General features: G+C 64.0%; 53 protein-coding genes. 22 read left to right on the top strand and 31 right to left on the bottom strand.

Going from position 1 to position 57204, the window contains the following annotated elements:
* Positions 1-148: 148 nt before the first annotated feature.
* From C493_RS00295 to C493_RS00235, 14 genes are all read right to left on the bottom strand, one after another.
* Positions 149-1189 carry a sulfite exporter TauE/SafE family protein gene (locus C493_RS00295; protein ID WP_007257377.1) on the bottom strand — a complete coding sequence of 347 codons (1041 nt, stop codon included), beginning with the start codon at positions 1187-1189 and terminating at the stop codon, positions 149-151.
* A gap of 3 nt (positions 1190-1192) precedes the next feature.
* Positions 1193-1330, bottom strand: coding sequence for a DUF7512 family protein (locus tag C493_RS23300; protein WP_007257376.1), 138 nt, complete (start codon positions 1328-1330; stop codon positions 1193-1195).
* Positions 1331-1357: 27 nt separating this feature from the next.
* Positions 1358-2533: an MBL fold metallo-hydrolase gene (locus C493_RS00290; protein WP_049889045.1), complete on the bottom strand. Its 1176-nt coding sequence runs from the start codon at positions 2531-2533 to the stop codon at positions 1358-1360.
* Between the two features lie 120 nt (positions 2534-2653).
* Positions 2654-3700: an NAD(P)/FAD-dependent oxidoreductase gene (locus tag C493_RS00285; RefSeq protein ID WP_049889044.1), complete on the bottom strand. Its 1047-nt coding sequence runs from the start codon at positions 3698-3700 to the stop codon at positions 2654-2656.
* 214 nt (positions 3701-3914) lie between these two features.
* Positions 3915-4217 (bottom strand): hypothetical protein, encoded by a 303-nt coding sequence (locus tag C493_RS00280; protein WP_007257373.1) that lies wholly within the window; start codon positions 4215-4217, stop codon positions 3915-3917.
* 159 nt (positions 4218-4376) lie between these two features.
* Complete coding sequence (locus C493_RS00275; RefSeq protein WP_007257372.1) at positions 4377-5054, bottom strand: peroxiredoxin; 678 nt, start codon at positions 5052-5054, stop codon at positions 4377-4379.
* A 179-nt stretch (positions 5055-5233) separates the two neighbouring features.
* The gene (locus C493_RS00270; RefSeq protein ID WP_007257371.1) at positions 5234-6079 is read right to left on the bottom strand and encodes a DUF1641 domain-containing protein; all 846 of its coding nucleotides are present in this window, start codon (positions 6077-6079) and stop codon (positions 5234-5236) included.
* A gap of 1 nt (position 6080) precedes the next feature.
* On the bottom strand, positions 6081-7253 hold the full coding sequence (locus tag C493_RS00265) for an NAD(P)/FAD-dependent oxidoreductase (RefSeq protein WP_083912349.1): 1173 nt from the start codon (positions 7251-7253) through the stop codon (positions 6081-6083).
* A 224-nt stretch (positions 7254-7477) separates the two neighbouring features.
* Positions 7478-8572, bottom strand: a complete 1095-nt coding sequence (locus tag C493_RS00260; RefSeq protein ID WP_007257369.1) for a rhodanese-like domain-containing protein — start codon at positions 8570-8572, stop codon at positions 7478-7480.
* A gap of 1045 nt (positions 8573-9617) precedes the next feature.
* Positions 9618-9851, bottom strand: a complete 234-nt coding sequence (locus tag C493_RS00255; RefSeq protein WP_007257368.1) for an HVO_2901 family zinc finger protein — start codon at positions 9849-9851, stop codon at positions 9618-9620.
* Positions 9852-10205: 354 nt separating this feature from the next.
* A complete protein-coding gene (locus C493_RS00250) occupies positions 10206-11621 on the bottom strand; it encodes a class II fumarate hydratase (RefSeq protein WP_007257367.1) in 1416 nt (471 codons plus the stop codon).
* Positions 11622-11669: 48 nt separating this feature from the next.
* On the bottom strand, positions 11670-13484 hold the full coding sequence (locus C493_RS00245) for a PH domain-containing protein (protein ID WP_007257366.1): 1815 nt from the start codon (positions 13482-13484) through the stop codon (positions 11670-11672).
* Between the two features lie 16 nt (positions 13485-13500).
* Positions 13501-13962, bottom strand: a complete 462-nt coding sequence (locus C493_RS00240; protein WP_007257365.1) for a PH domain-containing protein — start codon at positions 13960-13962, stop codon at positions 13501-13503.
* A 77-nt stretch (positions 13963-14039) separates the two neighbouring features.
* Positions 14040-14294 (bottom strand): BolA family protein, encoded by a 255-nt coding sequence (locus tag C493_RS00235; RefSeq protein ID WP_007257364.1) that lies wholly within the window; start codon positions 14292-14294, stop codon positions 14040-14042.
* 139 nt (positions 14295-14433) lie between these two features.
* On the opposite strand from C493_RS00235, the gene C493_RS00230 reads away from it, so the two are divergent.
* From C493_RS00230 to C493_RS00215, 4 genes are all read left to right on the top strand, one after another.
* Positions 14434-14937 carry a DUF7523 family protein gene (locus tag C493_RS00230; protein WP_086009946.1) on the top strand — a complete coding sequence of 168 codons (504 nt, stop codon included), beginning with the start codon at positions 14434-14436 and terminating at the stop codon, positions 14935-14937.
* 122 nt (positions 14938-15059) lie between these two features.
* Complete coding sequence (locus tag C493_RS00225) at positions 15060-16253, top strand: MFS transporter (RefSeq protein WP_007257362.1); 1194 nt, start codon at positions 15060-15062, stop codon at positions 16251-16253.
* Between the two features lie 36 nt (positions 16254-16289).
* Positions 16290-17786: a cysteine--tRNA ligase gene (gene cysS, locus C493_RS00220; protein ID WP_007257361.1), complete on the top strand. Its 1497-nt coding sequence runs from the start codon at positions 16290-16292 to the stop codon at positions 17784-17786.
* Between the two features lie 175 nt (positions 17787-17961).
* Positions 17962-18693 carry a DUF6517 family protein gene (locus C493_RS00215; RefSeq protein ID WP_049889052.1) on the top strand — a complete coding sequence of 244 codons (732 nt, stop codon included), beginning with the start codon at positions 17962-17964 and terminating at the stop codon, positions 18691-18693.
* 134 nt (positions 18694-18827) lie between these two features.
* Here the strand turns inward: C493_RS00215 and C493_RS00210 are convergent, their stop codons facing one another.
* The 4 genes from C493_RS00210 to C493_RS00195 all read right to left on the bottom strand — a co-directional run bounded on the left by C493_RS00210 (position 18828) and on the right by C493_RS00195 (position 21842).
* The gene (locus tag C493_RS00210) at positions 18828-20003 is read right to left on the bottom strand and encodes a presenilin family intramembrane aspartyl protease PSH (protein WP_007257359.1); all 1176 of its coding nucleotides are present in this window, start codon (positions 20001-20003) and stop codon (positions 18828-18830) included.
* A 122-nt stretch (positions 20004-20125) separates the two neighbouring features.
* A complete protein-coding gene (locus tag C493_RS00205) occupies positions 20126-20386 on the bottom strand; it encodes an H/ACA ribonucleoprotein complex subunit GAR1 (RefSeq protein WP_007257358.1) in 261 nt (86 codons plus the stop codon).
* Between the two features lies 1 nt (position 20387).
* Positions 20388-20666, bottom strand: coding sequence for a signal recognition particle subunit SRP19 (gene srp19 / locus C493_RS00200; RefSeq protein ID WP_007257357.1), 279 nt, complete (start codon positions 20664-20666; stop codon positions 20388-20390).
* Between the two features lie 60 nt (positions 20667-20726).
* On the bottom strand, positions 20727-21842 hold the full coding sequence (locus C493_RS00195; protein ID WP_007257356.1) for a PGF-CTERM-anchored ABC transporter substrate-binding protein: 1116 nt from the start codon (positions 21840-21842) through the stop codon (positions 20727-20729).
* Between the two features lie 61 nt (positions 21843-21903).
* On the opposite strand from C493_RS00195, the gene btuC reads away from it, so the two are divergent.
* Together btuC and C493_RS00185 are read left to right on the top strand one after the other, a co-directional pair.
* Positions 21904-23034 (top strand): vitamin B12 ABC transporter permease BtuC, encoded by a 1131-nt coding sequence (btuC, locus tag C493_RS00190; RefSeq protein WP_007257355.1) that lies wholly within the window; start codon positions 21904-21906, stop codon positions 23032-23034.
* On the top strand, positions 23031-24674 hold the full coding sequence (locus C493_RS00185) for a heme ABC transporter ATP-binding protein (protein WP_007257354.1): 1644 nt from the start codon (positions 23031-23033) through the stop codon (positions 24672-24674). Before btuC ends, C493_RS00185 begins: the two co-directional genes overlap by 4 nt.
* A gap of 67 nt (positions 24675-24741) precedes the next feature.
* On the opposite strand, the gene C493_RS23295 is transcribed toward C493_RS00185, so the two are convergent.
* The gene (locus tag C493_RS23295; RefSeq protein ID WP_162832284.1) at positions 24742-24888 is read right to left on the bottom strand and encodes a hypothetical protein; all 147 of its coding nucleotides are present in this window, start codon (positions 24886-24888) and stop codon (positions 24742-24744) included.
* Between the two features lie 162 nt (positions 24889-25050).
* Here C493_RS23295 and gatE point away from each other — a divergent pair, with 162 nt between their 5' ends.
* Positions 25051-26919 carry a Glu-tRNA(Gln) amidotransferase subunit GatE gene (gene gatE, locus C493_RS00180; RefSeq protein WP_007257353.1) on the top strand — a complete coding sequence of 623 codons (1869 nt, stop codon included), beginning with the start codon at positions 25051-25053 and terminating at the stop codon, positions 26917-26919.
* Positions 26920-26973: 54 nt separating this feature from the next.
* Here the strand turns inward: gatE and C493_RS00175 are convergent, their stop codons facing one another.
* On the bottom strand, positions 26974-27741 hold the full coding sequence (locus C493_RS00175) for an IclR family transcriptional regulator (protein WP_007257352.1): 768 nt from the start codon (positions 27739-27741) through the stop codon (positions 26974-26976).
* A 311-nt stretch (positions 27742-28052) separates the two neighbouring features.
* On the opposite strand from C493_RS00175, the gene C493_RS00170 reads away from it, so the two are divergent.
* The 4 genes from C493_RS00170 to C493_RS00155 are packed head-to-tail and all read left to right on the top strand — an operon-like array spanning position 28053 to position 31570.
* Complete coding sequence (locus C493_RS00170; protein WP_152421065.1) at positions 28053-29066, top strand: ABC transporter substrate-binding protein; 1014 nt, start codon at positions 28053-28055, stop codon at positions 29064-29066.
* Entirely contained in the window at positions 29059-29883 is an 825-nt protein-coding gene (locus C493_RS00165) for an ABC transporter permease (protein ID WP_083912348.1), read from the top strand. The genes C493_RS00170 and C493_RS00165 overlap by 8 nt, the downstream gene beginning before the upstream one ends.
* A 5-nt stretch (positions 29884-29888) precedes the next feature.
* On the top strand, positions 29889-30677 hold the full coding sequence (locus C493_RS00160; protein ID WP_007257349.1) for an ABC transporter ATP-binding protein: 789 nt from the start codon (positions 29889-29891) through the stop codon (positions 30675-30677).
* Positions 30674-31570, top strand: a complete 897-nt coding sequence (locus tag C493_RS00155; protein WP_007257348.1) for an MBL fold metallo-hydrolase — start codon at positions 30674-30676, stop codon at positions 31568-31570. Before C493_RS00160 ends, C493_RS00155 begins: the two co-directional genes overlap by 4 nt.
* 54 nt (positions 31571-31624) lie before the next feature.
* Here C493_RS00155 and C493_RS00150 read toward each other — a convergent pair whose 3' ends face one another.
* Positions 31625-32107 (bottom strand): Lrp/AsnC family transcriptional regulator, encoded by a 483-nt coding sequence (locus tag C493_RS00150; protein WP_007257347.1) that lies wholly within the window; start codon positions 32105-32107, stop codon positions 31625-31627.
* A gap of 179 nt (positions 32108-32286) precedes the next feature.
* Between C493_RS00150 and C493_RS00145 the strand changes: the two genes are divergently transcribed.
* Positions 32287-33234 carry a DMT family transporter gene (locus C493_RS00145; protein ID WP_007257346.1) on the top strand — a complete coding sequence of 316 codons (948 nt, stop codon included), beginning with the start codon at positions 32287-32289 and terminating at the stop codon, positions 33232-33234.
* Between the two features lie 163 nt (positions 33235-33397).
* Complete coding sequence (locus C493_RS00140; RefSeq protein WP_007257345.1) at positions 33398-34108, top strand: HTH domain-containing protein; 711 nt, start codon at positions 33398-33400, stop codon at positions 34106-34108.
* Positions 34109-34165: 57 nt separating this feature from the next.
* On the opposite strand, the gene C493_RS00135 is transcribed toward C493_RS00140, so the two are convergent.
* Positions 34166-34930 (bottom strand): RNA methyltransferase, encoded by a 765-nt coding sequence (locus C493_RS00135; protein ID WP_007257344.1) that lies wholly within the window; start codon positions 34928-34930, stop codon positions 34166-34168.
* Between the two features lie 1217 nt (positions 34931-36147).
* On the opposite strand from C493_RS00135, the gene C493_RS00130 reads away from it, so the two are divergent.
* The 4 genes from C493_RS00130 to C493_RS00115 all read left to right on the top strand — a co-directional run bounded on the left by C493_RS00130 (position 36148) and on the right by C493_RS00115 (position 41178).
* Complete coding sequence (locus C493_RS00130; protein ID WP_007257343.1) at positions 36148-37383, top strand: Cdc6/Cdc18 family protein; 1236 nt, start codon at positions 36148-36150, stop codon at positions 37381-37383.
* Between the two features lie 194 nt (positions 37384-37577).
* On the top strand, positions 37578-38921 hold the full coding sequence (locus C493_RS00125; RefSeq protein WP_049889042.1) for an AMP-binding protein: 1344 nt from the start codon (positions 37578-37580) through the stop codon (positions 38919-38921).
* 110 nt (positions 38922-39031) lie between these two features.
* Positions 39032-40225, top strand: a complete 1194-nt coding sequence (folP, locus tag C493_RS00120; RefSeq protein WP_049889051.1) for a dihydropteroate synthase — start codon at positions 39032-39034, stop codon at positions 40223-40225.
* A 248-nt stretch (positions 40226-40473) separates the two neighbouring features.
* On the top strand, positions 40474-41178 hold the full coding sequence (locus tag C493_RS00115) for a 6-hydroxymethylpterin diphosphokinase MptE-like protein (protein ID WP_007257340.1): 705 nt from the start codon (positions 40474-40476) through the stop codon (positions 41176-41178).
* 483 nt (positions 41179-41661) lie between these two features.
* On the opposite strand, the gene C493_RS00105 is transcribed toward C493_RS00115, so the two are convergent.
* Positions 41662-42696, bottom strand: coding sequence for an MBL fold metallo-hydrolase (locus C493_RS00105; protein ID WP_007257338.1), 1035 nt, complete (start codon positions 42694-42696; stop codon positions 41662-41664).
* A gap of 135 nt (positions 42697-42831) precedes the next feature.
* On the opposite strand from C493_RS00105, the gene C493_RS00100 reads away from it, so the two are divergent.
* Positions 42832-43272: a hypothetical protein gene (locus C493_RS00100; RefSeq protein ID WP_007257337.1), complete on the top strand. Its 441-nt coding sequence runs from the start codon at positions 42832-42834 to the stop codon at positions 43270-43272.
* A 19-nt stretch (positions 43273-43291) separates the two neighbouring features.
* Here C493_RS00100 and C493_RS00095 read toward each other — a convergent pair whose 3' ends face one another.
* Entirely contained in the window at positions 43292-44476 is a 1185-nt protein-coding gene (locus C493_RS00095) for a tubulin/FtsZ family protein (protein ID WP_007257336.1), read from the bottom strand.
* 271 nt (positions 44477-44747) lie between these two features.
* Between C493_RS00095 and C493_RS00090 the strand changes: the two genes are divergently transcribed.
* From C493_RS00090 to C493_RS00075, 4 genes are all read left to right on the top strand, one after another.
* Positions 44748-46508, top strand: a complete 1761-nt coding sequence (locus tag C493_RS00090) for an ABC transporter substrate-binding protein (protein WP_007257335.1) — start codon at positions 44748-44750, stop codon at positions 46506-46508.
* 89 nt (positions 46509-46597) lie between these two features.
* Positions 46598-47464: a phosphatase PAP2 family protein gene (locus tag C493_RS00085; RefSeq protein WP_007257334.1), complete on the top strand. Its 867-nt coding sequence runs from the start codon at positions 46598-46600 to the stop codon at positions 47462-47464.
* Positions 47465-47541: 77 nt separating this feature from the next.
* Positions 47542-48948: a cryptochrome/photolyase family protein gene (locus tag C493_RS00080; protein WP_007257333.1), complete on the top strand. Its 1407-nt coding sequence runs from the start codon at positions 47542-47544 to the stop codon at positions 48946-48948.
* Positions 48949-49065: 117 nt separating this feature from the next.
* A complete protein-coding gene (locus C493_RS00075) occupies positions 49066-49377 on the top strand; it encodes a HalOD1 output domain-containing protein (RefSeq protein ID WP_007257332.1) in 312 nt (103 codons plus the stop codon).
* Positions 49378-49411: 34 nt separating this feature from the next.
* Here C493_RS00075 and C493_RS00070 read toward each other — a convergent pair whose 3' ends face one another.
* The 7 genes from C493_RS00070 to C493_RS00040 all read right to left on the bottom strand — a co-directional run bounded on the left by C493_RS00070 (position 49412) and on the right by C493_RS00040 (position 56950).
* Complete coding sequence (locus tag C493_RS00070) at positions 49412-50380, bottom strand: sugar phosphate isomerase/epimerase family protein (RefSeq protein WP_007257331.1); 969 nt, start codon at positions 50378-50380, stop codon at positions 49412-49414.
* A 120-nt stretch (positions 50381-50500) separates the two neighbouring features.
* Positions 50501-50824 carry a hypothetical protein gene (locus tag C493_RS00065; protein ID WP_007257330.1) on the bottom strand — a complete coding sequence of 108 codons (324 nt, stop codon included), beginning with the start codon at positions 50822-50824 and terminating at the stop codon, positions 50501-50503.
* A 55-nt stretch (positions 50825-50879) separates the two neighbouring features.
* Positions 50880-51992: a Gfo/Idh/MocA family protein gene (locus C493_RS00060; RefSeq protein ID WP_275039825.1), complete on the bottom strand. Its 1113-nt coding sequence runs from the start codon at positions 51990-51992 to the stop codon at positions 50880-50882.
* A gap of 98 nt (positions 51993-52090) precedes the next feature.
* Entirely contained in the window at positions 52091-53284 is a 1194-nt protein-coding gene (locus tag C493_RS00055; protein ID WP_007257328.1) for an ABC transporter ATP-binding protein, read from the bottom strand.
* A 6-nt stretch (positions 53285-53290) separates the two neighbouring features.
* Complete coding sequence (locus tag C493_RS00050) at positions 53291-54439, bottom strand: ABC transporter permease subunit (protein WP_083912347.1); 1149 nt, start codon at positions 54437-54439, stop codon at positions 53291-53293.
* On the bottom strand, positions 54439-55488 hold the full coding sequence (locus C493_RS00045; RefSeq protein ID WP_007257326.1) for a carbohydrate ABC transporter permease: 1050 nt from the start codon (positions 55486-55488) through the stop codon (positions 54439-54441). The genes C493_RS00050 and C493_RS00045 overlap by 1 nt, the downstream gene beginning before the upstream one ends.
* A complete protein-coding gene (locus tag C493_RS00040; protein ID WP_007257325.1) occupies positions 55478-56950 on the bottom strand; it encodes an extracellular solute-binding protein in 1473 nt (490 codons plus the stop codon). The genes C493_RS00045 and C493_RS00040 overlap by 11 nt, the downstream gene beginning before the upstream one ends.
* Positions 56951-57204: the final 254 nt, after the last annotated feature.

Genomic DNA, 57204 nt, shown 5'->3' with positions numbered 1-57204 from the left:
AGTAGTTCATACTGCCGGACAACACGATGCATACGCCGATCGCACTCGAGACGCCGTCGCGAGACGCGACAGATGCCGAGACGCGATCGGGTGTATGCTGGCTGTTGTCCGGTAGTAGCAACCCTGTGCTGTCGTCCCCGCGGAGACATCAGTCGCCTCCGTCAAGAGTCGTTTGCGCGTGTGATTCGTCCGATCCGGTTTGCTGAACGACCTGGTAGAGGATCATCGCGGCGACGAAAAACGACGATCCGACCAACAGGAAGACGCTCACGACCTCGAGCGAACCGGTGCCGAGCCAGTCGGAGAGTTCGGAAAGCGCGATACCGATACTGGCAAACACCATCATGAGCCCGAAGTAGACGATCACGTCGTTCTCCTCGACGATCGTCGTCGCCGCGGAACCGATCTTGGCGCCGAGGGCGCTGCCGACCAGCAACAGCGAGACGACCGTCAGGTCGACGCTGCCGGACATGCCGTAGGTGAAGGTCCCGAACGCACCCGAGAACAGCCCGGCGAACAGGCTCGTCCCAACCGCGGCCGTCAGGGGTGTGCCGATCAGGTAGTGGATGGCGGGCATGCGGATGAAGCCGCCACCGACGCCGATCAGCCCCGAGACGAGACCGACGCCGCCGCCTGCGCCGGAGATCGTCCACACCGAGGCTCGACCGCCGGAGGTCAACGAGATCATTGGTGGCACGTTGTACGACTGGATCTTCTGTCCGATCGCTGGGTTCTCGTCGTCCGAATCGTCTGCATCGTCTGCATCGTCTGCGTCGTTCCCGTCGTCCTCGAGGTTGTAGGCGCGTCGCAGGAACAGCGCACCGATCCCAGCGAGCAGGACGATGTATGCGATGCCCGTGACGAGTTCGGCGATACCCAGCGCCTCGAGGGCGAAGACGAGCCGACTGCCGAGTTCGATCCCGACCGAAAGGACGACGAAGAGGATCGCACCCAGCTTGTAGTCGACCTGGCCGATGTCGTAGTGTTTCAACACGGCGATGACGGAGGTGCCGAAGTAAAACGCCAGCCCGCTGCCGATCGCGACCGAGGCGGGGTAGTCGAGGATCAACAGGGTCGGCGTGATCAGGAACGACCCGCCCATCCCGAAGAAGCCGAACAGCACCCCGACCATGAAGCCGAAGCTCACGAACAACGCGAGCAGCGGCAGGCTGAGTCCGAGTATCTCCATCGATTAGTTCACCTTGTCGGAGCGGATCGTCTCGACGATCGACTCGAGCCAGCCGTAGGCGACGTAGAGGGCGATCGCCTGTACGAGGATGAAACCGACGACAGCGAACGCGCCGGTAACTCCCCCTTCGATTCCGATCATAGTCGTGTAGATAGGCGTGTCCTCGAATTAATCGTCAGCGACGGCGCTGTCTTCGGTCGCGGCACAGCGGTTGGGACCGAGCTCGAGTTCGTTGCGCTCGTCTTCGCTGTTGGGTTCGTAGACGCCGAGGTTCGTCTCGATGACCTTCTCGTAGTTCGGGGGCTTGGACGGGAGGTTATCGAACATGTGTTCGACGAACGCGTCTTCCTCGAGCTGGATGATCTCGTTTTTCGCCCAGATCTCGCCGACGGTCGAGAACATGGGCATGCCGGGTTCGACGTCGATGTACTCGCCGCAGTTGGTCAGCGAGAAGTGTCCGGGCAGGATCTTGACGTGGTCGGGCAGCGTCCCGATCTTGTGGTGGAGCGTCTCGTACTGGACGCGGGCGCCGGATTTGGCGTCCTCGCCGGCGAACTGGAGTTCGGTGCGACCGATCGATTCGACGAACAGGGTGTCGCCGGTCAGCAGTGCCTCGTCCTCGACGAGATAGGCGGTCATACCGGTCGTGTGACCCGGCGTATGGACCGCCTTGATCGACACGTCGCCGACCGAGACGGTCTCGTTGGGCTCGAGGCCGTCGAACTCGAACTGTGGGTCACGCGTGTTGGCGGGCTCGCCGAGATGGTACGGAACGCCGTACTTCTCGGCTACGATTCGGCCCGCGGAGATGTGATCGGCGTGGATGTGGGTGTCGAATACCCGCTCGATCTCGTAGCCGCGTTCGGCGGCAGCGTCCTCGAAGGCGTCGGTCGCGCGGGTGACGTCGACGAGGGCGGCCTTACCGGTGCGCTTCGAACCGATCAGGTAGCCCAGACACCCTTTCGCACGACGCTGCAACTGGAGGAGTTCGAGGTCATCCCGCGTGGTTGCGATTGGGACAACATCGTAGACCAGGCTCCAGTCTTCCATCCCACCCTCGACGTGGGCGACGTTCTCGAATCCCTCGACTTCATCGAGGTACGCGGCGAACTTGCCAGCCGAGCGCCCCGTTGCACACGTGACGACGATCTCGTCGTTCGTGTCGTACGCTTCGGGGTCGAAGTCACCAACGAGTTCGTCGTCACTACCGGAGTACTCGACGTTTTCAGCCTCGGCGATGCGCCAATCCTCGTAGTCTTCCGGTGCTCGCGTGTCGAAGAGCACGTCAAGATTGTCAGCTTCGATTCGGTCTCGTAGCTCTGCTGCCGAAATGGCCTCTGGCATACAGTACAAACCTCGAACTGCCCAATATTAAGACTTCGAGCAGCCAGAATAATTGGTCCTTTCGGGCAGTCTGTGGCGAACTCGGGGCAAGAAGGGACAGAAGTTGCCGACACTAGAATGTTACTTGGTATCAGGGTCGTCCGGAGAGTGTGCGTGACCGTCGTGTTCGACTGCCGTTGTGGCGAGTTCAGCGGAGAGTGCCGGCACGTCCGCATCAGTAACCGAACCCTCCGTCTCGAACTCCTCGAGTGAACGCGGAAATGCTCGTAGTTCTTTGTGGATGGTAATGCCGGCGATTGCGCCTTCGCCCATCGCAACCGGGATCTGGCTGTATCCCGGCGTGAGGTCACCGACCGCGTAGACGCCGTCGACCGACGTTTGGCCGTGGTCGTCGACGGCGACGGAACCGTCCTCGGTGCGCTCTATGTCGAGTCCTTCGACGACCTCGTCGTGGTAGTCTGAACCATACATTGGGAAGCCGCCGCTGTAGGCACGAACCTGCCCGTCTTCGAACTCGAAGGATTCGAGCCAGCCGTCGTCGCTCTTGTTCATCCCTGTAATTTCTGCAGTGACGACATCGACAGGGTGGTACTCGAGCATCGTCGCCGTCTCGTCGCTCCAGGACGGGTCCTCGCCCCGGGTGAGCAGGTCGACGTCGTCGGTGAAGTTCAACAGGATCATCGCGACGTGTGCACCAGCCTCGCCCGCCCCCATCACGTAGACCGGTTCGTCGACGAACATGAAGGCATCACAGAGGAGGCAGTAGTGCAGTCCCCGACCGGTCGGCGGGAGCGGTGGATCGGGCCGTTTGTCGGCAAAGCCCGTTGCGAGAACGACCCGAGAGACCCGATAGGATTCAGCATCCGTCTCGACGCGGAAGCCGTCATCGGCCCCCTCGCCGAGTGGCGTCACCGACTCGACGAACCCCCGTTCGACGTCGGCACCATATCCCTGTACCTGTTCGCGGGCGGTCTGTAGCAGTTCGTTGCCCGATGTCTCTTCCGTGATACCGATCACGTTGTGCGTCTCTTGCATCATTGCGGCACGTCCACCGCCACGGTCGATGACCACTGTATCGAGTCCCAGCCGTGTCGTGTACAGCGCACTCGTCAACCCAGCGGGTCCGCCACCGACGACTGCAACGTCGTAATCGAATCCCGTATGCATGTGTTCAAGAGATGCCGTCGGGCAGGTAAAAATGTATCCTAGGGGGAATCTATCGTAACGACTGAAACGGGTTACACGCTGCTCGCACAGCGCACGGGTCGTCCCTCCCCGGGCCGCGCGTCCGTCGTGCGATCAGGTGTGCCGTGACGGTCAGTGGTTATAGTACCACCTCACGCGCGCTGCAACACCAGATCAGCCATCCACAGACGCCGTGCTACTCGAGACACGCAGTTATCATCCGTTCGGAAACGTCTGGCCGGCCCGTCGCGTTCATGGCCAGAACGATGCCGGCTGTCGAGAGGCCAGCTTCGTCGAGCGTGCGGGCCTCTGCTTCGGCGTCCGAGCGGCCACGTTCGTAGTAGTGTTCGTTGATCCGGTCGTGGTACTGCTGGACGAGCTCGAGTGCGAACCGTTTGACCGACGACTGTTGGCCGTCAGTCGACGGGCCGCCGGTTGCAAGCTCGTTGATCCGTTCGACCAGCTCATCAGGGTCACTGCTCACGGTAGCTTCACCCATACGTCTCTCTCGGTAGTGAAGCTACTTATACGCTTTCGACAGACCGGCGGATCGGACTCGTGTTGTCGTCGACAAAAATGAAACTGGCAGGAAGCGAGCCCGGTCTATCGTGGAATAGACTCAGCCGGGCACACTCACCGTCTCGTCACAGCGATTCGCTTACGACTCGAGTTCTTTCAGCGTGAACCACCAATCGTAGGACTCGTAGCCCTCCTCGTCGGCCTCGGCAGTTCGTGCTTCAGCCTCGTCGACGGTTCCTGGCGGTGAGAGCAGGACCTTATCGCCGAAGTTCTCGTTCTCGGGCCAGTTGGCCGGCAGTGCGACACCTTCGTGGTCGGACGTCTGGAGTGCTTCGAGCGAGCGCAGCACCTCGTCGACGTTGCGGCCGATCTCCTTGGGGTAGTAGAGAACCTGTCGCGTGATCCCCTCTGGGTCGACGATGAAGACCGCACGGACAGTCGATGACCCCTGGCCGGGATGGACCATCCCGAGCGCGTCGGCGACATCGCCGCTTTCGTCGGCAATAATCGGGAAGTCGATCTTCTCGTCGATCTCCTCGTCGATCCACTCAGTCCACTTGATGTGTGAGTGAACGCGGTCGATCGAGAGGCCGATCAATTCGGTGTTCAGTTCTTCGAACGCCTCGCGGCGCTGTTCGAAGCCGACGAACTCCGTCGTACAGACCGGCGTGAAGTCACCGGGGTGGCTGAAGAGGATGAACCACTTACCCTCGTAGTCGTCCGGAATCGACTTTGGACCGTGGGTCGTCGCTACCTCGAGTTCGGGGAACTGGTCGCCGATGAGTGGGAATCCACTCTCGTCGCTTTCGTCAGTCATTGCATTTTGGCTTACGGACCCGCCAACTATAACTCCTATTCAAAAAGAAATCTTTTCGCATTCCTCATTCGGTATCGGTGATGCGGGTAACTTTTTCGCAATCCAAGAACGGTACCATGGATACCAGTAGCAGACGCCGAAGGAGAACAGTACCGAAAACAAAACGATCTGGATCGAACCTAGTCCGACCGTGCCGAACCCATCCGCCGAAGGAACTCGACGAGAACGCCGAGCCCCTGCCGGACGTCGTCGTCGCGAAGCGCACCGAGCATCCCCAGCAGGCCGATCTTTTTCGGTGGTTCCTCCTCGGTGAACGCACCGAGACCCGACTCGACGGAGTTGATGAGTTCCTCATCACCGAGCTGATACCCTAACACGAGCATGTTCCCGAGGTTCTGTCCGAGCTGATAGGGCTCGAGGTCTGCGTCGGTGTAGGCGTGGCTGAACCCAGCGACCATCATCCGAAGCTCCGTGATCGGCTGGCGGTTCTCCTGGACGACCGCCACAGCCTCGGGCACCAGGTCCTCCGCGAGTTCGTAGGTTACGTCGAGCAACTCGAGTAGTTCGATCAACGTCTCCTCGTTCTCACCGAGTCGTTCGAGCAGCGTGAGCGTCTCCTCACGTTCCAGCGCGACCCGGATCCGCGCGATCGTCTCGCGGTTCTCGCGAACGATCGTCTTGAGTTCCGGAACCAGATCGCCCACGAGTTCGTCGACAACCTCGAGCAGTTCGAGCAGTTCGACGAGGGTATCGGCGTTCTCGCCGACCCGCTGGACGAGCACGAGCGTTTCCTCTTGCTCTAGGGCCGTTCGTAACTCGGCGATAGGCTCGCGGGAGTCGTGGGCTGCCTCGCGGAGTTCGGGCGCGAGATCAGCCGACAGCTCCTGGACGACGACGAGCGTCTCGAGAAGTTCGGCGAGTTCCTCGTCGTTTTCCTCGAGCGTCTCAGCGAGTTCGTTTACTTCGGCGGCCTCGAAGGGCGTATCGTCGAAGTCACCGTCTACCGATTGGTCTTTCTGAGCCATGTTACGGAAGTGGATCGTAGCCTTTCATCCAGGCGTCCCAGTAGACCGACGGGAGGACGTTGACGTCCATGATCCAGTTCATCTTGCTCTCGACGGGCGCGGAGATTGGCCCCTCGTAATCGAACTCGGCGATCAACGCCTTCCCCTTCTTGGTGAGCAACGGACAGGCGGCGTAGCCGTCGTACTCCGCGAGCATCGGCTGATCGTTTAGCAGCGACGTCAGATTCTTCGAGACGACGTGTGCCTGTTTGCGTGCGGCCGCGGCCGTCTTCGAGTGAGGGGCGTTCTCACAGTCTCCCAACGCGAAGACGTTGTCGTAGTCGTCGTGCTGGCAGGTGTGTTGGTCGATGGTGATGTACTCGCCGGACTCGGAGCCGTCCGCAAGCGGCGATTCCTCGGTAATCGCTTTCTGGCCGAACTGTGGAGTGACCGGCGCGTAGAGGTCGTATTCGATCTCTTCACCGTCAGCACCGTAGACGACGCCCGCGTCGGGGTCGACCCGGTCGACGGAGAAGTTCTCGACGAACTCGATATCACGGTCGTTCCAGATCTCGTACAGTTTGTCGCGGTAGGGCTGGACGCCGAAGTGGTGTTCGGCGTTTCGGGTCATGATGACCTCGACGTCGTCGCGGATACCCTGTCGACGGAAGTAGTCCTCCGCGAGCATCGTTAGCTTCAGCGGCGCACCCGGACACTTGATCGGCGTATCGGGCTGGGTGACGAGGAACGTCCCACCGTCGAAACTCTCGAGGGCCTCGCGCATCTCGAGGGCGGCCTCGTAGTGGTAGAACGGGTAGACGTCGTCGTGTTCTTCCCAGGCTTCGACCAGTCCCGGCATCGCGCTCGGATCGAGTCGATGCCCGGTCGCGACGACGAGGTAATCGTACTCGAGGTCGTCCCCGTCCGCGAGTGAGACGGTTTCCTCGTCGGGGTCGATACTGGTGACAGCATCGTGGACGAACTCGACGCCCGGCTTGAGGAGTTCGTCGACATCCCTCGACTGATCGGGGTCGAGGTATCCGAACGGCACGAGGTAGAACGAGGGTTGGTAGTAGTGATCGGTGCTCTTGTCGACGACCGTGATGTCGATCGCGTTGGCGTCGAGTTTGCGACGGAGGATGTTCGCCGTCATCGCTCCACCGGACCCGGACCCAACTACAACTATACGAACCATACACCGCCAAATACGGGGTCGATCCTATCTAAACGTATGTTTGTGGATAATAATCTCGGTCGGTGACGAGTCGCCGACCGGAGGGCGCAAATACTGCGGGTATCGTCGAGCGACGCGACGGGGCTTGCGATCTTGCCGTTGTACACCACGGTCCCGGACTGTAGACAGTCAGTGCCGAGCGGGCTGGGTATCAGAGCCGAAGCGGTTCCGTCGTCGTCCCGACTTTACTCCTCGCCGGTCTCGACCGGGGCGTCGACGAGGTTGCCCCACTCGATCCAGGAACCGTCGTAGTTCGAGACGGCATCGTACTCGAGGAGTTCCGAGAGGACGAACCAGACGATCGATGACCGTTCGCCGACGTGACAGTAGACGATCGTCTCCGTGTCGGGATGAATCGCTCGGTCGCGAAAGAGGTGAGCGAGTGCCGCCTCGTCTTTGAACTGGCCGCGTTCGTCGATGACTTCTGACCAGGTGATGTGGGCAGTCCCCGGAATGTGGCCCGCCGTCCGCGCTTTGGGGAGATCCTTGTCCGGCGGCTGAGTCTGTTCGCCGCGAAACTCGGCCGGCGAGCGGACGTCGACGATCGTGACGTCGCGCGCGAGCGCGGACTTGATGTCACTTCGGTAGGCGCGGATCCGCTCGTCCGCGGAGTGGGCGGTGTACTCCTGGGTAGTGACCGTCGGACGGGCAGTCGTCGTCGGCCCACCGACCGCCTTCCACCGTCGTTTGCCCCCATCGAGCAATCGCACGTCCGTATGATGGTAGTACTTAAACAACCAGTAGAGATACGCCGCGTACTGATTTCGGTTGGTGCTGTAGATTACGACCGTGCTCTCCTCGGTAATGCCGCGTTCGCCAACGTACTTTTCAAAGCAGTGCTTGTCCGCGACCCCGCAGCCGTCGACGTCGACGAGGTCGGCGAGCACGTCGATCTGAACCGCTCCAGGAATGTGGCCCTCGTCGTACTCGGCATCCGCTTCGACGAGTCGGAGCTCGGAGTCGTCTCGCTCGAACGCCGAGAGCCGCTCTTCGACCCACTCCGGTGACACCAGAACCGACGACTCGGTGTCCCCTTTACCGCACGATTCGCCGGCGAGTCGGTAACACGTCTGACGACCATCGTGCAGGGCCGGCGAGGAGTCGATGAGCTTGGCCTCGGAGAGTTGGTCCAACCCGTATCGAACGGTCCGCGACGAGAGCAGTGTTTCCTCGGTCAACGCCTTGAGCGTCATCGGGCCCTCGTCTGTGAGGGTTTTGTAAATGAACTTCGAACTCGGCGGTAAGTCCTCGAGTGCAGTGTCGGTCTGGTTTTCCGCCATAGTTGGTCTATGTACGAGTAGGGTGGTCGACTATACAGTTCTTTCGCCACTGGCCGTCGATCAGTTCGACGCGTCGTGGCCTCACCGCAGTTCGACGACAAGCCGAAAATATTGCGGCCGGAATTACATATGTATGGATGTAATGTAGTGAAAGAACCCACAATCGTTTCGCCTTTCCACGCACCGATCGCATAGGCATCGTTCGAGGCCGAAACGGTCACGTTACGGGCAGCGTCAAGTGGGACTCGAGACTCGTTCAGAACCGTGACCGGATGTATCGCTGGTCGACGAATGCTTGCCCCGGAATCGAACGTGATAGCGAGACGAACCAGTTCGGTAAGCGCCGGACCGGCCGTCGTCGGCGAGTAAAAGGCTGTCGCCGGTTCTTCCTTTCGAAGGACGAACTACGGGATATACGTATCGGACGGACCAAGGTTTCGTTGCCGTTCGAATGGTCACCTCGTGAGAACGGTACCGAATACCGCTTAGGGCCTTCGGCCCATTTCCTCGTTCTGTGCTGCAAGCAGCTACTACAAACTCAAATAATGTTTAAAATACAGGTGATGCGTTCCCCGTTCGTAGCCTCCGCCCGAAAAACGCGCACATCGAACTGCCGACCGGAAGTGGACACCCTCTCGAGTAATTGGTAGTGGTGACCCTTGCTGACAGTCGGGGTAGGAATGGCAGGCCTATTTTAATAAATAGAATGTAGTTTATCATGCTACGGTCCGCTACCAACACAATCAGACAAATGATGGTACAGAGCCTAATGGAATGTTTTAGTAGGAGATAAGGGCAGAAATAATAAACGCTTTTTCGTTGTAATTGTCTGGGGTGCGGAGAGATAATGTGACAGTAAGTTCAGTGGAAGCTCATAACTCCCATATCCATATTTGCCGTCTGTACTCGAGTTGAGTTCGGCAGCCACTAACTGTTCTTCAGTTACACGATAGGGAATGGTAAACTTCTATCGGGTTTAACTCCTTTCGGAAGAACTCGAGAACTCGTCGGCGCGGGAACGCGTAAAGAGAAACCGACGGCGGGATCAGTGTGTCGTCGTACGGACGTCGTCGACACGATACAGGTCTTCCTGTAGTCCGTCTCCATCACAGTCGTCGCTCGGACACTCGTAATGCCAGCCGTCCTGTGTGGCGTCGGCCTCCTGGAACCGATCACCACATACCTGACAGAAGAGCTGTCCTTGCTGACACGTATCCCGGTGGAGTTCGAGGGCGAGCTCGGTCTGGAAGGACTGGTTGCAGTTGCGACAGGTGTGCATATTACGTCAGACGAGAGCCTCCGCCAAAACTGCTTGGGTTTCTTTATTACGTCTGAAACGCCGATGATACGGCTCCACTGTGTCGATTTCGTTGTGACGGTCTAGAAAGAAAGAACGATCGATTCATTGATTTACTCGAGTTCGTATTCACTGTTTCCCGTCACGTTCGCGCGAGAGAATGCCACGTTAACGTTGAACTCAAAACAGTGTTCCGAATCTGGTAGGTATGCGGTACAGGGATGCAAAACGGCCCGGTCAGGTGACCGGACAGCGATCCAGACGAATCGGAGAGCGTGTGACCGGGGATCGTTCCAACGGGCAGCGATCACCGGCAACGAACTCCAGCGGATCGTCTCAGTCGTCCTGGCCCAGGATGCCCCGTTCGGTCATTTTCCGAGGATCGAGAACCTCGTCGGCTTCGTCCTCGTCGAGGTATCCTTTTTCGAGGACGACCTCCCGAACAGTTTTGTCCTCTTTGACCGCGGTCTTGGCGACCTCGCTGGCCTTGTCGTAGCCGATGTGGACGTTGAGCGAGGTGGCCATCGCCATCGACTCCTCGACGCGGTCCGCACAGTACTCCTCGTTCGCCTCGAGCGGGTCGACGAAGCGGTCGGCGAAGATCTGGCTCGCGTTCGAGATCAGTTCGGCGGACTCGAGGAAGTTGTGCGCGAGGACGGGCTTGTAGAGGTTGAGGTCGATCTGGCCCTCGGCGGCGCCGGCGGAAACGGCGGCGTCGTTGCCGACGACCTGCTTGTGAACCTGGTTGACCGCCTCGGCGACCACGGGGTTGATCTTGCCGGGCATGATCGAGGAGCCGGGCTGATTCTCGGGCTGTTCGATCTCGCCGAGGCCGTTTCGCGGACCCGACGCGAGCAGGCGCAGGTCGTTGGCGATCTTGTTCAGCGAGCCGGCGACGACGCGCAGGGCGCCGTGAGCTTCGGACATGGCGTCGTGGGCGGCCTGGGCCTCGAAGTGGTTGTCGGCCTCGCGGAACTGGACGCCGGTCTCTTTCGTGATGTACTCGGCGGCGCGGCCGGGGAACTCCTCGTGAGTGTTGAGCCCCGTTCCGGTCGCCGTCCCGCCCAGCGCGAGTTCGGCGAGGTGCTCGCGAACCTTGTCGACGCGGGAAAGACCCTTCTCGACCTGCGTTCGGTAGCCGCTGAACTCCTGGCCGAGCGTGACGGGCGTCGCGTCCTGGAGGTGAGTGCGACCGGTCTTGACGACGTCGTCGAACTCCTCCTCTTTGCGCTCTAAGGCTTCGCGGAGTTGATCGAGGGCGGGGATGACGTCTTTTTCCACCGCTTCGAGGGAGGCGACGTGCATCGCGGTCGGGATGACGTCGTTGGAAGACTGGCCATAGTTGACGTGGTCGTTGGGGTGGACGACCCGGTCGCCGATCTCGGCGCCCATAATCTCGGCGGCGCGGTTGGCGATGACCTCGTTGACGTTCATATTCGAGGACGTGCCGGAGCCGGTCTGGAAGACGTCGACCGGGAACTGGTCGTCGTGTTCGCCGGCGATGACCTCGTCTGCGGCCGCGATGATCGCTTCGGCGACGTCGTCGTCGATCAGATCGAGATCGCGGTTGGCCTGTGCGGCGGCCTTCTTGACGACGCCGAGGCCGCGAATGAAGCGGCGACTGAACGAAATGCCCGAGATGGGGAAGTTCTGGATCGCCCGCTGGGTCTGGGCGCCCCAGTAGGCGTCTTTGGGCACCTGCATCTCGCCGAGACTGTCCTCCTCGATGCGGAACTCGTCATCGTCTGCCATAGGCGATCCGTCGCCCGGCATCAGGTAAAAGGCACCGAAACGCGACCGCTACTGGGGCGCGGGGCCGCCACTCGAGTTCGGGTCGGTGAAGTCGACCTCGATTCCGAGGTCGTCATCGCGGGCGCGTTCGCGAAGGGCCGACTGGAGACGCTTTCGGCCGGTCGTGTGGACGTCGCGGGCGTCCTCGAGGTCGACGTCGTAGATCGTCGGCGTCGTCCAGACCATCGTCTGTGAACTTGCGGTGTCGACGACGAGCGACGCCAGCCCGAGGCGACGCTGGAAAATCGAGCGGCGAGTGTTGACCGTCTGGATGCGGTAATAGGGGATCACGGTCGTCCGCCGGGTCCAGAAGCCGCGTCGGATGACGAGGTGATCCTCGCCGACGTAGTAGCCGAGGTTGACGTACTTCAGGTGGGCGGCCGGCGGAACCGCGGCGAAGACGACGATCGAGAGATACCAGGACTCGAAGGCGGTGAGCTGTGCCAGACCGAAGAAGATGGCGACGACGACGGTGGCGATGATCGAGTAGCGAGCGAGGTAGCGCCGTCGGGCCATCGTCGGCGGACTGGTGAATTTCGGCGTCTCGACGCCGGTCAGATTCTCGGTGAATCGATGGATCCGACCCTGGTTGGCGAGCGGAACCGCGGACTGACTCCCGCCGTTGCTCTCCGGGCCGTAGCCGGCCGTCTCGACCCACAGACCGGCGTACCCGATCAGCCGCTGGAGCGGGTTGGCCGTCACCGTCACCGACTGGACCTTCTCGGCGGGGATCGAGCCGCTGTAGCGTTGAATCAGTCCGCGTTCGTAGACGAAGTCGCTTCCCGCCCGCCCGAGCTGGAAGCCGTAGTACGTCGCGAACGTGTAGGCGACGCTCAACACGTACGTGATGACGACACCGTTGATCGCCGAGACGACGGTCAGGATGCCGTAACTCGTCGAGGTTCCCTCGCCGATATCCGCCGGTCCGCCGAACGGCTGGGCGATCGTGACCAGCAGATCGATGATCGGTCCGGTCGCGAAGAAGAAGACGAACAACACCCCGGCCACCGCCGCTGGCCTGAACGAGGTAAACGAATACAGCAGGAGCTCCCGCGGCTCGAGGTCGAACAGCCGCCGCTGGCGTGGCCCCATCGGTTCGGGCGAGCGCTCTCGGCGGTCCGCGGTCGCGGTCGGATCGGAGTCTGGGGCGGGTGCAGTCGACCCCGGTTCGTCGCTCGGGGCGGTCGGGGACGGGTCGGGAACGCCCGGCTGTGGGGCAGCACTCTCGTCGTCGGAATCCGCTCCCGGTACGTCAAGGGAGTCCGTCGGTTCCGGATCGCTCGAGGGGGTGTCGCCCTCGTCCGGCCGTTCTTCGGCGGCCGCCTGTTGATCGCGTTGGTCGTGTCGGGCGCGTTGATCGCGCTGTCGCCGGCGCTCCTTTACGTCGGCAGTTCGCTGGCGGATCTGTCCCTGGAGGCGGTTCGCCTCCGTCTCGCTGACGAAGTTCAGCGAGGCTTCGGTCGTGCCGCCGCCGGCGGTCTCGATCGAGACGATCGCGAGGCCGAACAGCCGCTGGAAGATCCCCTGCCGGAGGTCGACGTTCTGAATCCGTTCGTAGGGAATCTCGCGCGAGCGTCGTGCGAAGACGCCCGAGGAGACGTCGAACGTGTCCGGGGTGATCCCGTACTCGAATCGATAGTAGTAGGCGACCCCGTACGCGACCCCGAGAACGAATCCGAGCGGCGCGGTGGCGATGAACCAGGCCGACCCGATCGGGTCGAAGATGCCGCCGAGAACGATGGTGAGGACCATCGCCAGCGAGAGCCAGAGGAAGCCGTACTGGAGGCCGTACGTGACCGCACTGAGTGGGTGTAATCTGTTCATGAGCTATTGGTCGCGATCAGACGGCGTCGTCCGCTTCGCTTTCGACGGCCAGTTCGCGCAGCGTATCCTGTAGCTCACGCGCCCGGTCGGGCGTGAGTCCGGGGATGCGGACGTCCGCGTTGCGCGTTCCGGCGGTGTAGACAACGACGCTCGAGAGTCCGAGAGCCCGTTCGATCGGGCCAAATTGGGTGTCGACGTGCTGGACGCGAACGAACGGAACTGCGGTCTCGACGAACGTAATGACGCCGCGTTCCAGGTAGAGCGCGTCCGACTGAATCTCGAACTGCCAGACCTGGTAGAGGCGAATCGAGTAAGCGACGCCGAGGACGAGCCCGACGACGACGACGCCCGCGATGATCGCCGTCGGAACGTCGGTGATCCACTGGTCAACCGCGGCCAGAACGACGCCGACGATGATCGCCATGATCGCCGCCTGGGCGATCCAGAGCAGTCTAATACGGGAGTGAAGCGCTTCCATACGCATATCGTATCAGGAGTACAGGATAAAGCTGCGGTTCCGCTCGGCGCCTGGAACCGACTCGAGAACGGATCGAGTCAGTCCTCGTACTCCTCGTATTCCTCCGGCGTGTACGTCGACAGCTCGAGTGCGTGGATATCCGTCGTCATGTGGTCGCCGAGCGCGTCGTAGACCTGCTGGTGTTGCTGGACCAGCGGGAGGCCGTCGAACGCGGGCGAGATTACCGTCGCCGCGAGGTGATCGTCGTCGTGCTTATCTCGCGCGTGCGTGACGGTCGCCTCAGCGTCCTCGAGGTTCGACTCGATGAGTTGCTCGACGTCTTCGGGTTTCATGCTCGGAGCGAGGGGCGCTCGAGGCAAAAACGCGGCGGTCCGCCCCGACGGAGCGCCAGCGGACGAAGCGGGTTCGGGTGTGGCCGTGCCGTCGCCGCTGACCGCCGTGTTTATGCTCGTCGAGGGCGCTGTCGGTCGTATGTCACTCGCTGCCGAGACCCGACGCGCCGCGGCGGCGCAGCCGTTTCTCGTCGCGGCGCTGCGCGCCGGCGTCGTCAACTACACCGCCGCCGCCCGGTTCCTCGAGGTCGACGTCGAGACCGACGCGGTCGCGACGGCGCTGCGCCGGTACGCCGAGGAGTTGCCCGACCACGAAACCGAGTCTCGAGACGTCCGCGTCAGGATGCAAAGCGGCGTCGGGACGGTCGACGGCGGGGACGAGTCCGAACCGCTGTTCTCGATCGGTGGGGTCGCGTTCGACGCCGACGCCGGCGACTCGACCGCGATCCTCGCGACGGGTGCGGTCGACGGGGCCGCACTCGCCGACGCGTTGCGAGCGCTCGCGCTCGAGGGAATTTCCCCGACGGCGGCCGGCGTCGGCGGCGATACGCTCCTCGTCGTCGTCGACCGCCGCGAGGGGGCGAACGCGCTCCGGACGGTCGAAACGGCGCTCGAGCGCGTTCGCGTTTCCGGCGATCGGTAACGGTCGGTTCCGCCTCGAAAAGGTCGAGGAACTGGACGACGAACGCGGAACTGCGTACATCGAAAGCCGTCGGTCCGGCGATTTATGCGGTAGCGTGAGAATGTCTCGCTATCGTAGCCCGCATGAGAGAACGACAGCAGGTCCTGATCGTCGCGTCCACATCGTTGTTTTTCTCGGTGCTGGTCTGGTTCAACTACTCGGCAGTGTTGCCGCTGATCGTCGAGGAGTGGGGACTCACCGGGACCGAAGCGGGCGTCGTCTTCGGGACGTTTCAGGCCGGCTACCTCGTGGCCATCGTTCCGGCTGGCTGGCTCGCGGATCGGTACTCCCCGCGGTGGGTCATCGCCGTCGGCGCGACCGGAACCGCCGCGCCGAGTCTCGCCTTCGCCGCCCTCGCGGACGGACTCCTGAGCGGGACGCTCCTGCGCTTTCTCTCGGGCGCGTTCGTCGCCGGCGTCTACGTCCCCGGAATGCGGTTCGTCAGCGAGTGGTTCCCCGAGGCGGTCCGCGGCCGCGCGCTCGGCCTGTACGTCGGGACCTTCTCGGTCGGCTCCGGGCTCTCGTTCGTCTTCGCGACGGTGGCCGCCGAGGCAGTCGACTGGCGGCTGGCGATTGCACTGACGAGCGTCGGCGCGTTGTTCGTTGCGCCGTTGATTCTCGGGCTGACGCGCGATCACCCTGCCCGGGAAGAAAGCGACACGTCGGATGGCGTGCTCGACCGCTCGCTGCTTCGGAACCGGGAGTTTCTCTGCGCCGTCAGTATTTACTCCTGGCACAACTGGGAGCTGTTCGGTATCCGAAACTGGCTGCTCGCGTTTCTCGTGGCGGCCCCGGCTTTCGCCGCCACCGACTCGGCGGTCCTTCCCGGGCTCGTCGTCGGCGCAATGATCGTCATGAGTGGCGTCGGAAACGCCGCGGGTGGCTGGCTCAGCGACCGAGTCGGACGGAAACGAACGATCGCAACCGGCCTCGCAGCCAGCGCCTCGTTGAGTGCCGTCTTCGGGCTGCTCGGCGACCTCAGACTCGCCGTGCTGATCGCGATCACGCTCGGCTACGGCGTCGTCATCTCCCTCGACAGCGCGCCCACGTCGACACTCGTTACGGAGGTCGTCGACGACCGGCGCGTCGGGACCGCGCTGTCGCTGCAGTCGCTCGTCGGCTTCTCGACGACGGTCGTCTCGCCGGTCGTCTTCGGGCTCGCACTCGATCGGGCGGGGTACGCCGCGGCGTTTCCCACGCTAGCCGCGGGCGCCCTTCTCGGACTCCTGTCGGTCGGCGCGCTCGCAGTCGTCCAGCGCACTCGAGCGCCGTATTGACAGCGTTTAACTTTCGGCCGCGGGTAGGGGTGGGTAATGACCCTACACGTGACGAACACGTTGACGGGCGAACGCGAGCCGTTCGAGCCACAAGACCCCGAGAACGTTCTCCTCTACTACTGTGGCCTGACGGTCTCGGACCCGCCCCACCTGGGCCACGCGCGGTCGTGGGTCCACGTCGACGTCATGCACCGCTGGCTCGAGTACCTCGGCTACGACGTGCGTCACGTCGAGAATTTTACTGATATTAACGAGAAGATCGTCGCCCGCGTCGGCGAGGACGACCTGGGCGAGGGCGAAGCCGACGTCGCGGAGACCTACATCGAGCGCACGCTCGCCGACATGCGCTCGCTGAACCTCCTGCGCGCGGAGGTCTACCCGCGCGTCTCCGAGCACGTCCCGGAGATCATCGACCTCGTCGAAACCTTAGTCGAGAAGGGCTACGCCTACGAGTCCAACGGCTCGGTCTACTTCGACGTGACCCAGTTCGAGGAGTACGGCAAGCTCTCGAATCAGGAACTCGACGAGATCGAATCGCAGGGCGACCCCGACGAGCGCTCGGAGAAGCGCAACCCCGCCGACTTCGCGCTCTGGAAGGCCGGCGGCGTCGACGCCGAGGCGATCGAGGAACACCGCCACGAGGGCGCGGCACCCGCGGAGGAGGCCTGCGAGACCGCCCGGACCTGGGACTCCCCGTGGGGCGAGGGTCGTCCCGGCTGGCACATCGAGTGCTCGGCGATGAGCACGACGCACCTGGGCGAGACGCTCGACGTCCACGTCGGCGGTCGCGACCTCGTCTTCCCCCACCACGAGAACGAGGTCGCCCAGTCCGAGGCGGCGACGGGTCAGCAGTTCGCCAAGTACTGGCTCCACTGCGAACTGTTTCAGATGGACGAGGAGAAGATGTCCTCGAGTCTGGGCAACTTCGTCACCGTCGACGAAGCGATCGACCGGTGGGGAACGAACGTCATGCGGACGTTCCTCACCGCGGGCTCGTACAACAGCCAGCAACTCTACTCGGACGAGACCATCGCCGAGGCCGAGGAGCGATGGGATCGCCTCGAGCGCGCCCACGAGTCGGCCGTCGAGGCGCTCGACGCACCCGACGCGCGGACGAAAGTCGAGGACGAAGCGCTGCGCGAGACGGTCGACGACGCCCGCGATGCCTTCGTCGAGGCGATGAACGACGACTTCAACACGCGCGAGGCCCAGTCGGCGCTGTTGCAGGTCGCGACGGCCGTAAACGCCCACCTCGAGGGCCGCGACGAGTACGACTACCGCGGGCTCCGGAACGCCGTCGAGACGCTCGAGGAACTCGGCGACGTGCTCGGGCTCTCGTTCGTCGGCGAGACGACCGGCTCGGCCGACCTCGCCGGCGACGTGGTCGAACTCGTCCTCGGCGTTCGCGAGCGAGAGCGCGAGGCGGGCAACTACGAGCGCGCGGACGAGCTTCGAGACGAGTTGCAGGCGCTCGGCGTCGAGGTACAGGACACCGACGACGGCGCGACGTATCGGCTGCCGTCGGGCGAGTAGCGCGCTCGAACCGACTCGAGGCTCGTGTCGCCGATAAAACGCTATCGGCGGTGCGTCGTCTGTGGATTCTCGAGATCGACGCGGTCGAAGCCGGAACGAGCGAGAACGGGTCGGCTCACAGTATATGATTCGGACCACGACATTTATCGTTGCGAGAATGGTCGGCCAGAGTAGTATGAATCGACGATCGTTCGTTGCGGCTGCTGCGGTCGGTGCGATTGGCGCGTCGGCCGGCTGTCTCAGTGATATTCTCGACGACGTCACGACGTTCGAAGCGTCGCCGATCCGCGTCTCCGAGGCGGCGGCCGACGAGGCGGGCTACGAGTACCAGGGAACTACCGAGCGCGTCGAAGAGCGGGAGTTCGCCGGCGAGAGCGTCGAGGCGACGAATTACATCAGCGAGTACACGCGAACGATCGACCTGCCGCTCGATCTCGACGAACCCGACGCGGGCGTTTTCGCCCTCGTCTCGACGCCGGACGTCAGCGTCGCCGGCGAGACGTTCAACCCCGTCGGCGACATGAGCGAAGCCGAACTCGCCGAGTACGTTCAGGGACAGTACGACGAACTCGACCTCGAGCGAAACGTCGGGGGACGAGCGATCGACAGCGACGACATCGAGGGGCTGAACACGACGGTGTCGCTCAGCACGTACGAGGGGACGGCGACGCTGCAGGGAGAGGTCGACGTCGACATCCGCCTCGACGTCGCCCAGCCAGACCACGACGACGACCACCTCGTCATCATGGCCGTCTACCCCGACGTCGACGACCTGCCCATCGAGGATGACGAAACCGATCGCGTCGATACGCTGGTCGCCGGGATCGAGCACGGCGAGGACGTCGAGGTCGAGATCGTCGACGAGGACGAAGCCGACGACGGAAACAGCGACGACGAGGACGAGTAGTACGCCCGGCGGACCGTCCGAGGACCATAGTGAGACCGTCGTCCGCGGGATAATTTGTACGGTGCTACGTCTGTACTGCCGACGTGTGCCGGCTACAGGCGCCGGGTCGGTTGGCCGCGAACCGACTATCGCGATCAGAATCCGAGCGCCGTGGTGATCGACAATCCGCTCGCGACCGCGCCGAGCAGGTAGCCGCCGATCGCACCGCCGTTGAGCAGCGGCAACCCGGCGTGTGGCCGACCCTTGAGAACCATCGCCATCAGGACGAGCAGCCCCGCGGTCGTTCCGAGGAGGGCACCCAGCGCCGGGAGATTCAGCGCGATTCCCGGCACGTCGAGCGTTCCGGCCTCGAGGAAGTACGCGGCGCTCGCGACGAGGATCGTCGGGATGACGGCGTCGCCGAGCCCGATGAAGAAGGCGTCGCGCCCGTCGGCGTCGGGTTCCTCGTCGACACTGGCGTCGGCGTCGGTGGCGGTGGCGGTGTCACCCTCGACATCGTCTCCCTCTGGGGAGTCGTCGATCGGCCGTTCCTCGAGCGAGGAACCACCGCTCTCGCTTCGCTCGTCCGCGTCTGTTTCGATGCCGGCCTCGTCCCCACCAGCGTCGGCCGTCGCTCGCTCTTTTCGGTCCGCAGGCCTGTCTTCCTCCTCGCGTCCGTCTCGTTCGTTCCGTTCGTCCCGGTCCTCGAGCGAGTCGGCCGTCCCCGCCTCGAGGTAGGAGTACGACAGCGTCGTCGGGACGATGAGGATCACCGGAATCTTGAGGTCCATCACGCCCTCGGCGAGGTCGAGCATGTGTTCGGTGCCGTAGACGCTGATGGCGTCGTAGACGGCGAGGACGGCGAGCAACAGGATGGCGGGAAAGAGCCCGAAGCTGATCCCGAAGAGGGCGCCGGCGCCGGCGCCGATCACGATCCCCGCGGCGTCGATGACGTACCACTCGGGATACCAGTACAGCGCCGCGCCGATGGCGAGGGCGCCGAGGACGGCGAAGACGTTCATCGGACCGGCGGTGACGACCGGCGGCACGAGTTCGGCGAAGACGAACCACGCGAGCATCACGCTGACGCCGATGATCAGGCCCTTGATCAGCCACTGCACGTCGTACTTGAACGTGACGAGCATGAACGCCGTCGCGACGAGGATGATTCCGAAGTAGAAGATGCTGTTCGTCGGGTCGTCGGGGTTCTCGACGGTCTGGTGGCCGGCCTCCTGAAACGGCTCGACCAGCGCCAGCGCGCCGAGTTGCACGGCCAGAAAGAGCGCGACCGTCAGTCCGACGGCGCCGAGGACCCGCGTCCGATGGTTCATGGCCCGCGGTTCGAACCCCGGTCCTATGGGCGTTTTCGTCTCGGCCGGTGACGAACCGTAGTGGGTCGCCGTTGCCGTTCCGAATCGTCGTTGCTGTTCGGCTCGAGCGCCGGGGGACGCGCTTACCGAGCGTACAGCGTCGAACTGACGAGCGCCGGCAGGTGGACGTCGTCGTCGGGCGCCACCGCGAGGTACGGCCGATCGACCGGTCCGAAGACGTCGACGACGCGGCCGACCGACTCGAGAGAGTCGTCGACGACCATGGTTCCGATTTCGTTCCGAACGGTCTCGTCCGCGTCGCTATCGTTCGATCCGCCGGTGTCGTCCGCCCGCAGCACGGCCAGTCCCTGTGCGGTCCGGACGACCGATCCAACCCGGCGCACGTTACTCGCGCATCGCGACGACGTACGCCGCGACGGCCTGGACGAGGTCGTTCTTCGAGTCGTCGGAGCCGCGGACGACGACCCGGCCCCGGTCGGCCCAGTGCTCCCGGGAGTAGGCTTTGTCCCGCTCGATCGTGGCGTCGTAGCCGATCTGCTGGACGGCCTTCGCGATTTCGTCGACCGTCGGTTCTTCGACCGCGAGATCCTGGGCGACGCGCCGCCCCTCCGAACGCGTGCGATTGGCGTCGAGGTAGGCGGGCCAGATGACGTTCTCGACCATACACTCATCTCGGCAGTCCGACGGGTAAATGCTTTTCAAAAAGCGCGCGGCGGATGACGCCTACTGACGGCGCGTGAGGAACGCGGCGGCGACGAGCGCTGCGGCGACCGCAGCGGGGATTCCGAAGCCAGGAATCGTGTCGTCGGCATCGTCACTCGCGTCGTCGCCCTCCGATTCGTCGTCGCCGTCCTCGACGCCGTACTCTTCGTCGACCGCCTCGAGGTCACCCTCCATCTCCTCGTAGACGTCGGGGTGGACGGTTTCGACGAGGGATTCGATCACGTAGACGATATCGGGGGCGGGCTGACTCACCGCGTTGTCGTCGACGGAAACGACGGTATCCTCCTGATACGCGGACGTCTCCTGCAGGTTGGTCTCGCTCGGCGGTTCGTCGCTCCAGTCGGGGTAGACGATCCACTCCGGATCCTCGGCGACGACGCTCTCGGGGTTCATCGCTACCCACCCGGTTTCGCCGGCTTCGGCAGCCAGGTTGTCGAGTCCCGCCGCGGTCAGAATATCGTGCTGGAACGTCTCCGCACCGAACGTCGACCCGTCGTCGTAGCTGTCGTAGTACGCAAGCGGCGCGTCTTCGCCCTCGAGGGCCGCCTCGTAGACGTCGAGTCGCTCGTTCATCCACTCGATGGTCTCCTCGGCACCGTCACATTCGCCGGTTACCTCGCCGGTCGTTCGGACGTTCTCCTCGACGTCCTCGAAGGATTCGGCGGTGTCGAGAACCACGACCGTGATGCCTGCGTCCTCGAGCGTCTCGAGGAGATCCTCGTCGGACATAGCGACGTTCGCGGCGAGGACGACGTCGGGATCGAGATTGACGATTTCCTCGGCGTTCGGCGTCGTGCCGTCGTCTTCGCTGATATCCGTGCGGTCGCCAGCGTCGAGCGAGTCGGTGTACTCGCCGACCGGCATGCCGACGACGTTGTCTTCGGCGCCGATCGAGTACGCGAGCTGTGCGTCACCGGGGTACAGCGTCACGACCGAATCGGGTTCCTCGTCGATCGTCACCTCCTCGCCGGTCGCGTCGGTTATCTCGAGCGGATACTCACACTGTGCCTCGCCGTCTTCGACCCCCGTTCCCGCTGCGGCTGCGGCTCCGACGAACGGAGCGGCGAGCGATATCGCGAGCGCAACGGTGATCAGAACGGTTAGCTGTTTTCGCATCGTCTCTACGTCTTCCCCTACTTCAACAAATATTTGTCTAAGCCAATCGAGGTTGTAGACGATGTATCGTCCGGTCCGCACCGCGAGCTGGTCGGCGGGGCTAGCGATCGTTCTCGTCGGCGTCGTCATCGGGAGCGCCGCGCTCGGGCCGGTCAAAATCGATCCGATAACCGTCGCGATGGCCGCCCTGAACGCCGTCGTCGTCCCGTCAGAGCTCTCGTTCAGCACGGCGACGCTCCCGAGAATCGGCGTCGACGTTCCGCTACCGGGAGTCGAGTACACGTCCGTCTTCGACTTCGAGGTGCAGGGAACGCACCAGACCATCGTCGGAGACATCCGACTCCCCCGCATCGTGCTGGCGGCGATCGTCGGGTTCTCCCTGGCGGCCGCCGGGACGGTCATGCAGGGGTTCTTCCGGAATCCGCTGGCGGATCCGTCGATCATCGGCGTCTCCTCGGGAGCCGCCGCGGGCGCCGTCGCCGCGATCGCGTTTCCCGCGCTGGTGCCGCTGGGCAGCCTGCACCTGTCGGCGTTCATCGGCGCGTTAGGAACCGCGTTTCTCGTCTACGCGATCGCCACCGAGGGCGGGCGGACGCCGGTCGCGACCCTCCTGCTGGCCGGCGTCGCGATCCAGGCCTTCCTCGGCGCGATGATCTCCTACATGCTCGTCCACAGCGGCGACGACCTTCGGGAGGCCGTCGTCTGGATGATGGGCCACCTCCACAACAGCACCTGGAGCGACGTCCAGTTCGCGCTGCCGGTGACGATCGCTGGCGTCGGCATCCTGCTCGCGTACACCCGCGAGATGAACGTGCTCCTGCTCGGCGAGGAGGACGCCCACCACCTCGGCGTCGACGTCGAGCGGACCAAACTCCTCTTGCTCGCGCTCGCGAGCGTCGTCACCGCCGCGGGCGTCGCCGTCGCCGGCGTCATCGGCTTCGTCGGCCTCGTCGTCCCCCACATCATGCGGCTGCTCGTCGGCCCCGACCACCGAATCCTGCTGCCGACCAGCGCGCTCGCCGGCGCCTCGTTTCTCGTCATAACCGACACGATCGCCCGACTCGGGGCGATCCCGATCCCGTTCGGCCCCGATATCGCGACGCCGATCGTTCCCGTCGGCATCATCACGGCCGCGCTCGGCGCGCCCTTCTTCCTGTTCCTGCTGACCCGTCGAGAGGTGCACGCAGTATGACTGTGTTCGATAATCGAAACGACGACGACGGAACCGCTGACGGCGATCGGGACGAAAACAACTCCGACGGCCACGACACCTACGGCACCCATGACGCCCACGGGGTGGCGAACGACGGCACCACGGACGAGGCCAGCGACCCGATCGAACCTGCGACGATCGCCGTCGAGAACTGCTCGCTTTCCTTCGGCGACCTCTCGGTCCTCGAGGACGTCTCGCTGACCGTCGAACCCGGCGAGTTCGTCGGCTTCGTCGGCCCCAACGGCGCCGGGAAGACGACCTTGCTGCGGCTGATCAGCGGCGCACTCGAGCCCGATTCGGGCCGGATTACGATCGACGGCGTCGACGTCCACGCGGTCGACTCGCGGACCTCGAGCCGGCTGGTCTCGGTCGTGCCCCAGGACACGACGCTGTCGTTTTCGTTTCCGGTCCGCGACGTGGTCGAGATGGGACGACACCCGCATCGCTCGCGATTCTCGAGTCCCACGCGCGCGGACCAGGAAGTCGTCGACGACGCCCTCGAGCGCACCCGGACGGCCGAACTGGCTGACCGGCCGATCGACGAAGTGAGCGGCGGACAGCGCCAGCGAGTCGTTCTCGCACGCGCGATCGCGCAGGCGACGCCGGCAATGCTCCTCGACGAGCCGACGGCGAGTCTGGACGTCAACCACCAACTCGAGACGCTCGAGTTGGTCCGCGAACTCGTCGACGACGGGCGAACGGTCTGTGCGGCGATTCACGACCTCGATCTGGCGGCCCGGTACTGCGATCGGCTGGTGATGCTCGCCGACGGCGCGGTCTACCGGAGCGGGCCGCCGTCGGAGGTCCTCTCCGGCGACGCGCTCTCGGACGTCTTCGACGCGACGGCGACGGTCACGCAGAACCCGATTACGGGGACGGAGACGGTGACGGCGCTGCCGACGCCGGTCGGCGTCGGCCTCGGAGGCGAGGGACCGGCCACCGCTGAGAGCGCCACTGAGCACGGTGGCGATGTCGAGGACGGCGACGCAGCCACTGCCGATCACCGCGTGCACGTCCTGGGCACCGGCCCGACGGCGACGAGCGCCCTCGCTCGACTCGAGCGGGAACCCGGGCTGGCGCTTTCGGTCGGCCCCGTCGTCGCCACCGAGACGACCGCCGAGACGGCCCGCTCGCTCGGAATCGAGCCGCTCGAGGTCGCCCCGTTCGAGTCGCTCTCGCCGGCCGAACTGACCGCGTTCGAGGAGCGCGTTCGCGACGCGAACGTGACCGTCGTCACCGAGGGCGTTTTCGAGTCCGGCGGAATGGGGACCGAGTCGCTACTCGAGACGGTCGATGACGTTGCGGACGCGGTGGTCGTCGCGACGCAGGACGAGGATCGGGACGGTAAAGCAGCTATTGCGGCGGCCGGCGACAGTGCGGTGTGGACGGCGACGCCGGAGACGATTCTCGAGGCGGTTGCGGATGCCCTCGAGACCGGTATCGACGGACAGAGCACGGTGATCGGCGCCGAACCCGGACCCGGACTGGAGACCGAGTCATCGGCCGGCGCTGCCGAGGAAGAGACCCGGTCGACAGCCACGGACGGCGGCTCCGACTCGAGTGTGGTGGGAGGATCGAGTTCGGGTTCAGATTCAAATTCGAACTCGACTCTGCGCTAGCGCAGAGTCGAGTTCGAGTCCGGGCTCGAACGCCGGCGTTTCGGCCGACTCCTCGAGCGACTAGCCGTTAGTACCCGAGAAGTCGGAGAACGATTCCGAGAACGATTCCCGAGATGCCGACGAGGATGCCGACACCGGGGATAACGGGAATGGGTATGAGACCGATTCCGAGAATAATCGCGAGGACGATCACGATCGTCGAGGCTCGAACCATACGTTGCTTCGTTGACAGCCGAAGGTACCAGTTGTGCTTGCGTCTGCGATTCGAAACGGAACCGAACCCGAATTCGAGGCCCCTCCCGTACTCGACTCCGACCGCCGTCGCGCTGGACGCAACTGGACGGTTTTTTACCGCTCCGCCTCCGAGTGGGCGCCAATGAGCGAGTACGATTACGACGAGCTCGGACTCGTCGCCGGGCTGGAGATCCACCAGCAACTCGATACGGCGACGAAGCTGTTCTGTCAGTGTCCGACCGAGCTTCGCGAGCCCGAGGAGGCGACGCGAACGTTCACGCGATACCTCCACCCGACGCGAAGCGAACTGGGCGAGATCGACGACGCCGCCTTAGAGGAGAGTCGCGTCGAACGCGAGTTCGAGTACCTCGCCTACGACACGACCTGTCTGGTCGAGGAAGACGACGAACCGCCCCACGAACTCGACGAGGAAGCCCTCGAGACGGCCCTCGAGATCGCCCAGTTGATGGCGATGCATCCGGTCGATCAGGCCAACGTCATGCGCAAAATCGTCGTCGACGGCTCGAACACTTCCGGCTTCCAGCGCTCGACGCTGATCGCCACCGAAGGCGAGATCGAGACGAGCGACGGCGCGGTGGGGATCGAGGATCTCCTCCTCGAGGAGGAAAGCGCCCAGCGCGTCGAGGAGACGGCCGACGGCGTCCGGTACAGCCTCGACCGACTCGGCATTCCGCTGGTCGAAATCGGCACGAAGCCGGACATCTCCTCGCCCGAGCAGGCCCTCGAGGCCGCCGAGCGAATCGGCATGCTGTTGCGCTCGACGGGGAAGGTCAAACGCGGCCTGGGGACGATCCGCCAGGACGTCAACGTCTCCATCGAAGAGGGCGCGCGCGTCGAGATCAAAGGCGTCCAGAGCTTAGACGACATCGACGACATCGTCCGCAACGAGGTCGGCCGACAGGCCGAACTCGTCGCCATCCGCGACGAACTCGAGGAGCGCGAAGCCTCCGTCGGCGAGGTTCAGGACGTGACCGAGGTCTTCGAGGGAACCGACAGCGGCGTCATCGCCGGCGCGCTCAACAGTGGCGGATCGGTGACGGCCGTCCCGCTCTACGGCTTCGACGGCATCGTCGGCCGCGAAATCGCGCCCGACCGCCGGCTCGGCACCGAACTCTCCGACCACGCCAAGCGCCACGGCGCCGGCGGGATCTTCCACACGGACGAACTCCCGGCCTACGGCGTGACCGAGGCCGAAGTCGACGCGCTTCGCGACGCCGTCGGCGCCGGTCCCGAGGACGCCGTGGCGATCGTCGCCGCCGACGCCGACGTCGCCGAAGCCGCCATCGAGGCCGCCGCCGAACGCGCCGGGACCGCCCTCGAGGGCGTCCCCGAGGAGACCCGCGGCGCGAACGACGACGGGACGACCCGCTACCTGCGCCCGCTGCCCGGCGCGGCGCGGATGTACCCCGAGACGGACGTGCCGCCGGTCGAACCGGACCCGAGCGAGGTCCCCGAACCAGAACTGCTGACCGAGAAGGTCGAGCGCTATCAGGACGAGTACGACCTCGGCGCTGGACTCGCCGAGCAGGTCGCCTACGGCCAGCACATGCCCCTGTTCGAGGACGTCGTCGCCGACGGTATCGATCCCACGCTCGCGGCGTCGACCCTCGAGTCGACGCTGACCGAACTCCGACGTGACGACGTCCCCGTCGAGAACCTCACGCGCGAGCACCTCGAGGACGTGTTCGAAATGGCCGAGACCGGGGATCTGCCCAACGAGGGCGTGCCGGACCTGCTGACCGAACTGGCCGAGGAACCCGATCGAACCGCCGAAGAGGCGGCCGAGTCGGCCGGGCTCGGCGGCGCCGACGACGAGGAAGTCCGCGAGGCCGTCGTCGAGGTCGTCGAACGCAACGAGGCTCAGGTCGAAGAAGAGGGAATGCAGGCGTTCTCCGGCCTCATGGGCGAGTGTATGGGCGCGATGCGCGGGAAGGCCGACGGCGACCTCGTGAGTCAGTTGCTACGTGAGGAGATTCAAAAGCGCGCCTGAGCGCGCTTCAGTCGCGTATCCATACCGTAGACGCCGTTCCGCTCGAGTAGCTGATCAGGAGTACCGAAGATTTACTTCGATCTCGTTTGCGATCGCAAGCACCTGCTCTGCCAGTTCGTCGTGAATCTTCGCCCGCGGGATTCGGTTCGCCGCGCCGGCGATCGCGATCGCCCCGACGACCTCGCCCTCGAGTCGGATCGGTGCCCCGACGCCGTTTAAGCCGACGATCGCCTCGCCGAACTGGACCGAGTACCCGCGTTCGCGCGTCCGTTCGATCATTTCGAATAGCTCCGCCTCATCGGTGATCGTGTTCTCCGTTCGAGCGGGGAGTCCGTGGCGATCGACGATCGATCGAACGCGTTCTTCCGGAAGGAACGCGAGAATAGCTTTGCCACCGGCCAAAGGGTGAAGCAATCGCCGCTTGCCGACGTTCGCGAAGTTCTGGAACGGGTTGCCGCCGACCGCCTTGTGTATGTGAACGGCGAGCCCGTTCTGTTCGGCGCTCAGCCAGACGGTGTGTTCGGTCTGTTCGGCCAGATTCTCGGCGAGATCCTTGCCGACCTGGTACAGCTCGTTTTGGCGCATCGCCGAGAACCCGAGGTCGAGAAACCAGAGCCCAACGCGGTAGGTGTCGTCGTCGCGAACGAGATACCCCAGATCTTCGAGCGTTGCGAGGTGGCGATGAAGCGTACTCTTCGCGAGATCGAGTTCGGCGTCGAGTTCACTGAGCGTCAACCCGTCACGCTCTTTGATCAACTCGAATACCTCGAACGACGTCTGCGTCGTCGTGACCGGCTGACTGGGACGCGTTCGCTTTTCCATGCGTGAGTCTAGCACCCGTAGCTCGAAAAGCTTTCGAATAGTTCGAACGGAGAAGATGCGAGTACCGACGGGATCGGTGTGAGCAGTTCCCAGCAGAGAGAACCGTACCCCTAGATTTCGTTCAGCGGGGACGACTTGAGGGGCCAGCTATGCCGTTCGAATCTTGCGAACGCCACTCAAATATAAATGATAGTATAGAGCGTTCCGGACGGCGCACAATATAGGCGTTTTGGGGCTTGAAGCGTCTTATTTACGAATTCAAGATATCAATATTAGTAACCTTTATATGACGAGTTACACTGGGTGTTACCATGGGGCATGACAAAAGTAACCACTTGCGGCGACTGGATCGTCGATCGGTGCTGCGATCCGTCGCTGGAGCGGGTATCGCTGGTGTGACCGCGTCGCTTGCAGGCTGTCTCGGTGGTGAGGACGAAGACGTCATCACGAAAGGGACGACCGAAGGTGGAACGACCGGTCTGTTGACCGAGACACTCATGGATGAGGGGTTCGATGAGGACCACGGCATTCAGATCCAAAGCGAAGCGTTCGCTGCGCCGCCACAGGTCCAACAGCAGCTCGTTCTCAACGAAGACATTCCGGCCGCATACATGGGTTCGATCGTCGCGACACGAAACTGGGAGGACAATCAGATCGAACTCGTCGGCCCGTACATGAACTACCACGCGTACATCGTTACCAGGGAAGACTCCGACATCGAGGAGCCACAGGACCTCGAGGGAATGGAGCTCAGTTGGGCGAGCAGGGAGGCCGATGCGTGGCTCAAAGTCGCCGTGATCCTCGCACAGGAGTACGGGCTGGAGCCGGACGATTACGAACTGAGCGAGGTCGCGCCCGCGACCAGCATCGGACTGCTCGAGGACGAGGATCTCGACGCGATCCTGTTACACGAGCCGCTCATCACGAACGCGCTCGTCGAACACGACTTCGAAATCGTGCTCGATCCCGAGGAAACCTGGGAGGAGATGACCGGGCTGCCGATGACGACGGTCGACGTCGCGTGGGAACAGTCGTGGTACGAGTCGAACGAAGAGGACGCTGAAGCCTTCGCAGCGGCGGTGTACGACACGCAGAACTACATCGAAGACAACTTCGACGACGTCATCGACACCTACGCCGACGCCATCGGTCTCGAGGGCGACGAGCAGATCGAACTGGCGAAAGAACGGCTCCCGGGAACGTATCCGACGGAGTGGTCCGACGATCTCGCTGAGTCCGGTCTCGAGTTCGTCGAACAGGCCCACGACCTCGGAATCCTCGAGGTCGAACCGACCGACGACATCTACAACGTCATCGATGTCTGAAGCAACCGCAACCGAACCAGGGTTCCGGCGATACGGCCGCCGTTTGCTCGAGGAGAAGCGCTTCTATCAGTTGCTGTCGATCGGGGTCGTCCTCGCCACCTGGGAGGTGATGGCGATGTTTTTCATCGGCCACTTTCTGCCGCCGGTGACGGAGGTCGCCGCCTTTACGGTCTCGATCGTCGCCAGCGGGGAGTTTTTCGTCCACGCGGCGGATACGATCCAGCGGGTTGCGATCGGTTTCGGCGCCGCGTACACGGTGAGCATCCTGCTTGGAATCGTGATGGGGCTGTACAAGCGCGCGGAGTACTTCTTCGAGATTCTCGTGCTGATCGGCATCACCATTCCGGGACTGGGAATCGTCGTGCTGGCGATCATCTGGTTCGGCGTCTCGAACATGACGGCGTACGTCTCGCTGTTCATCCTGGCGACGCCGATGATCGTCTTCAACTTCTGGAAGGGAATGCAGTCGTTAGACAACGACCTGATCAGCATGGCCCACGCCTTCGAGGTCTCACGACGCGATATCTTCCGGGACGTGCTGATCCCGACGCTGATGCCGTACATGCTCGCGGCGGCCCGCTTCGGATTAGCGCTGTGCTGGAAGATCGTCGTGCTGGTCGAACTGCTGGCGCTGACCAGCGGCGTCGGCTACATGATCAACCAGCAGTTCCAGGTCTACTCGATCGTCGGCGTGCTGGGCTGGACGCTCAGCTTCACGCTGGTCATGATGGCCGTCGAGTTCGGCATCCTCAAACCCCTCGAGCGGCGGGCGACGGCCTGGCAGGAAAGTTCGGATAACCAGCGAGTGACGATATGACACAGATGAGCAAATCAACAGATACGAATTCGGATTCGAGACAGGTACAGGGAACGGCAATCACCGTCGAGAACGCCTCGAAATCCTACCGACAGGCAGACGGCTCTCACCTCGAGGTGCTACGAGAGCTGTCGTTCGAGGCCGAGCCGGGCGATTTCGTCTCGATTCTCGGCCCCAGCGGCTGCGGGAAGTCGACCCTGTTGAATCTCATCGCCGACCTCGAGGAGCCGACGAGCGGGTCGGTAACCGTCGGGACCGACGACGGGGAGACGACGGTCGGGTTCGTCTTCCAGGAGCCCAGACTCCTCGACTGGCGGACGGTCCGCTACAACATCGAGTTCGGCCTCAAGGGGATGGGCATCCCCGAATCTGAGTGGGACGAGCGTGTCGACCGCTACCTCGAGTTGGTAAACCTCTCTGAGTTCGCCGACGAGTACCCGCAATCGCTCTCTGGCGGCATGAAACAGCGAGTTGCGCTGGCACGGGCGATGGCCATCGAATCCGACGTGATCCTGATGGACGAACCGTTCGGCGCGCTCGACGAGATTACTGCACGCGAACTGCGCCAGGACCTCGTCGACATCTGGCAGCAAGAGCGCAAGACGATCGTCTTCGTCACTCACAACGCTCTCGAAGCGGCGTTTCTCTCCCAGCGGGTGCTGGTGCTCTCCCAGCGGCCCGCCCGAATCGTCGAAAACAGAGCCGTCGAGAAACCCCATCCGCGGGATCTCGACGACCCCGACATCGTCGAAGTGTCCGAAGAGTGCGTCGACGTCCTCCAGGAGTACATATGAAGGTCACACTACTCGGGACCGGGAGTCCAGTTCCCCTGCCGGATCGCGCGGGGACCAGTATCCTCGTCTCGATCGGCGACGAACGGCTGTTGTTCGACTGCGGGCCGGGAACAGTGACCCGACTCCTCGAAAACGGGATCAATCCCGGCTCGATCGATCGCTTGTTCTTTACCCACCACCACATCGATCACAACGCGGAGTTCTTCAACTTCGCCATCACGAACTGGGCTCGCGGGAACGGATCCGAGACGCTCCGAATCCACGGCCCGAATCCGTGGACTGACACGCTGCTCGAGTCGCTGTACGACATCTACGAGGAAGACATCGAGTACCGAGAAGAGGTCGGCTATCCGTCGAACGGGATCTGGGACGTCGAAACCGATCCGGTCGACGATGGGTCGGTGATCGAAACGAGTCGGTGGCGAGTCGAAGCCCGCGAAGTCGATCACTCGATCGAGGCCTACGCCTACCGAATTACCGATACGCAGACTGGACGAGAGGTCGTCCTCTCGGGCGATACGAGCATGTGCGACGAAATCGTCGAGATCGCGGACGGCGCGGATCTGCTCGTTCAAGACTGCTGTATCGCACCGGTCGCCGACGATCCCCCGACGGACGAGGACACGGACGCGTACGTCTGGGACGAGTACACGTCGGAGCTCCCCGACGAGAAGCGAGCCGGACTCCACGAGACGCACTGCGATCCGTCCGAGGCGGGCGAGATTGCCTCGAATGCGGCCGTCGATACCGTCGTGTTGACCCATCTGCTACCGTACCGCGACCGGGAGGCGATCCGTTCCGGCGTCGCGGCGCAGTTCGACGGCGACATCATCGTCGCGGAGGACGGACTGGAGGTCGGTGTCGACCCGATCGACGCGACGACGAATCGGTAACTGAACGCGATTCCGGGCCGAACGCGGTCAGTCGTCCTCGGTTCTCGTCTTCGCTCAGTTGTCGGTCAACTCCTCGAGCAACGTCTCTAACTCGTAGCTCTGGAGGGCATCGCGCTCTTCGATCGCCGAAATGACGAACGTCGAGTCCGTCCGGTCGACGCCTTCGAGCTGTTCGAACTCGGCGATCAGTCGCTCGACCATGCCGCTGTCGCTCAGCCGCGCGATCACGATGAAGTCCGTCTCGCCCATCGTGAAGTAGACGTTCGTGACCCCTTCGACGGTCAGCAACTGATCGGCAAAGGACTCGTAGGAGCCTTGGTAGTCGGCGTGGATCTCGACCAGTACGGTGACGCCGAGACCCAGTTCCTCGAGGTCGATCTCGTAGCGATCGTTCGCGATGATCCCCTCCTCGCGAAGGTTGTTGAGTCGGTAGTGAATCGTCGAGACCGGAATACCCGTCGCTTCGTGGAGTCGCTCGGGACTGCCCGTCTCGAGTTCGGAGATCGCCTTCAACAGTCGCACGTCGCGCTCGTCCATGGGCGTCCTTCGGGCGGCGACGAAATACCTCTTGTGACTGATATGGTTGTAGTTCTCTCCAATACCTACTGTACTAGTGAGAGAGTACTCGGATGAAATCCATATGTGTGGTTCTAAATTCGTCTATTTCGGTTCTCTTGTAGAAGCGTTCAAATAGTACCGTCAGCTTCGAATTTGGTATGACTCTTACCGGATTCATTCCAAACCGGCACCGCGAAACGGTGCTGTTTTCGATGCTCGCACTCTGCTGGGGGAGCTCGTTCGTCGCGATCGAGATCGGCCTCGAGTACGTTCCACCGCTGCTGTTCGCCGGATTTCGATACGCGATCGCGGGGCTGATCGTCTTCGGCTACGCGGCACTCGTCACCGACCGACTCTGGCCGAGGACCGTCTCGGAGTGGCTCGCGGTCTCGCTGGCGGGCGTGTTCGTCATCGCGCTCTATCACGGCCTGCTGTATCTCGGCGAACTGTACGTCTCCGGCGCGCTCGCGGCGACCGTCGCCAGCACGGCGCCGATCCTCACGGCGGCGTTCGCCGGCGTGCTTCTTCCCGACGAGCGACTGGCACCCGCCGGCATCGTCGGCTTCGTCCTCGGCCTCCTCGGCGTGGTCGCGATCGTCCAACCGTCGCCCTCGGCGCTGGGCGGCGACGTAACGCTGGGTGCGGCGCTCGTCTTCGCCTCGGCGGCCGCGTTTGCCCTCGGGACCGTGCTCGTGCGCCCGATCGAGTCGACGCTCCCGCTCGAGTCGCTCCAGGCCTGGGCGATGGTCATCGGGGCCGGCGTCCTGCTCGCCTGGGCCGGACTGCGCGGCGAATCCGTCGCCGCGATCGAGTGGACGGGGGCCGCGCTCCTCACGTTCGGCTACCTGACGCTGATCTCCGGTGTGTTCGCCTTCCTGCTGTACTTCGAACTGCTCGAGCGAAGCGGCGCGACGCAGGTCGTCCTCGTCGGCTACGCCGAACCCGTCGTCGCGATGGGCGTGAGCTGGCTCCTGCTCGGCCAGGTCGTCGACTCGGTGACGGTGCTCGGACTGGCGGTCATCCTCGTTGGCTTCGTCCTCATCAAACGCGAGGCCCTCCGGGCGCTGCTTCGCTCGCTGCTCGGGACGCGGTCGACCACGCTCTGACGCGTCGGCCGACGGACAGATCTCCTGCGAGTTTGACCCCGGTTTCGATACTCCGCGTTTTGACTGGTGAGTTCGACGAACAATCATAAAATATAGATAGATCTGCATATCTGCGTCGTCGAAAACCTTTATCAGTTTACAGACTGGCACCATCTACTAACGCATGACAGACACAGAACCGAGCGAGATCACGGCCGTCTGCCACGTCCGTGCGCCGTTGTTGCTCGAGCCGGTCGATCGGCAGATTGAGACCCTCCGTGCCTGCGAATCCGAAGGGGCGGTCGACGATCTGTTGCTTCGCAGCTGGCCAAAAGAGATCGCGCTGAGCGACGACAGCCCGTATCAGGAGGCCCTCGAGAGCTTCGAGCGGTTCGAGCGGTGGGCCGACCGACGCGGCGTGAGCGTCCGTCCCCCGTTTCGCGAACGGACGACGACCTCGCAAATAACCGGCGAGACGACGAAACTGCTCGTGACGCCCCTGCTGTGTCTGGAACTCTACGCGGACGACGAACTCGTCGGCGTCTTCCCCCACACTGACGAGACGACCGACGAAACGCACACCTCCGACGAGGCCATCGCTGCGCTCCGAACGGGCGACCGCCCGACGCCGCTCGGAACCGAACCCGAATCAGAATCCGAGCGTACCGACGCGAAGCCCGACGTCGAAACCGACTGCCCCGAATGTGGTTCGTCGCTGGTCGACGGACAGGGGCTGTTCGCCTGCCTCGAGTGCGGCTGGATCGGAACGGTTTCCGAGGGCGGCCAATTTGTCCCGGAGACCGATAGCGCACGCTCGAGTGCGGACGAGCCGGAGACCGATAGCGCGCGATCGAGTGCGGACGAGCGTGAGACGACGGCCGTCGAGTCGCGATAGGGTGCGATAGGTGTCGTCGTCGCCGGGAGACGGCGTCGCGCCGAGCCGTTGCGGTCGTTACCGCTCGGCGGGCCGTTCCGTCGCCCGCCGGAGGACGCCGAGAAGGGTATTCGCCTCGCGCTCGGTCAGGTCGGCCCGGCCGAACACCCGTCGGAGCAGTCGCATCGTCTTGTCGTGTTTTTCCTCGGGATGGTTGATCTCGCGGAGGAGGTCGTCCCACTGATCGTACAGGCGGTCGACGGTCGGTTCGGGCGCACGAACGCGGTCGACGTCGGGGAGTTGCGTTCCGTCGTCGGTCAGCGTCAGCGATCGAAGTTCGTAGAGCGTGATCGTCGCCGCCTGTCCGAGGTTGAGAACGGGGTAGTCGGCGCTGGCGGGAATCGAGCAGATCTCGTCGATCCGCGCGAGTTCCTCGTTGGTCAGACCGACCCGTTCGCGACCGAAGACGAGCGCGGTCGGGGCCTCGACGGTCGGGAGTCGTTCGGCGAGTTCGGCCGGCGTCGAGAACGGAAAGCGAACGTGGCTGCGGTCGTCTTCGTTCGTCACCGCGGTACAGCCGATCGTGTGATAGGTATCGACGAGGTCGTCGAACGAAATCTCGGCCGCGTTCGGGAGGATGTCCTCGCGGGCCTGACCCGCGAAGCCGTAGGCCTCACCGTCCGGATCGAGTTCGGGCGGGTCGACCAGCAGTAACTCCTCGAAGCCGAAGTTCTTCATCGCTCGAGCGATCGTTCCGACGTTCCCCGGCGCCTGGGCGTCGACGACGGCGACTGCCGGCGGCGTGCGGTCGGACGAGGGATCGCTGGCGGGGTCGGGAGTCATCGTTCAGTGTCGCATATCCACTCGAGGAGGGGAGTAGCCGTTTCGGTTCCGAGCGGACTCGAGCGAGAATGGGAGCGATCGGGTGTGGTGTTTCGTGACTGTGTGACCGTGATCGACTCTTTCCTCGATCTAGTACCGTTCCAACCGTCGACTGATGGGTCGAATCGGACCACATCACACGATCCGCCCCATCAGTTCAGGCTTGGACCGCCACTAGCCTGATCTATCCTTGATCACCCTACAGAACCTCACATCTAGTTACCGTCTTCGTCTTTCTTAGCTAGTCTTACTAGCTAGTCTAGAAGTAGTATTTCTAGTCTAGAAGATAATTCTAGAGAGTGATCCTCATCACTTCCCGGAAATCACGCTCTCCTCTCGAGTCGTCATCTTGTCGCTGGTCTCGACCGATCTCGAGTTGTGTCGCTTAACGTCCGGGTATCGGTGTCGTCTGTTCTGGTATCAGTTTCGTCTGTCCTGGTATCGGTGTCGTCAATGTCCCTGTCGCGATCGTATCGGTACTGCCATCGTTGCGATCGTGGATACCATCTCCGTCACCGTCGCCATCTCCGTCACTGGTGGGCGATCACCCCCACTATGGTCACGTGTGAAAATCCGGCGTCTGACGGAGAGAACCGCCACTATTCGATCCGTACTACAGTACTGCGTTCGCGAAGGGGGGACACACCCCCTTCGCGTATGTAACGCTGTATTCGTGTGGCGGTCTATTCGTGGAACACACCTCCGTCGCGGATGTAATCTCGGGGCAGAAAATCCCAGATCGGCCAACATTCGGGAATAATTTTCCACCCCACCCACCCGTTCGTCGTTACAAACGCGAGGGGGGTGTGTGTCCCCAACGGCTCGAGTGAGAGCGTCGTTTCAGGCAATAGCGTCCGATACCGGTGGTATTCGCCCGCCGTTTCCAGACTCCTGAGTCCCGTGGCGCATCTCGAGTCGCGATCCACTGTCGTTCGAATGCCGACGGAAACCGGCGTCAGCGTTACATCCGCGATGGGGGTGTCGGTGGTTGCCACGTTCTGGACGTACTCGATCGACGCGATTCAACCAGGTGTTTAGAAACGCGAGGGTCCTGCGTTCTGGTGAACAACCGAATCGAGGTCGTCTCTCCACCGTACGGCTCTAGTACCCGAAATTTACATCCGCGATCGATCTCCATACCTTTATTTCAGTTCGGTAGAAAGCCACGTGGTAGCGCAATGTCCGCCAACGACGATCGTGATCCACTCTTTCGGTACGACGATCCGGTGTTTGCCGACGAGCGGTTGCTCGAGATCACGCACCTGCCCGGCCCGGATCGGATCGTCGGCCGCGACGAGCAGATGCAACGGGTGGCGGACGCCCTGAATCCCGCGATCTTCGGGAGTGAGCCCAACCACCTGTTCATCTTCGGGAAGACCGGAACCGGGAAGTCGCTGATCTCCCGGTCGGTCACCCAGCGCGTCATCTCGGAAGCACAGCGCGACGACGTCAGAGTCAAGTACGCCTTCATCGACTGCGGCGAGCAAAACACCGAGGCCTCCATCGTCAAGACGATCGCCCAGATCGTCAACGAATCCGATCGGAGCGGCATCACCGTTCCCGACCGGGGACTCGGCACCGGCGACTACTACAAACGCCTCTGGCAAGCCGTCGATCACTGCACCGACGTTACCATCGTCATCTTAGACGAGATCGACATGCTCGAGGACGACGAGGTCCTGCGGAAACTCTCGCGGGCCGGCGAGAATCGACGCATCTCGGACTCGAGCATCGGCATCATCGGCATCTCGAACAAGATCGACTTTCCCGACCACCTCTCCGAGCGCGTCAAATCGAGTCTCTCCCGCGACGAACTCGTCTTCTCGCCGTACGACGCGAACCAGCTGGTCGAAATCCTCGAGAAGCGCCGCGACGCGTTCCACGACGGCGTGCTCTCCGACGACGTGATTCCGCTCACGGCGGCGCTCGCGGCCCAGGAACACGGCGACGCGCGCAAGGCGATCGACATCCTCCGGAACGCGGGCCGGATCGCGAAAAAACAGAACGCGACCCGCGTGACGGCAGACCACGTTCGCGACGCCAAGGAGAAAACCGAGGCCGACCGGTTCAACGAACTGATCGAGGGCTCGCCCCAGCAGGCCAAGGCGATCCTCTACGCGCTGACGATCCTGACCGAGAACAGCTCGGAGAAGGAGTTCCCGACGAAGATCATCTACAACCAGTACAAGTCGATCGCTCACCAGCTCGACTTCGACGTGCTCTCGGAGCGTCGCGTCCAGGAGATCCTCCAGGAACAGAACTTCCTCAACGTGATTCAATCCGAACGCGAGGGTCGGGGACGGGGCCGCGGCGCCCACGCGAAACACCGCCTGCTCGAGAACCCGTCGATCGTCAAGAAGGTCCTCCTGCGGGATTCGCGGCTGGCGGTACTCGAGGACGACGACGAGGAGTGACCCGTCTGTAGGGCCGGGAGAGCAGCCCCGGGCTACACGGAGGTGACGAGACGACACGACGAACGTCCAGATCGATCGTCGTTTCAGCCAGAACCGACGAATCCTCTAGGAAATATGCTCTCCTCAGAATCCCACCCACAATTCAATCAGATATTCGCAGAAGATTAAACATACGCGAACTCCTCGCCCGTGTAATGACTAACGCTGTCGCCGAGTTGCGCGATCGTGTGATGAACAACCAGTCGTCGGTGGCGATCGACGGCGACGATCCCGTGACGTTCTCGGAACTCTGGTCGATGACGGACGCGTTCGCCGGCGGACTCCGAGACCGAGGCATTTCTCCCGACGACGCCGTCGCGATTCGCCTCTCGACGCCTCGAGCGGTTCTGGTCGCCGTTTACGGCGCACTCAGAAACGGAAGCGTGCCGGTCACCATCCCGCCCGACGTCGATAATCGAACGATCAGAGCCATCCTGAACGAGGTCGACGCCAGGGCCTACGTCACCGACGAGACGCCGTTTCTGCCGATAATCAACCGATCGGAGGCGGTTCAGGTCGTCATCACCGTCGACTGCGACGCGCGAATGGGCATCGCGCTCGAGCGCCTGCTCGAGAACAGTAGCTTGAACCTCGCCGGCGGTCGGACGGGTGTCGACGTTGCGCGGCGGGCGGACCGAGACCGCGCGCTACTCGCCTACGGCACCGGTTCCGACGGCGATCCGCTCGGCGTGGAGTACACCCACGAGACCCTCGCGGCAGCCGGCGACGTGGGGGAGTCGTTGCTCGGGTCCGCAACGGACGGGTCGTCGGTGCCCGATTCACGGACGCCGGACGGCGGTGCCGTTCGCCACCTCGGCTCGCGTTCGCTTTCGGACCCGCTCGAGTTGCTGTACGGCGCGACGGCGGCGATATTCGGCGGCGGTCGGTACGTTCCCGTCGACGACTGGACGCCGGAGACGGCCCGGTCGCTGCTCGCGACCGGCGCCGCCGATCGGACGTTTCTCGCGCCGGCGCAGTACGACGCGGTGCGATCGCTCGGCGCCACCGACGCCGACGTCACCGACGCCGTCGTCGTCGAACGAACGGCGGCGCCGCTCGAGGAACGGGTCGACGCCGGCGAGGCGATCCGCGTTCGCGGCCGCCCGGAGACGGGCCTGACACACGTCAGGACGCCGGCAGACGTCGAGGCGGGCCGACTCGGCGAAACGCTTCCGGGCGTCGAGGCGCGGACGCGTTCGGAGATCGACACACGGACCCTCGAGGACGATACCGTGCCCGAACGCGGCGACACGCTCGTCGTGGACGGGCCGGGGACGATGGAGCGATACGTGGACCGACCGGACGCGACCGCCGACCGATTCGTGTCGGTCGAGGGCCGACGCTGGGTCCGGACCGGCGTCACGGTTTCGAGGACCGATCCGGAATCGAAAACGAGTACCGGCGGCGACAATTTCGACGGCGATGACTCGTTCGACCGTTCCCGTCCGGGCGTCGTCTGCGTCACGGATCCGATGGAGACCGTACGGGACGGTGTGTGACCGCAGTCGGGCGGGCTGAGCACCCCGTCGGCGGGCGAACGAACCGTCTCGTCGGCGCCGCAGTCGTCGACAACCGCGATACCTTTGGGGCTGGTGGCCACAGTCACGGTATGGACAACGTCGACGCGGCGGGACTGGGGATCGGCGACGACTATCCACCGCGGATCATGGGCGTGTTAAACGTCAGCAAGGAGTCGCCCTACGATCCGAGCGTCTACGACGACCCCGGCGAGGCGGCGCGATACGTCGACGACGAACTCATCGACGAGGGGGCGGAGATCGTCGATATCGGCCTCGAGTCGGCGAACAAGCGCTTCGACGTGCTGTCGGCCGAGGAGGAACTCGACCGACTCCACGTCGCCCTCGAGACGATCGAGAGCGTCTCTGGGGACGCGATTTTCTCGATCGAGACGCGATACGCCGCGGTCGCCGACGAGGCGCTCTCGCAGGGGTTCGATATGGTCAACGACATCGCCGGCTTCGCTGACCCGGAGATGCCGACCGTTTGCGAGGAGTACGACGCTGCTGTCGCGAAGATGGCGAGTCCGCCGGACCTCGAGCGACCGGGCGCCGTCGAGGAGACCGACTGGGGCGCACGGAAATCGGCCGACTGGGCCGCCGAGGCCGACTACGTCGATCAGGTCTACGAGTCCCTCAAGCAGAACGGTCTGACCGACAAGACGATCGTCGATCCCGCGTTCGGCGGCTGGAGCGAGGCCCAGACCCTCGCGGACGATCGCGAGACGTTCCGCCGCCTGCGGGAGTTCCGCGCACTCGGCAAGCCGATGCTGGTCTCGATCAATCGGAAGAACTTCCTCGGAGAGATCGCGGACCGCGAGACCGACGACCGCCTGCCGGTCAGCCTCGCGGCGACGTCGCTCGCGGTCGAACGCGGCGCGCACGTGATCAGAACCCACGACGTCGTGGAGACCCGCGACGCGGCGCTCATCGGCGACGCGTTCACCGAGCGCTCCCGCGTCAACGACGGCGACCTTTCGGTCTGCGAACTCGACGTTCGCTCGAGTCGCGACCTTCGCGTCCACCTCGACGAACGAGGCATCGATCCGGCGGTCGCCGACGAGTGGTCGACGCTCGCCGTCGAGATCGACGGACTCGACGGTAACGATCGAATCGGCGTCACCTCCGTCGTCGCCGACACCGACGCAGACGTGTTCAGTGTTAGCACAGATCGCTTGCTTCTGCTCGGTACTCGATCGAGTATTTCCGCTGTATCTGACTGTCTCAGCCGAAGAGACGACAATTTAGCAGCGATCGCGGACTCGCTCTCAGAAATGCTTGAGTAAGAGAAAGCTTATGCCGGAGGCTTCGAAAAGAGGGAGTGGACGCCGGGCGGCCTCCTGGGTAGGGGTACTTCGGAGGCGACTCCCGGCCCACAACACGGAATTATTGTGGTACTACGTCGAGTAGCGACGGCCCACTCGTCGAGCGTCGCGGTTCGACGGGGCCAGCACGCGACACCGGCGAATCACGCCCTCGAGCGACGGCATCCGTCGAACCGAACACAGTTACGACCGCGGGACCCACATCGGCCATGGAGTTCGACGAGTGGGATCCGGTCTACGAGGCGATTCGCGCCGATTTCGGCTACGGCCGAGCGGGCGACGAACGCGCACGCGACGTCCTGGCGTCGCTCACCGACGAATTCGACCGCACCCGACTCTCGAGTGTCCGCGACGCGACGGTCGCAATCGCCGGCGCCGGCCCCTCCCTCGAGACGGACGCGGAACTCGAGCGAGCGCGGACCGCGGACGTCGTCGTCGCGGCGTCGACGGCCGCCGACGTGCTCGCCGCCCGCGGAATCGAGGTCGACTGCATGGTTACGGATCTGGATAAGAACCCGGAGACGGTTCGTCGACTGACCCGCGATGGCGTGCCGGTCGCGGTCCACGCCCACGGCGACAACGTTCCCGCTGTCCGCGATATCGTCCCCGACTGCGCGGACGAGTTCGTCTTGCCGACCACGCAGGTCGAACCCCGCGGGCCGGTGCGAAACTTCGGCGGCTTCACCGACGGCGACCGCGCGGCGTTTCTCGCGGATCACTTCGGAGCCGGCGCGCTCGTCTTCGTCGGCTGGGACTTCGACGACGAGTCAGTCGACTCAGCGAAGGCCCGAAAACTCGAGTGGGCAGAACGACTGCTCTACTGGCTCGAGACGCGACGGAACGACCGCTTCGACGTACTCGACGGTCGACGCGACGGTATCGAGACCGAAGCGCTCCCGGTCTCCCTGGAGTGAGCCCCGGGACCGCAGCACTCTCGGTCTCACTCGAGTGACCCTCGAGACCATCCGCGCGACCGTGATCGTCCGTTAGCCGATGTGATAGCGTGGGACTGTCCGTTAGCCGATGTGATAGCGTGCGATTTCGTCGCACCCGCACGTCGGACAGCACGGTCCGCCGGTCTCCCGCGTCGTCCCGCACCGTCGACACTCCTCGACGACGGTCCGTTCGTCGGGTCGAAACAGGATCGTCTCCAGGACGGTTCGTAGTCGCGATGACGTCGATGATCGCTCGGATCGCCCATTCACTCCCATGGCTGACGATCCGATCATATCGTGTTTGGTTATTGTCTTCATATCGTGATTGACAGTATATTTGAACAGTTTTCCAGAGTAACTACTCCGACGATTCGGCGGTAAGGGACTGATTACCGCGGTGAAATCGATTGATCCGATCGTCTCGCCGTATCTCGACGACCGTGTTTCTCCGTCCGTCGTCGGCTAGTCGAGCGGGACGTACCGAACCGGATCCGTCGAGCGCCGGCCGACGAGGCCCCGCCGCTCGAGGTGTCGGCAGTGAGCGGCCGCCTCGCCGGCACCGAACTTGACGTGAGAGCCCCCGAGATCACCGAACAGGTCGCGGGCGATGGTCCACGGCGTCGTTCCCGTCCGGTCGGCTGTTTCGTCGGTATCAGCAGCAGCGCGAGCTGCGGGTTCGTTCGCTCGACGTTCGAGTACCTCGAGTACGCGCGCCGATCGCTCCTCGTGGTGGTCGCGAACCGTTTCGATCCGGTCGGCTGCGAGCGAGGTACCGTGGCCGGGCAGCAACCGCTCCGAGCGGTCCGCGAGTCGGTCGAGCGTCTCGAGGAAGTCGGCGAGGGGATCGGTTCGACGCGCCGCGCCGTCGTTTGCGCCGCCTTCGCGGACGGACTGAACGGACTCGGGTGCGAGCGTCCGCGTGTCGCTTCCGCCGACGTTCGGCGTATACGTCGGCAATACGGCGTCGCCGACCAGTAACGCGTCGTCTCGCGCGAAGGCCGTGTGGCCGAGCGTGTGTCCGGGCGTCGCGACGGCCTCGAGGCCCGCGAGGCGGTCGCCGTCCGCGAGTCGCTCGACGGAAATTGACTCCGGCATCGGCGAGGGCGTATCGCCCGCGACGACGCGCTCGACGGCGTCGGCCGGAACGCCCCAGTATCGCATCGTCTCGCGGTCCCGTTCGAGGCGCCGCTCGCGTTCGATTCCGTAGTCGGCGACGAGCGGCGCGTCTCCAGCGCCCATCGCGAGCGTCGCGCCCGCCGCGTCGGCCAGTCGCGGCGCCAGCCCCGCGTGATCGACGTGCCAGTGGGTGACGAGGACGGCCTCGAGATCGGTAAGCGAAACGTCCGCGCGCTCGAGGCCGTCCGTCAGATCCGCCCAGGCGTCGTCGTCGGGCGGTCCGGGATCGACGACGACCCGCTCGTCGACGAGGTACGCGCTGTTTTTCCCCTCCGGAGAGCCACTGCCGACGCCGATCCGCCGGACGCTATCCCGTGTCATACGGATACTGTGACACTCGAGTGCCGTCACGGCCTCGGTTTCGATGTGGAACGACGCAACCGAAGTCGCCCACAGTTGTCACGCGTTCTACAACTGGTAATAACGGTTAAGACGAACAGGTAGCGTTTCTAGTACGTGGATAGCCGACTCATCATCACGGCCCCGTTCGTGGCGTACCTCGCCATCCTCGGTCTGTTCGCGATCGCCCAGTCAGCGGCCGGCGCGACGTTTTCGGACGGACAGCCGGTGTTCCTACTGGTCGTCGGCGTGCTTTGCCCGCTGTTCGCGTTCGGATTAATCTGGATGCGAAACTATCGGTACGGGCCGCCCTTGCTCATCGCGACGCTGTTGCCGAACGGCTGGTTCGTGAGCTACTTCTTTTTCGTTCACGACAACTCGGCGAACGTCTTCGCGGTGTCGGGTGACGGCGCGCTCGCCTACACGACCGCGACGGCCGGAATCGTCCTCATGTCGCTGATCGTCATCGTCGTCGCCGGTTGGCTGTGGTACCACGAGAGTTCGCGGTTTCGGACGGCGGTCGACGGCTTCATCCGACCGGACGCGGTCGACCAGTGAGACGACGGCGCGATTCGATTCAAAACAGCGCGTCGAGTTCGCCGCTCGTATCGACGAGCGCGGCGGTTCCCTCTTGGGATCGCGTCCGAACGTCTTCGGTCGTCTCCTTCGCTTCGACGGCGACCTGTTGGAGTCGGTCGATCCGCGGAACGTCCGTCACGCCCGAGAGGAGCACGATCGCACCGACCTCGTCGCCGCCGGTCGGGTAGTCGCCGCCGCGGATCTCCATGCTTCCCGTCTCCTCCTCGAGCCACGTGCGCCCGCGTTCGACGCCTTTCCGACTCAGCTCTTCCGCTGGACCGCTCGCGACGACGAGTCCGCGGTCGGCACTGCTCACGTCGCAGGGGAGGGTGAGCCGTCCCAGCGTGGCCTTGCGGACGAGGCTGGTCAGTCGGTTGGTCGCAGCGCCGTCCGTGTCGAGATCGGTGCCGTCGTGTTTGCTTCCTTTCGAACTCGACAACGACGAGAGTAGCCCGCTGGCGCTCGTCTCGACGGTCTCGGTCGCGTAGCCGATCGTCGAGACGCCGCCGCCCGAGAGCGTGTTGATAATCTCCGAGGAGTCGACGACGCTCTCGGCGACCGCATCGCCGCTCCCGACTTCGCCGGCGGCAAACAGCAGGCCGAACCGTTCGACGATCTCTCGGTTGATCCGGTCGTAGCCGCCCTCGACGGACTCGCCGGCGCTTCTCCAGGCGTCGTTGTCGAAGACGAGCAGGTTGTCGACCTCGCGGACGAACGTTCGGAACGACCGGCCCGCGTTGAGCGTGTAGAGGCCGCCCTCGTCGGTCGCGGGCAGAATTCCGAGGCCGTACACCGGTTGCGTGTATATTCGTTGTAGGTGTCTGGCAAGCACCGGCGCGCCGCCGGAGCCGCTGCCCCCGCCCATCCCCGCGACGACGAGGAACGCGTCGACCTCGTGGGTCGGCACGTCGTCGATAGCGTGTTGAACCTCGTCGATATCCGCCTCGGCGACCTCGGCACCGAGTTCGTTGTCGGCACCGACGCCATGGCCGTTGACGCGCGCCTGCCCGATGAGAATACGGTTCGACCGTGGGACTCGCTCGAGTCCCTGCAGATCCGTCGTCGCGGTGTTGACCGCGATCGCCGCCTCGACGAAGCCGCCGTCGACCCGTTCGTCGTAGGCTAGAAACTGGTCAACTACCTTCCCGCCCGCCTGTCCGAAACCGATGAGTGCGAGTTTCATGGTGAACGTGTTCTCCCGTGGCCGGCCGCCATCTCCCCGCTCGGTCCGTCCCGATCGACGGTGGCCGACAGCGGTCGACAGCGACCGGCGCCACGACCGGAACGGCGACACCCATTCAGTTTGTTATGATGTTCATAGATAGACGATAATCATCTACTACTGAGAATAATGATATCCGACGTTTCGTCACCGTCTATCGATTCCGATCGTCGCGAGGACCTGTTGTTATCAGAGTAAGTCCTATACGCTGGGGTGGCGTAGCGACCTGTGTATGGACGACGCCGGCCCTCCGACGACCCGGCGGAACCTGCTCGCGGGCGCGAGCGTCGCCGCCGCGAGCGGGCTCGCCGGGTGTCTGGAACAGCTCTGGTCGCAGGCCGAGACCACCGGCCCTGACCAGGTTTCGCTGACGATCAAAACCGTTCCGGCCGACGACGACCGGCTGGCGGCGACGATCGCGAGCCGGTTGCGGGAGAATTACGAGGTCGCCGGCATCGACGCGACGCACGAACCGATCGGCGAGGCGGAGCTGTACCGGGATCTCCTCCTCGAGGGAAACTACGACGTCTTCGTCGCTCGCCACCCGGGCCTCGACGAACCCGACGCGTTTCACGGGCTGTTACACTCGCGGTTCGTCGGCGAACAGGGCTGGCAGAACCCCTTTCAACTTGCGGATCTCACGATCGACGACGCGCTCGAGGTACAGCGACGCGCCGATGGAGATCGCGCCGACGCTCTCGACGAGCTGCTCGATCACCTGCTGATGACGACGCCGTACACGGCCGTCGCCCACCCCCACGCGCTCGGCGGACGACGAGACGAGATCGACGTCCCGTCGCCGCCGGAACGACCACACGAGTTCCTCGACGTGTTGTCCCTGCCGGATAACGGACCGCGTGACGGACCGCTCGTGGTCGGCGTCTACGGGGAAGGGTTGACGAGACGGCTCAACCCGATCACCGTCGATCAGAACCGTATCGACGGCCTCCTGGGGTTGCTCTACGATCCGCTCGCCCGACGGATCGACGGCGAGTACGTTCCGTGGCTGATCGACGACTTCGAGTGGGACGAAAACGACCCCCTTCGACTCCGCATCACGCTTCGCGACGGCCTCGAGTGGCACGACGGCGAGTCGCTCGACGCCGAGGACGTCGAATTCACGTACCGGTTCGTCGAGGACACGTCGCTCGGCGCCGTCGACGACGGGATCCCGGCGCCCAGATTTCGCGGACGACGGACGCTGGTCGACGCGGCGACCGTCGTCGACTCGCGGACGATCACGCTGACGTTTACCGAAACGACGCCGGCGGTCGCCCGCCGAGCGTTGACGATTCCGATCCTTCCCGAACACGTCTGGACCGACCGGTCGACCCTCCTCGTCGACCGTCAGCCCGAGGCGCTGGCACACGATAACGACGAACCCGTCGGCTCCGGCCTTCTCGAGTTCGGCGAGGCGACGACGGACGTCGAACTCGAACTGACGCCCGTCGAGGATCACGCGCTGCTTTCGGCGGCGGATCGTCCCGACGTCCTCGAGGCGTTTCCACGATACGACGGGATCCGATTCGAGGTCGCACCGAACCCGGGTGCGATGGTCGATGCACTGATCGACGGTGAAATCGATATCACGGCCGGCGGATTGCCGCCGGAGTACGCCGAATCGATCCGCGACGCTGACGATGTCTCGACGGCGACCGGAACGACCGATGCGTTCTACATGATCGGCTACAACGCCCAACACAGCGAACTCGGCCATCCACACGTCCGACGCATCTGTTCGCAGTTGATCGATCGCGAACACGTCGTTACCGAGTTCTTCGAGGGATTTGCGGATCCGGCGACGGCACCAACCGAACTCGTCGGGCTTCGCCGGGCGAACTGGCCCGGCGATACGCTCGACGACGAGCGCGCGTCCACGCTACTCGACTTTCCCGGGACGGCCGGCGAGGTCGATCCGAGGGCGGCTCGGTCGCTGTTCCGCGAGATCCACTACAGCTACGAGGACGATGCCCTGTTGGGTTCGTCCGGATGAGACGCACTCGTTCCGTCGAACGACGACTGCCCGCACGATCGCTGAAAGAGTTAATGGCCAGGACCCAGTAGCACCAACAGGTACACCGAATGGCCCTCCTCGACGTCCTGCTCGAACTCACACTCATCGTGGCGACGATGCTCGTGGCCGCGACGCTCGCTATCGTCGGCCCGCGACGGATCGTCGCTGCGATCCGCGACTTCCGCTGGCGACTCGAGGCGTGCCTGCTGCCACTCGCCGTGCTCGCGGCCGTTCTCCTGTTGCGCTGGTCGACCCAGGACGTCGTCCAGCGCCTCGAGCGCCGCGTCCTCGAGAACAACATCACGCCGCAGCTGTCGGCGTTCGACCAGGCCATGCTCGAGCCCGTAATCGTCCTCCAGTCGTTTCAGACGGAGGCGTTGACGTCGTTTTTCGTCTTTATTTACATCTACGGCTACGCGTTCTTGCTCATCTTTCCGTTCATCGCGTACTTCGCGCTCGAGGAGATGGACGATCTTTCGACGCTCATTCTCTCGTTTACCGCTAACTACGCGATCGGGCTGTTGTTCTATACGCTGTTTATCGCCTACGGGCCGCGAAACCTGAGTCCGGAACTCTTCGAAGGGTTGCTGTATACGGCCTTCCCACAGTCGGGTGCGCTCACGCACGAGATCAACCAGAACACGAACGTCTTCCCGTCGCTGCACACGTCGCTTTCGATGACCGTTTTCTTCCTGGCGTGGGTCACTCGCGAGAAGTATCCATCGTGGGTTCCCGTCGCCGGGTTCCTCGCGATCAGCGTCGCGCTCTCGACGATGTATCTGGGCATCCACTGGTTCTCCGATGTCGTCGCCGGAACGGTGCTCGCACTCGTCAGCGTCTACATCGGCGTCAACTACACGGTCGAGGAAATCGTCGACGGCATCAGGACGTTCGTCGCGTCACGGTTCCAGTCGCCGAAAGCCGACGGCGAGTAGCGCCCACTCGTGATCGCCGCCTTCGGCGGATTCCCCGAGCCCTCGAGGTTTTCGGTTTGCAGCCCGTCAATACCCGCATGCCCCTGTACTGGCACCGACGCGACCTCCGCGTCAGCGACAACTGCGGCCTCGAGCGGGCAGCGGCGTTCGACGAGCCGATCGTTCCCGTCTTCGTCCTCGATCCAACGGTCCTCGAACACGCCTCGCCCGTCAGGGTCGCGTGTCTGTGCGAGGCCCTCGAGGCGCTTCGCGCGCGATACCGCGATCGCGGGAGCGACCTGCTGGTCGTCCGGGGCGAGGCGAGTGCGGTGCTTCCGGAACTGGCCGCCGATCACGGCGTCGAGACCGTCGTCTGGGCCGACGACTACGGCGGGCTCGCCCGCGACCGCGACCGGGCCGTAACGGCGGCTCTCGAGGACGCGGGCGTCGCGTGCGAGCCGGTCCACGACGCGATCCACCACGAGCCCGGTTCGATCACGCCGAATCAGGGCGAGTTCTACTCCGTCTTCTCGTACTTCTGGAAGAAGTGGCGCGATCGAGAGAAACACGCTCCGGTCGATGGGCCGACCGAAGACGATCTCGCTGACCCGAACGGCGAGCCGATTCCGTCGCCATCAGCGCTCGGCTTCGACGAGCCGGAGTCGACGCCGCCGACGGTTACGCCGACCGCGGCGAGACGCCGACTCGAGTCGTTCTGCGACGCCAACATCTACCGGTACGCCGACGAGAGAGACGTGCCGTCGGCCGGCGCGACGTCTCGACTCTCGATTCACCTCAAGTGGGGGACGGTCGGCGTCCGGACGGTGTACGACGCGACCGACGCGGCCGCCGAGCGCGCGTCCGACGACGACGATCGCAAGAGCGTCGCCGCCTTCCAGCGCCAACTCGCCTGGCGGGAGTTCTACGTCCACGTCCTCGCGTTCAATCCCGAGACGGTGACTGAGAACTTCAGCGGCTACGAGAACGAGATCCCGTGGCGCAACGATCCGGACGAACTCGCCGCCTGGAAAGCAGGCGAGACCGGATTTCCGATCGTCGACGCGGGAATGCGACAGCTGCGTCGAGAGGGGTGGATCCACAACCGCGTGCGGATGCTCGTCGCCGCGTTCCTGACGAAGGATCTGCTGATCGACTGGCGGAAGGGCTACGCGCACTTCCGGCGGCTGCTCGCCGACCACGATACGGCGAGCGACGTCGGCGGCTGGCAGTGGGCGGCCTCGACCGGCACCGACGCACAGCCGTACTTTCGGGTTTTCAATCCCTCGAAGCAGGGACGGGAGTACGACCCGGACGCGACGTACGTTCGCGAGTACGTCCCCGAACTCGAGGATGCGTCCGCGGACGACATTCACGGCTGGCACGATCTCGATCCCGCCGACAGATCCTCGATCGCACCGTCGTATCCGGCACCGATCGTCGACCACGGCGACCGACGGGAAGCGGCGATCGCGGCGTTCGAACGAGCGCGGGGCGACGACGACTGACCTCGACAACTGTTGGCTGAGGCAGCCGTAATGCGCCGGTAGTGTCCTCGAGAGTCCCGTTTTCACTGAGTCTCGTTCGCCACTACGCTTATCGGTCGGTTCGATGTACCGTCGACTATGTCTGCTTCGCCAGATCCCTCGTCGCCCGAACGCTCCACCGTGCCGACCGAGGCGATCGTTCAGGCGATCGCCGACCGCGAAGGAGTCGACGTCACCGACGTCGAACCGCCGGCGTACGAACCGCTGTACTCCGTCGTCAACCCGGCGGCGCTCGATCGACTGTTCCAGACGCCTCGCGGCTCCTCGCCGACCGTCCGCGTCGTCCTCGAGTACGAAGGCTACGAGGTCGCCGTCGACAGCGATGGCCGCGTCGAGATCGACGACGAAGCCGTCGCCGGCGACTCGATCGGGCAGGCGATCGAAGAGTGACGGTGACGGTCCGACGCTCGTCGGTTGTCCGTGCTCACTCTGCCCAGTAGGCCTCGCCGGGTTCCGTCTCGAAAATCGCTCGCTCGAGGAGATCGATCGCCTTCTCGAGTCCCTCCCGCGAACTCGTCAACGAGTCCTCGTGTTCGATGCTCAGGGCGCCGTCGTAACCGACCATGCGTAGCGTGGAGACGATATCTTTCCAGTGGGCCTCGCCGTGACCGTAGCCGACGGAGCGAAAGAGCCACGAGCGGTTGGGCTCGTCGTCGTAGGCCGTCGTGTCGAGGACGCCCTTCTCGCGGGCCTGCGCGTCGTATATCTTGGTGTCTTTGGCGTGGACGTGGTGGATCGCGTCGCGCTCCCCGAGATGGCGGATCGCGTCGGTGATCGTGATTCCCTGCCAGTAGAGGTGTGACGGGTCGAAGTTGGCCCCGATTCGCTCGCCGGTCTCCTCGCGGAGCCTGGCCATCCCGTGGGGTTCGTAGACCAGCATGTTGGGGTGCATCTCGATGGCGATATCGATGCCGTGATCGTCGGCGTACGCGGCGAGATCCGTCCAGTAGTCGATCCCCTGCTCCCACTGGTAGGCGAGGGCCTCGTCGTGTTCGGGCGGCCAGGGCGCGGTGATCCAGTTGGGTACCTCGTCGTTCGGTCCGCCCGCCGGCAGCCCCGAGAAGCAGGTGACGACGCCGACGTCCAGCTGGGCCGCGAGCCGGATCGCCTCGCGGAGTTCGGTGTCGGCGTCAGCGGCGCGCTCGTCGTCGGGATGGAGCGGGTTGTTGTGCGTCGCCAGCGCACTGATTCGCATCTCGTACTCGTCGAGGAGGTTCCGGATCTTCTGCTGAGCGCTATCGTCGTCGAGGTGATCCTCCCGCGGGAGGTGGTCCTGCCCGGGGTGGCCGCCGACGCCGGGTTCGATGGCGTCGACGCCCTGTTCCGAGAGATACGCCAGTGCGCCCTCGAGCGATTCGTCGGCCAGCGGTGGGGTGTGTACGCCGATCTCCATACGGCCCGTTCGACGGCGGCCGCGAAAATAAAACGACGGCCGGCAACGGACCCTCTCTGTATCGCGACATAGGATATATTTGGTTCCGTACCGGTCTCACACCGACCCGCCGCGTCGAGACTACGCAGGGGTCAGGCCCAGCCGACGAAGCTGACTCGGCGTTGTCGACCCGGAGTGAACCCGCAAGAGTGCGGTTGCCGGCTCGTAGGCGACCTGTTCGGTCGGCGGACTGTAGGCCGTGACCCGCCAGAATCCGGGCGAGCGTATCGTGAGTTCACAGCGTCCCGCCTCGTCGGTGCGCTGGACCTGCGACCCGACCCGAACGACGGCGTTCTCGACGGGTCTGTTCCGCGAGTTTCGCGCGAGAACGCGGACCGGAACCGTCGCTCCTGCCGATATTTCCTTCACGCCGATCTCGAGAACGAGCGGGTGGGTGCATCTCATGGCAGGGAATCCCACGGCGACGGCAAAAAAACCCCGACCGAGCCCCCGATCACGCCTACTTTTCGACGGAGACTGTTCGGCCCGAGTCGCTCGAGCGGTAGATCGCGTCTATGACTCGCTGGACGGTCAGCGCCTGCCCGATGCTCTCGTCGTCAGGATCCTCGTCGACGATCCGGTCGAAAAAGGCCTCCTGCTCCTCGGAGTGGGTGTCGTTCTGGGGCGTTTCGATCGCCGTGTTCTCGAGGTGGTCCGGTCCAACGTTGCTCGCCGAATGGATCGTCAGATCGCCCTCGAGGAGGTCGAACCGGGCGGCGGCCTTCGTTCCGCGGACGACGAACTCGTGGGTCGCCGGTCGGTTCGTCGCCCAGGCGACCTCGAGGGAGATCGTTCGATCGTCCGCACAGCGGATGAACGCGCTGGCCGAGTCGTCGACGTCGAAGCCGGCCGGCCCGGCGTCTTCGCCCCACATCTCGAGGTAGGCGTACCCCTCGTCGGAACCGAACTCGCTGCGGGCAACGCCGTTGGCCTCGGTGACGGCGGGGTACCCGAGCAGGTAGAGCGCGAGGTCGATGGCGTGGACGCCGAGGTCGATAAGCGCGCCGCCGCCGGCGATCTGGCGGCGAGTGAACCACGAGCCGCGGCCGGGAATGCCCCGTCGTCGGACGTAGTTCGCCTCGACGTGGGTGACTTCGCCGAGGTCGGCCCGCTCGATTCGGTTGCGGACGATTCGGACCGTGTTCGAAAAGCGATTGTTGAACCCCACCATCGCGTGGCCCGTGGAGTCTGCCGCGGCGTCGGCGATTCGCTGTGCACTCTCGAGTGAGTGTGCAAGCGGTTTCTCCAGGAGGACGTGGAGATTTCGCTCGAAGGCGTCCACTGCGTACTCCTCGTGGTACTTGTTCGGCGTCGTGATGATGACGGCATCGACGTCGTCGTACAGTTCGTGGTGGTCTTCGTAAACGTCGACGTTGTATCGTCTGGCAAATCTGGAGCGTGCGTCCGCAGCGGCGTCCATGCCTCCAACGAGCGGGACGCCGAGGTCGACGAGTCGCTCCGCGTGATACTGGCCGATGTTGCCCAGGCCGACGATACCGGTTTCGATGTCGCGTCGATCTCTTGTCATCCGTGTCTCATCTGATACGTACTGTCTGTTCTCGGACCCGTACACCAGCTAGTGCTATATCGAATGTTGGGCTGGAGCGCCTTTTGTCCGTTGCCAAACGAGAACCGTTCGGCGACCAGCTAGCTGACCGACGGCCCCACACGCTAGCTATCAGCTTCGGTCTCGGTCGCGGTCGTTCCCGACTCCCGTTCGGACCGATCGGTGAGTCCGTGACAGAGCGCCTCGCCGCTTTCCGTCTCGAAGAGATGAATCTTCGAGCGATCGAGGACGACGTCGACGTCCTGATTTTCGGAAACGTCGGTGTCGGGGGTAACGCTCATCAGCAACTGATCCGACGACGAGGCCGGATCCTCCTCCATCGACCGCTCTATCCCCTCCGCGAGCAGTAGGTAGACGAAGATCTCGTCGCCCATCGGCTCCAGTACGTCGGTTCGGGCGTCGATGGGGTCCGTCGCCTGTCCCAGCGCGTCGGCGTCCCGCGAGAGGTGGACGTCTTCGGGACGGACGCCGAGGGTGATCTCGTCGCCGACGGTCGCGCCGGGTATCCGTTCGGGATCGACGTCGACGCGGAAGTTGGCCGTCTCGAGGCCGCTTTCGTCGAGCGTCCCCTCCGCGAAGTTCATCGACGGCGAGCCAATGAAGCCGGCGACGAACAGGTTCGCCGGCTCGTTGTAACACTCGAGGGGCGGCGCGATCTGCTGGAGTTTCCCGGCGTTGAGGACGGCGATGCGGTCGGACATCGTCATTGCCTCGGCCTGGTCGTGGGTGACGTAGATGATCGTCGTCCCCAGTTCGCGGTGGAGTCGCTGGAGCTCCGTGCGCATGTGCACTCGGAGCTTCGCGTCCAGGTTGGCGAGTGGCTCGTCCATCAGGAAGACGTCGGGGTTGCGCACGATGGCGCGGGCGATCGCGACCCGCTGGCGCTGTCCGCCGGACATCTCGTCGGGCATCCGATCGAGCATACCCTCGAGCTGGACGATGTCGGCGGCCTGTTCGACGCGCCGCTGGATCTCCTCGTCGTCGTACGTCCGCAGCCGGAGGCCGAAGGAGATGTTCTCGAAGACGTCCATGTGGGGAAACAGCGCGATGTTCTGGAAGACCATCGCGACGCCCCGATCCTTCGGAGCGAGGGTCGTCACGTCGTCGTCGCCGATGTAGACCCTGCCGTCGGTCGGCTTGGTCAGTCCGGCGACGGTCTCCATCGTCGTCGACTTCCCACAGCCCGAGGGGCCGACGAAGGTGACGAACTCGCCGTCTTCGATCTCCATGCTCACGTCGTCGACCGCCGTGACGTCTTCGTACTGCTTCGTGACGTTCTCGAGTCGTACTCGTGCCATTGTATCTTACTCCTTGAGTGCGCCCGCGGTCAGTCCGCTGACGATCTTCTCCTGGGCCACGATCACGAGGATCGCGACCGGGATCACGCCGATAATGCTCGAGGCGGCCATCAGGTGGTACATGACCTCGTACTGGCCCTGATAGCCGAGAATGCCCTCGAGAATCGGTGCCCAGTTCTCCGGTTGGCCGTCGGTCATCAGAAACGAGAAGAAGAACTCGTTGTAGACGGCGATGAAGGTGAGGACGCCCGCCGTGGCGACGCCGGGGGCCGACAGCGGGATGATGACCCGGAACAGCGCGCCGAGTCGCGTGGTTCCCTCCACGCGGGCGGCATCCTCCAATCCGTCGGGGATCTGGCTGTAGAAGGTCGTCAGAATGAAGATGGCCAGCGGCATGAAGATCGCCGACAGCGGGAGGACCATCGCGCCCGGCGTGTTATAGAGGGTCCCGTCGCCCGTGATCGGCTCGAGGACGAAGAAGCTGGTGTTAAAGAGGTCGTTCAACGGGATGAAAAAGGCCGCTGGCGGGAAAAAGGAGATCACCAGCACGAGCATCATCATCGGGACCTTCCCCGGGAACTCGAGGCGGCCGAAGGCGTAGCCCGCGAGGCTCGCGATGACCAGGACGATGATCGTCGAGGCCGTCGCGATGACGAAGCTGTTGAACATGTACCAGTGGAACGGCAACACCTCGAAGACCTCGATGAAGGCGCCGGGGTTGAACCCGTTCGGCGTAAGGATGATGTCCTGCTGTTGTCCCTCGGGGGTCAGCGCGACCATGAGCAGCCAGTAGAAGGGAAACAGCGTCGTGACCAGGAAGAAGATGGTCGCGGTGTAGAACATCGCCCGGTAGGTCCGCTCGGGGTTCTTGATGGCGTTGGCGGCCCAGCGCTCGAGCGGTCCGCGGTCGAGTTCGGCGTCGTCGCCGTCCTCGCCCAGCAGCGCGTCGTGGCGCCGCTCGCCGGTTTCCCCGCCGTCCGGTCTGGCTCGAGGCTCACGGCCGGTTCGGTCGCCGTCGCTCGACGACTCGCCGGACCGATCACCGCCGCTCGCCCGACGGGCGGCCCGCCAGTGTGGCGGGACGTCGTCCGCGGTGTCGCTCGAAGACTGCGCATCCGATTCGGATCCGTCGTCGGGTACTTTCTCGTCGGTCATCAGTAGGGTCCTCCCTCGGTGTCGCGGAAGAAGAACACGTACACCGAGATGATCAGGCCGATCACCAGCGCGGTCATGAACGCGACGGCCGCCGCGGTGGCGTAGATCCGGGTTCCGCCGAACATCGCCTCGACGACGAGGCAGGTTAGCGACGGGACGGTCGTACAGCCGGCGGTCGATTCGATCAGGCCGTAAACGCGCATGGCGTCCATCGTTCGGAACAACATCGCGACCAGCAGCGCCGGCATCACCAGCGGCAGCGTGATTCGCTTGAACCGCTGCCACGGCGACGCGCCCGCGACGCGGGCGACGTCGTAGAGGCTCCGGTCGACGCTCTGGAGGCCCGCCAGGATGAGGAGGGCCATAAACGCCGCCGACTTCCAGATGTCGGCGACGAGGATGATGATGAACGCGTCCTGACTGTCGGCCAGCGGGTTCGGGCCGAAGAGTCCGAGCCACTGCATGAGGTCGCTGCCGAAGCCGACCTCGGGCTGGAACAGCAGGAAGAAGATCATCCCCTGGATGACGATCGGCACCGCCCACGGGAGGATGATCGCGACGCGGACCCAGCGCCGGCCCCGGAACTCCTGATCGAGGACGTAAGCCTGACCGAAGCCGATCACCGTCTCGAGGATGACGCTGATGACGGCGAAGCCGAGCGTCACGAACAGGGCCTGCTGGAGGATCGGAACGCCGAACTCGACGAAGGGAAACGACGTCGACACCGTGACGTCCATGAACTGCCGCGCCAGGCGGGCGTTGCCGGTGAGGACGTCGACGTAGTTGTCGATGCCGACGAAACCGCCGAGGGGCTCGGCACCGCGGGTCTGGTCTTCCCGCAGCGACGTGACGAACGTCATGACCAGCGGGTAGAACGCGATCAGCGCCAGCAGGGCGAACGCGGGGAGCAAGAGGAGGTACGCGTAGGCGGCCTCGCTCAGGTTCTCCATCCAGTTGATGACTGCATTCCCCGTTCGGTCGCGCTCGCGGTCGTGTTCGTCGTCGCCGCCGACCAGGACGTTCCCGTCGGTGTCAGTATCAGTCGCCATGCTGTTGTGCAACCTCCGTTTCGCTTCCCTCGAGTCGGTCGGCCAGATCAGTCATGGCGTCCTCGGGCGATTTCGCACCCCGGAACGCCGCGTTGACCTCCTGAAAGATGAGCGCGGACTGCTCCGGCCAGACGTCCGTCACCGGCCGCGGAACGGCGTTTTCGCCCGCCAGTTGGAGCTGGTCGACGTACCTCGCGACCGGCCCGATCTCGTCGGGATCGGCCTCGTCGAGCAGGTCGATGTTCGGCGGGATGAACCCCTGTAACTCGAAGATCGTGAGCATGACCTCGTCGTGGGTGAACGCCTCGAGAACCTGCAGCGCCTGCTCGGCGCGGTCGGTGTAGGGGCTCAGCGTGAGGTTCCAGCCGCCGAGGGCAGCCGCCGTTCCGCCGACACCCTCGTGTTCGGCCTCGTCTTCGGAGACGGCGTAGGGCTGGGTCATCACGCCGAGATCCTCGCCGAAGGCCTCGTCGGCGCCGGTCTCGGCGATCGCGAACGGCCAGTTCCGGTGGGCGACCGCATCGCCGCCCGCGAACGGGCCGAGCGATTCCTCTTCGGACCACTGCACGATCGCCGTCGGCGAGATCTGGGGATAGCCATCGAGGGCGTGTTCGTCGTCGTCGCCGTGGATGAACGCTCGCATCATCCGAATTGCGTCGAGGACGGGCTCTTCGTCGACGGTGATCGGACGGTCGCCCGCCGTGAACAGGCTCTCGGTGCCGCCGAAGTAGCCGCCGCCCCAGGTCGACATGACCTCGTTGAACGAACAGCAGGCGAGCCCCTCGTAGGCCGCCGCCTGTGTCGTGTAACCGTAGTCGAGGCCGTGTTCGGACCGTGTCTCGGATACCGCCTCGGCGAACTCTTCCCAGGACGGCGGCTCTTCCGCCCAGTCGTCCGTGTCGTAGCCGGCGTCCTCGATGAGATCCTGGCGGTACAGCATCGTGCCGAAGTCCACGAACAGCGGCACCGCGTGCAGATCACCGGTTTCCGGGTTCCGCGCGGCCTCGAGCGCTTCGTCGAGATAGCCGTCTTCGATCCGGTCGACGGTGTCATCGGGGAGTTCGTCGGTCAGATTCGCCGTTTGCTCGCGGAGGATAAACGGGATCGTCCAGCCGGTGTCCATCATGTGGATGTCCGGCGGCGCGCGGCCGGCCTGGAGGGTCGACTGTGCCTCCTCCATGCGCTGGACGGAGTCGCTGACGACCGTCTGCAACTCGACGTGGATATCCTCGTCGAGTCCGGCGTCCCACAGCGCCTCCTGGACCGACGGCTCGCCGTCGTCCGTGTGAAGAATCTCCTCGAAGTCCGTCGCCCCGGTCATCACGACGGTGTTCGGATCGCGCCCGCGCCCGAGACAGCCGGTAATCGACACGGCGCCGACCGTCGTCGCGGTCGATGCAGCCACGAACCGCCGACGGGACAGTCCGGCTCGATGGGAGTGCCCGCGATTCTCTCGGCCCATCAGACAACAGAACACGACGTTCGTTCCCTTAATTGACCGGCTTGCACGAAGCGGCGAGCGCGGCGAAATCCGGGCCTATTCGGCCTCAATGTGCAATTACGCGATCCAGGTTGGTACTCGTCGGTGAAAAAGAAGTGCGTACACGAGTGAACGATATTCGAAGAACGATTGACATCCTCCTCCGCGTGAACACGGAGGAATCCTGAGCGTTGGAGATTTTAGGTTTACAGCTCCACCGAGCATCCAACCAGTAC

It is taken from the genome of Natronolimnohabitans innermongolicus JCM 12255 (assembly GCF_000337215.1).
Classification (GTDB): Archaea; Halobacteriota; Halobacteria; order Halobacteriales; family Natrialbaceae; genus Natronolimnohabitans; species Natronolimnohabitans innermongolicus.
The sequence above is the reverse complement of the archived record's forward strand: the minus strand, read 5'-3'. Positions and strand labels throughout refer to the sequence as shown.

Coding starts and splice junctions, on each gene's coding strand:
- C493_RS00295 (WP_007257377.1), bottom strand. CDS start 1,189: ATGGAGATACTCGGACTCAGCCTGCCGCTGCTCGCGTTGTTCGTGAGC.
- C493_RS23300 (WP_007257376.1), bottom strand. CDS start 1,330: ATGATCGGAATCGAAGGGGGAGTTACCGGCGCGTTCGCTGTCGTCGGT.
- C493_RS00290 (WP_049889045.1), bottom strand. CDS start 2,533: ATGCCAGAGGCCATTTCGGCAGCAGAGCTACGAGACCGAATCGAAGCT.
- C493_RS00285 (WP_049889044.1), bottom strand. CDS start 3,700: ATGCATACGGGATTCGATTACGACGTTGCAGTCGTCGGTGGCGGACCC.
- C493_RS00280 (WP_007257373.1), bottom strand. CDS start 4,217: ATGGGTGAAGCTACCGTGAGCAGTGACCCTGATGAGCTGGTCGAACGG.
- C493_RS00275 (WP_007257372.1), bottom strand. CDS start 5,054: ATGACTGACGAAAGCGACGAGAGTGGATTCCCACTCATCGGCGACCAG.
- C493_RS00270 (WP_007257371.1), bottom strand. CDS start 6,079: ATGGCTCAGAAAGACCAATCGGTAGACGGTGACTTCGACGATACGCCC.
- C493_RS00265 (WP_083912349.1), bottom strand. CDS start 7,253: ATGGTTCGTATAGTTGTAGTTGGGTCCGGGTCCGGTGGAGCGATGACG.
- C493_RS00260 (WP_007257369.1), bottom strand. CDS start 8,572: ATGGCGGAAAACCAGACCGACACTGCACTCGAGGACTTACCGCCGAGT.
- C493_RS00255 (WP_007257368.1), bottom strand. CDS start 9,851: ATGCACACCTGTCGCAACTGCAACCAGTCCTTCCAGACCGAGCTCGCC.
- C493_RS00250 (WP_007257367.1), bottom strand. CDS start 11,621: ATGGCAGACGATGACGAGTTCCGCATCGAGGAGGACAGTCTCGGCGAG.
- C493_RS00245 (WP_007257366.1), bottom strand. CDS start 13,484: ATGAACAGATTACACCCACTCAGTGCGGTCACGTACGGCCTCCAGTAC.
- C493_RS00240 (WP_007257365.1), bottom strand. CDS start 13,962: ATGGAAGCGCTTCACTCCCGTATTAGACTGCTCTGGATCGCCCAGGCG.
- C493_RS00235 (WP_007257364.1), bottom strand. CDS start 14,294: ATGAAACCCGAAGACGTCGAGCAACTCATCGAGTCGAACCTCGAGGAC.
- C493_RS00230 (WP_086009946.1), top strand. CDS start 14,434: ATGTCACTCGCTGCCGAGACCCGACGCGCCGCGGCGGCGCAGCCGTTT.
- C493_RS00225 (WP_007257362.1), top strand. CDS start 15,060: ATGAGAGAACGACAGCAGGTCCTGATCGTCGCGTCCACATCGTTGTTT.
- cysS (WP_007257361.1), top strand. CDS start 16,290: ATGACCCTACACGTGACGAACACGTTGACGGGCGAACGCGAGCCGTTC.
- C493_RS00215 (WP_049889052.1), top strand. CDS start 17,962: ATGAATCGACGATCGTTCGTTGCGGCTGCTGCGGTCGGTGCGATTGGC.
- C493_RS00210 (WP_007257359.1), bottom strand. CDS start 20,003: ATGAACCATCGGACGCGGGTCCTCGGCGCCGTCGGACTGACGGTCGCG.
- srp19 (WP_007257357.1), bottom strand. CDS start 20,666: ATGGTCGAGAACGTCATCTGGCCCGCCTACCTCGACGCCAATCGCACG.
- C493_RS00195 (WP_007257356.1), bottom strand. CDS start 21,842: ATGCGAAAACAGCTAACCGTTCTGATCACCGTTGCGCTCGCGATATCG.
- btuC (WP_007257355.1), top strand. CDS start 21,904: ATGTATCGTCCGGTCCGCACCGCGAGCTGGTCGGCGGGGCTAGCGATC.
- C493_RS00185 (WP_007257354.1), top strand. CDS start 23,031: ATGACTGTGTTCGATAATCGAAACGACGACGACGGAACCGCTGACGGC.
- C493_RS23295 (WP_162832284.1), bottom strand. CDS start 24,888: ATGGTTCGAGCCTCGACGATCGTGATCGTCCTCGCGATTATTCTCGGA.
- gatE (WP_007257353.1), top strand. CDS start 25,051: ATGAGCGAGTACGATTACGACGAGCTCGGACTCGTCGCCGGGCTGGAG.
- C493_RS00175 (WP_007257352.1), bottom strand. CDS start 27,741: ATGGAAAAGCGAACGCGTCCCAGTCAGCCGGTCACGACGACGCAGACG.
- C493_RS00170 (WP_152421065.1), top strand. CDS start 28,053: ATGGGGCATGACAAAAGTAACCACTTGCGGCGACTGGATCGTCGATCG.
- C493_RS00165 (WP_083912348.1), top strand. CDS start 29,059: ATGTCTGAAGCAACCGCAACCGAACCAGGGTTCCGGCGATACGGCCGC.
- C493_RS00160 (WP_007257349.1), top strand. CDS start 29,889: ATGAGCAAATCAACAGATACGAATTCGGATTCGAGACAGGTACAGGGA.
- C493_RS00155 (WP_007257348.1), top strand. CDS start 30,674: ATGAAGGTCACACTACTCGGGACCGGGAGTCCAGTTCCCCTGCCGGAT.
- C493_RS00150 (WP_007257347.1), bottom strand. CDS start 32,107: ATGGACGAGCGCGACGTGCGACTGTTGAAGGCGATCTCCGAACTCGAG.
- C493_RS00145 (WP_007257346.1), top strand. CDS start 32,287: ATGACTCTTACCGGATTCATTCCAAACCGGCACCGCGAAACGGTGCTG.
- C493_RS00140 (WP_007257345.1), top strand. CDS start 33,398: ATGACAGACACAGAACCGAGCGAGATCACGGCCGTCTGCCACGTCCGT.
- C493_RS00135 (WP_007257344.1), bottom strand. CDS start 34,930: ATGACTCCCGACCCCGCCAGCGATCCCTCGTCCGACCGCACGCCGCCG.
- C493_RS00130 (WP_007257343.1), top strand. CDS start 36,148: ATGTCCGCCAACGACGATCGTGATCCACTCTTTCGGTACGACGATCCG.
- C493_RS00125 (WP_049889042.1), top strand. CDS start 37,578: ATGACTAACGCTGTCGCCGAGTTGCGCGATCGTGTGATGAACAACCAG.
- folP (WP_049889051.1), top strand. CDS start 39,032: ATGGACAACGTCGACGCGGCGGGACTGGGGATCGGCGACGACTATCCA.
- C493_RS00115 (WP_007257340.1), top strand. CDS start 40,474: ATGGAGTTCGACGAGTGGGATCCGGTCTACGAGGCGATTCGCGCCGAT.
- C493_RS00105 (WP_007257338.1), bottom strand. CDS start 42,696: ATGACACGGGATAGCGTCCGGCGGATCGGCGTCGGCAGTGGCTCTCCG.
- C493_RS00095 (WP_007257336.1), bottom strand. CDS start 44,476: ATGAAACTCGCACTCATCGGTTTCGGACAGGCGGGCGGGAAGGTAGTT.
- C493_RS00090 (WP_007257335.1), top strand. CDS start 44,748: ATGGACGACGCCGGCCCTCCGACGACCCGGCGGAACCTGCTCGCGGGC.
- C493_RS00085 (WP_007257334.1), top strand. CDS start 46,598: ATGGCCCTCCTCGACGTCCTGCTCGAACTCACACTCATCGTGGCGACG.
- C493_RS00080 (WP_007257333.1), top strand. CDS start 47,542: ATGCCCCTGTACTGGCACCGACGCGACCTCCGCGTCAGCGACAACTGC.
- C493_RS00075 (WP_007257332.1), top strand. CDS start 49,066: ATGTCTGCTTCGCCAGATCCCTCGTCGCCCGAACGCTCCACCGTGCCG.
- C493_RS00070 (WP_007257331.1), bottom strand. CDS start 50,380: ATGGAGATCGGCGTACACACCCCACCGCTGGCCGACGAATCGCTCGAG.
- C493_RS00065 (WP_007257330.1), bottom strand. CDS start 50,824: ATGAGATGCACCCACCCGCTCGTTCTCGAGATCGGCGTGAAGGAAATA.
- C493_RS00055 (WP_007257328.1), bottom strand. CDS start 53,284: ATGGCACGAGTACGACTCGAGAACGTCACGAAGCAGTACGAAGACGTC.
- C493_RS00050 (WP_083912347.1), bottom strand. CDS start 54,439: ATGACCGACGAGAAAGTACCCGACGACGGATCCGAATCGGATGCGCAG.
- C493_RS00045 (WP_007257326.1), bottom strand. CDS start 55,488: ATGGCGACTGATACTGACACCGACGGGAACGTCCTGGTCGGCGGCGAC.
- C493_RS00040 (WP_007257325.1), bottom strand. CDS start 56,950: ATGGGCCGAGAGAATCGCGGGCACTCCCATCGAGCCGGACTGTCCCGT.